Source organism: Mesorhizobium sp. M2E.F.Ca.ET.209.01.1.1, assembly GCF_004010375.2.
GTDB lineage: Bacteria > Pseudomonadota > Alphaproteobacteria > Rhizobiales > Rhizobiaceae > Mesorhizobium.
In genome coordinates this window covers 108,193-162,310 of record NZ_SADP02000015.1, presented here as the reverse complement: position 1 = coordinate 162,310, position 54,118 = coordinate 108,193, and the positions used below count along the sequence as shown (strand labels likewise).

The following is a 54,118-nucleotide window of genomic DNA, read 5'->3' as shown; positions in this document are numbered from 1 at the left end:
ACATGCACATGGACGAGGCGACCATCGCTGTCGCGCTGCTGCACGACACGATCGAGGACACGACCGCGACCAGGGCCGAGATCGACGAATTGTTCGGCCCCGAAATGGGCAAGCTGGTCGAAGGGCTCACCAAGCTGAAGAAGCTCGACCTCGTTTCCAAGAAGGCCGAGCAGGCGGAGAATCTGCGCAAGCTTCTGCTCGCGATCTCCGAGGATATCCGCGTTCTCCTCGTCAAGCTCGCCGACCGCCTGCACAACATGCGCACGCTCGACCATATGCCCGAGTCCAAGCGCCTGCGCATCGCCGAGGAGACGATGGACATCTATGCGCCGCTCGCCGGCCGCATGGGCATGCAAGGCATGCGCGAGGAACTGGAGGAAATCGCCTTCCGCTACATCAATCCGGAAGCCTATCGCGCCGTCACCGCGAGGCTTGCCGAGATTTTCGAGCGCAACAAGGGCGTCCTTCAGGAGATCGAGACGGCGCTGTCCGGCCTGTTCGAGAAACACGCCATCAAGGCGAGCGTGAAGAGCCGGCAGAAGAAACCGTGGTCGGTGTTCCGCAAGATGGAGGCCAAGGCGCTCTCCTTCGAACAGCTCTCCGACATTTTCGGCTTCCGTGTCGTCGTCGATTCGGTCGACGACTGCTACCGCGCGCTTGGCGCCATCCACACCACCTGGTCGATGGTGCCCGGCCGTTTCAAGGACTACATCTCGACGCCCAAGCAGAACGACTACCGCTCGATCCACACCACCATCGTCGGCCCGTCGCGCCAGCGCGTCGAATTGCAGATCCGCACCAAGGAGATGAACAAAATAGCCGAATACGGTGTCGCCGCGCATTCGATCTACAAGGATACCGGCGGCAAGATGAACGGCGCCGGCCATGCGATCTCCAAGGAGACCAACGCCTATGCCTGGCTCAGGCGCACCATCGAGCAACTGGCCGAAGGCGACAATCCGGAGGATTTCCTCGAGAACACCAAGCTGGAGCTGTTCCAGGACCAGGTCTTCTGCTTCACGCCCAAGGGCATGCTGATCGCGCTGCCGCGCGGCGCCACACCGATCGACTTCGCCTATGCCGTACACACCGATGTCGGCGACACCTGCGTCGGCGCAAAGGTCAATGGCCGCATCATGCCGCTGATGACCGAGTTGAAGAACGGCGACGAGGTCGAGATCATCCGCTCCAAGGCGCAGGTGCCGCCCGCCGCCTGGGAATCGGTCGTGGTCACCGGCAAAGCGCGCGCCGCCATCCGCCGCGCCACCAAGAACGCGATCCGCAAGCAATATTCCGGCCTCGGCGCCCGCATCCTGGAACGCGCCTTCGAGCGCGCCGGCAAGACCTTCACCAAGGAGAGCCTGAAGCCGGTGCTGCACCGCCTGGCGCGCAAGGATATCGAGGATGTGCTGGCTTCGGTTGGCCGCGGCGAGTTGAGCTCCACCGACGTCATGAAGGCGGTCTTTCCCGACTATAAGGACGAGCGCGTGACGGTCGCCGCGCCCAAGCAGCGCGAGGAGGGCTGGTCGAAGATCCGCAACGCCGCCGGCATGCTGTTCCAGATGCCCGGTACGCGCGCAGCGCGCAAGGACAAGGACCAGCCGCGCGACGGCGCGGTGCCGATCCGCGGCGTGCGTGGCGACCTGCCGGTGCGCTTCGCGCCGGAAGGTGCCGTGCCCGGAGACCGTATCGTCGGCATCATCCAGCCCGGAACCGGCATCACCATCTACCCGATCCAGTCGCCGGCGCTGCAGGCCTTCGACGATCAGCCCGAGCGCTGGATCGACGTGCGCTGGGACATCGACGAGCGCACCAAGGAACGTTTCCCGGCGCGCATCTCGGTCACCGCCATCAATGCGCCGGGATCCTTGGCCGATATCGCTCAGGTCGTCGCGTCCAACGACGCGAATATCCATACGCTGTCGATGATCCGCACGGCGCCCGATTTCACCGAGATGCTGATCGACCTCGAGGTCTGGGACCTGAAACATCTCAACAGGCTCTTGTCGCAGCTCAAGGACAATTCGAGCGTCAGCGATGCGCGGCGCGTGAATGGGTGAATAGTGAATAGTGATTAGTGAATAGTGAATAGTGAATAGTGAATAGTGAATAGTGAATAGTGAATAGTGAATAGTGAATAGTGAATAGTGAATAGTGAATAGTGAATAGTGAATAGAAGGTGCTCTCACTACCATTCACCATTCACCATTCACCACTCGCCAAAGGGGGAACAAATGAACACCGATGAAGTGCTGGGCATTTTCCGCGAGGCCGGCGCCGTTCTTGAAGGTCATTTCATCCTGACGTCCGGCCTGCGCAGCCCGGTGTTCCTGCAGAAGGCGCGTGTCTTCATGCATGCCGACAAGACCGAACGCCTGTGCAAGGCGCTGGCCGAGAAGATCCGGGAAAGCGTGCCGGGCAGGATCGACTATGTCGTCGGTCCGGCCATCGGCGGCCTGATCCCGGCCTATGAAACCTCGCGCCACCTCGGCGCGCCGGCGATCTGGGTCGAACGGGAAGGGGGCGAGTTCAGGCTGCGCCGCTTCGAGATCGCCAAAGGCTCGCGCGTCGTCATCGTCGAGGACATCGTTACCACCGGCCTGTCGATCCGGGAGACCATCGACTGCCTGCGCAAGCTCGGCGCCGAGGTCGTGGCGGCTGCGTGCATCATCGACCGCTCGGCCGGCAAGACCGATGTCGGCGTGCCGCTGATCGCGCTCGCCGAATATGAGGTGCCGGCCTATCCCGCCGACCGCCTGCCGCCGGAACTCGCCGCCATTCCGGCCGTCAAGCCGGGAAGCCGCAATATCTGAGGCCTCTGCAATGATCGCTGGCATCGACCATTTCGTGCTGACGGTTCGCTCGGTCGAAGCGACCTGCGACTTCTACCAGCGCGTCCTTGGCATGAAGCGGCTCGATGAGCCGAACCGGCCGACCGCCCTTGTGTTCGGCTCGCAGAAGATCAACCTGCATGAGGCCGGCCGTACTTTCGAGCCGAAGGCAAAGGCGCCGACGCCGGGTTCCGGCGATTTCTGCCTCGTCGCGGCGGTGCCGCTTGCCGAAGTCCAGGCCAGCCTCGTGGCCAATGGCGTGGCGATCGAAGTCGGCCCGGTCGAACGCACCGGCGCGCGCGGCGCGATGATGTCGGTCTATTTCCGCGATCCGGACGACAATCTGGTCGAGGTCAGCGAGTATCCACTCACCTGAGATCGAGCCGCATGGCGCAGCGCTGGTCGGAAGGCATGCCGTGCTCGGCCTCGTCGCCGAGCAGGCCGGTCAGCCGTCCGTCGATCTCTGCGCCTTCCAGGATGCGAAATCCGAACTTGCGATAGAAAGGGGCGTTCCAGGCGACGGCGCGAAACGTTGTCAGCGTCACCGCGACAAGGCCGCGCCGCCTGGCGTCCGCGACCGCCCGTTCGAGCAAAGCCCGGCCGATGCCCGAGCCCTGCCGGTCGAGGCGCACGTCCAACTCCGAGATATGGAGCGCATCGCCCTCGATCCCGGCGCTCAGGAAGCCTACCGGCCGGCCCTTCTCCTCGGCGGCAACCCAGCATGCGCCGCCGGCGATCAGCGCGCGGTGCCGCTCTGCGCTGATATTGTCGCCATCGGCGAGCCACGCCAATTCCGGGATGGTGCGGAACGCTTCTCCGGCCGACTGTTCGATTGAGGGCAAGGCCCCGGCATCCTCGGCCCGCGCCGGTCGAATGGTGATCATCGGCTGGGAATCCCTGTTGTTTTCCTCAGTTTCGCCAGAATGGGGGGCTTGTTACAGGCCTGCGGCAGACCATCGCGGCGGCGTTTCGTTGTTGTGCGGCCTTGCCGTCCCTATATCAAAGTTTGTTGCCTTTCTGCGCCATCGGAGCGCAAGATGTGTTGGCGCGACCCGGTGGGCAGGGGCAGCGCGTGTTGGACCGGGAACTGGAACAGAGTGCTTTTTCGACGCCGAGAGCCTGATGGCCTCCTGGAGCGGGTGCGTACTTATCTATGGCCGCGCCGCTCGTTCTCGCGTTCCGTGCAGTATTTCTCCAAGCGCATCCTGCGGCTGAAGGCGACGCCGCATTCGGTCGCCGCCGGTGTCGCTGCGGGTGTTTTTGCCTCCTTCTTCCCGCTTGGCGCCCATTTCGTGGTTGCCGCGGTGCTTTGCTGGGTGATCGCCGGCAATCTGGTCGCGGCGGCGCTCGGCGCCGTGTTTTTCGGCAATCCGCTGACCTCCCCGCTGCTGTGGGGCGCGTCCTGGGAAACCGGCAAGCTGCTCCTGCATGAGCGCCTGCCCAAGCACGGGCCGCCAGAGCATCTTGGCGAAATGCTGCACAAGCTCTCCTTCGCAAAGCTCTGGCATCCCGTCCTGGAGCCGATGCTGATCGGCGCGGTGCCGCTTGGCCTGGTCTTCGGGCTCGTGTTCTACGGCGTCACGCGCTGGGGCATGACCGTGTTCCGCGAGCAGCGCAAGAAGCGCATGGCCGAGCGTGCCGAGAAGAAAGCGCGCCAGGGCGGACGGGAAGTGCCGGCGGAATGATCATCGGCATCGGCAGCGACCTCATCGACATCAGACGCATCGAGAAATCGCTGGAACGGCACGGCCAGCGCTTCATCCAGCGCATCTACACCGAGGTCGAGCAGGCCAAGTCGGAGAAGCGGGCCGCCCGCGCGGCGTCCTACGCCAAGCGCTTCGCCGCCAAGGAGGCCTGCGCCAAGGCGCTGGGCACCGGCATGGCCGAGGGCGTGTTCTGGCGCGACATGGGCGTGATCAACCTGCCGAGCGGCGCGCCGACCATGGCGCTGGCCGGCGGCGCCGCCGCCAGGCTGGAGAAGATCCTGCCGAAGGGCCACCGCGCGGTGATCCATCTCACCATCACCGACGATTTCCCGCTTGCTCAAGCCTTTGTGATTATCGAGGCGGTGCCCGCCGAACAAGCGCCACATTGATTCCATCTGACCACGAGCGGCATGACGTTGCCCAGCGCGCGCCGAGACTCTATACCAACATCGCACAATCGAGGACGACATGAGCGTGGCTGAAAAATCGCAGAAGAAATCCGGCGGGCTTGGTGAGACCTTTTCCGTCATCATCCAGGCTCTGCTGCTCGCGCTCGTCATCCGCACGCTGCTCTTCCAGCCTTTCTCCATCCCGTCCGGCTCGATGCGGCCGACGCTGCTCGAAGGCGACTATCTCTTCGTCACCAAATGGGCCTACGGCTATTCGCGCTATTCGCTGCCGTTCGGTCCCGATATCTTTTCCGGCCGCATCTGGGGCTCGGAGCCCAAGCGCGGCGACGTGGTGGTGTTCAAGTTCCCACCGGATCCGTCGGTCGACTACATCAAGCGCGTCGTCGGCCTGCCCGGCGACAAGATCCAGATGAAGGACGGCCAGCTCTTCATCAACGACGTCGGCGTGCCGCGGGTGAAGACCGGCCAGATCGAAAATCCCGACATCACCGAAGTGCCGCAGCCCGTCGACGTCTACCGCGAGACGCTGCCGAACGGTGTCAGCTATGACACGCTCGACCTGACGCCGAATTCGATCGGCGACAACACCCGCGAATGGACCGTGCCGCCCGGCCACTACTTCATGATGGGCGACAACCGCGACAATTCCTCCGACAGCCGCTTCACCGTCGGCTTTGTTCCTGCCGAAAACCTGGTCGGCCGCGCCAACCTCATCTTCTTCTCGATCGCCGGCAAGGCGAGCCCGCTCGAGATCTGGAAGTGGCCGTCGCTGATGCGTGCCGATCGCCTGTTCCATTTCGTCCACTAGAGCGATGGCGGCCAGCAAGCGTTTGACCGCCGATGCGCTTGCCGAGGCGCTTGCCCCGCGCACCGGCCATGCCTTCGCCGATCGCCAGCGTCTGCAGCGCGCGTTGACTCATGCCAGCGCGCGTTCGACCCATGCCGGGGTCGATTACGAACGTTTCGAGTTCCTGGGCGACCGCGTTCTCGGTCTTGTCGTCGCCGACATGCTGCTCGCGACCTTTCCCGAGGCCGCCGAGGGCGAGCTTTCGCTGCGCCTCAACGCGCTGGTCAATGCCGAGGCGCTCTCCGACATCGCCGAGGAGATCGGCTTGCCCGAGCTGATCCGCGCCGGCTCCGATGTACGCAATCTCGAAGGGCGCAAACGCACCAATCTGCGCGCCGATGCGCTGGAGTCGCTGATTGCCGTGCTTTACCTGGATGGTGGTCTCGAGGCTGCCCGCGCATTCATCCATCGCTATTGGCAGCCGCGCTCGCAGGCGATCGGCGCTGCGCGCCGCGACGCCAAGACCGAATTGCAGGAATGGGCGCATCAGGCGGCCGCCGGCGCTGTGCCGGCCTACCGCATTGACGCCCGCGAGGGGCCAGACCACGACCCGCTGTTCACCGTCAGCGTCAAGGTCGGCTCCTTTGCACCGGCGACCGGCAGCGGCCGCTCCAAGCGCGAGGCCGAGCAGGCCGCGGCGGCTACTCTTTTGCTGCGCGAAGGCGTATGGAGCGCGGCATGACAGAAATCGAAACCCCTGAAGTCCCCGCGACGCGCTCCGGCTTCGTCGCGCTGATCGGCGCGCCCAATGCCGGCAAGTCGACGCTGGTCAACCAGCTGGTCGGCGCCAAGGTGTCGATAGTGACGCATAAGGTCCAGACCACCCGCGCCATCGTGCGCGGCATCGCCACGCATGACAACGCGCAGATCGTCTTCGTCGACACGCCCGGCATCTTCAAGCCGAAGCGGCGGCTGGACACCGCCATGGTGACCACCGCCTGGGGCGGCGCCAAGGATGCCGATGTCGTGGTGCTTTTGATCGACGCCGAGCGCGGCATCAAGGGCGACGCCGATGCCATCCTCGACCGGCTGAAGGACGTCCGCCAGCCGATGCTGCTCGTCCTGAACAAGGTCGACCGGGTCAAGCCCGAGACGCTTCTCGCGCTGGCCGCGACCGCGAACGAACGCGTGCCGTTCAAGCGCACCTTCATGGTCTCCGCGCTCACCGGCTCCGGCTGCAAGGACCTGCTCGACTATCTCGCCGAGACGCTTCCCTTGGGCCCCTGGTACTATCCGGAGGATCAGATCTCCGACCTGCCGATGCGCCAGCTCGCGGCCGAGATCACGCGTGAAAAGCTTTATCTGCGGCTGCATCAGGAGCTTCCCTATTCCTCGCATATCGAGACCGAGAAATGGGAAGAGAAGAAGGACGGCTCGGTGCGCATCGAGCAGGTCATCTATGTCGAGCGCGACAGCCAGAAGAAGATCGTGCTCGGCCACAAGGGCGAGACGATCCGCGCCATCGGGCAGGCCGCTCGAACCGAGATCGCCGAAATCCTCGAGCAGAAGGTGCACCTCTTCCTGTTCGTGAAGGTGCGCGAGAACTGGGGCGACGACCCCGAGCGCTACCGCGAGATGGGGCTGGAGTTTCCGGGGTAAGCCGGGCCGGCCACGCTCATCCACATTGTGACCAATTAAAACGACGCAACGGTGCGAGCCGAAAAGACCGCCTAGCGCTAGGAGCTAGCCGCCGAGGTGCCCGACGTCTTGATTGGGTCGACAACAGTCCGACAGCTTCGGTCTCCTAATCTTCAAGAGCAGACATCAGGAGGCATGGTCGTAACGTGACCATCCTCGGTTTGGGCGGCGACGAATCCGGTCGAGTGCGACAGGCTGGACTTGAGGTCGCTGTCATACGATCTATGGTGCGGGGTCACTTTCGACGCAACAGCTCGTGGCGGGGGACACAAATGTTCGATGCCATCGTTACCTTCGTCGCCACGTTGTTAGTCGCGGTATTCGCGATGATAATGCTGCTGGCCGGCGTCGAGACATGGAGCGGCGCGATGATCGAGCCGCTTCTCCTTCGCCGAACGCTCCTGCTCCTCATCCCGATAGCAGGGATTGGCCTGGCGTTTCTTCGAGCTCGCCGCAGCCTCCGTAAGGCTCGAGCGAAACGCGAGGCGGCGGATACCCGCGAGAATGCCCGCGCTGCCGGGCAGGCTCGGCCTGCCGCGGACCTCGCTCGCCGGCGAACCAAAGCTGCCGGCGGCGACGTCGCCGCAAAGATGGTGGCGGAGTCCCAGGCGCAGGCCAAACGCTCCGACGATGCCCACAGGGCGAAGATACGCGCGCATGTCGAGCGCAAGGCACCGCCCACCAGCGATGCCGACCATGCGGCGATCGCCCTCGCCTCGCGGGCCTGCCTTGCCATCCGCCACGTCTTCCCACCGCGCCACCCGCAGCGCTCGATGAGCTTTTTCGGCGGCGTGCCGCTGGCGCCCGACGATCTGGACTGGCCGATGATCCACAACCGCAAGGGGCTGCTCGAGCCGCTAACTTTCATGGGCCAAGTCGACCTCGCCGCGCTGCCCGACGGGCCGGCACGCTCGCTGCTCCCTACGAACGGCTATCTTTATTTCTTCGCGCCTATGTCGGGCAATTTCGACGGCGATGCGAGCCACTTCGTCGTCCGCTACGTCGAGGGCAAGGCCCGCAACGACTGGGGTCCTCAGCACAATCCCGGATTTCTGGAGCCGATCGACGGCGCCGAGAACGCCCGCTACCGATATCCCTGGCTGACCTGGCACGACAAGCCGGAGAAGGTCTATCCACGCTTCTATCCGCGCATCGAGATCGAGCTCGGCTGGTTGGAGGACGTCGCCGAGGTGGAGGAAGGCGATCCAGATGCCGGCGACGGCTTCCCATGGGAGGTCGCCAAGCAGCGCCGCCGCCAGCAGCTTGTCGCGTTTCACGGCGCGCCAGTCTCCTGGAATGACGCGCTCTCCGGGCACGACAAGCCCACGGACCGGCTCTGGATCCCGTTCGAGGGTTTTCCCACCAACCGCCGGACGGCGGAGGTTCTGCTGGGTTACCTGAAGTCATACATCAAGGAGGAGACCGCTGGGATCAGGGCTCGGCTCGACACACTGCCGGCGAGGTTGGAGGACCCGGAGGGGGCGCGGCTCTCCGCTCTGCTCGAACGCTACGCGCAATTCGAAAAGGACCGCTGGCGGATTTTTCAGCTGGCAACGACCGGAGAGGCCCAGCGTGGCAAGGCGCTCGACGAGAACCAGCGGACCGACCTCCTTGCGCTACTCGAGGAGTTGCGCGCCGGCGCGCTGCCGGAAGGTGTGCTCGAGCGCCACTATATACAAAAGCGTCTGCCTATGGTGCTGAACGACTGGATCGCGAGGGCGGCGGTCGAAGGCGCCGAAAGCGCGCTCGCTAATCCGGACGGGATCGCGCAGGTGCCCGATGCTGTCGTCGAGGCGCTCCGCTACCGGCACAGCGTGCTGCGCGATCCAGACTTCAGCAAGAACGGCTCATACGCGCAGCACCAGATGCTGGGCCGCGGCGTTGCCATCCAGGACGCGGCCGAGTTGATGGCGCCTGAGCACATCCTTCTGCTCCAGCTTCGCTGGGACAATGCGCTCGACTGGCACATGGGCGATGCCGGCGCAGCGCAATACTGGATCCGTCCGGCCGACCTCGCGGCGCGGCGCTTCGAGAACACCGTGCTCACCTTCGAGAGCCACTGAAGCGAGGATGTCTCCCTCGGGCGCGCTGGTCGGCCCGCTGGACAGCCGGCGATAACGGGTGGGGGTTAGATGGCATTCAGCGTCGAATGGCCAGCGAGGGCCCGCGCTTCCGTTTCGCCGGAAATATTCGCCGCCCGTATCGTTTCCGAGCTGAAGGCGATCCGCCGTAAGAAAGTTTTCGGTTCGGGCACTATTCTCTGTTGCGACTCTGGGAGTCCGCGACGGAGTGAACCGCCAGGGAAGAGCGGCTGTTTTCCGAACTCGATCGACTGACGCCTGAGGACGACGGGCGCGAACGGCAGGTGACGACTGTCGAGATTGCCCGTGTCCAGAAAAGCGTACACGGTTGTCCAAGGGTTTCGTTAAAGGTAATCTACGCCGGCATGGATGACTATATCAGCAAGATTGTCCAGCTTCGCCCGTTGATGGCGCGGGCTCGAGTTGACGAGATATTCCCCCGCGAGAAGTGGTCCGAACACAGCCGTGGCGGAAAGTTCGGGGTGGAATTCGGCTACGGACCGAGCGCGCAGAACGATCCCGATGGAATCGCCAACGACCACATCGTCGAGCGCATCGACTTCAAATCCCCCTTTCCGCCATCCATCGTTCTGTATGGGTTCGCGGTCGGCATGGCTCGATCGGACGCCGAAGGAGAGATCGCCAGGCTCGGACTCGCCACGATGGAGATCACTGGTCCTGACGTCAGGTATCTCATCGGCAAGACGGCGGATGGGTTTGAAATCATGCTGATGTTCAGGAAGGAGCGTCCGGAGCCCAGAAGGGAACTCCTGGAGCAATTGACCATCTTCCAGCCGGGCCATTCTAAGATCATGGACGCTCGACAGGTATTCTGGAAAGAGAGGGAGGAGAAGCAAAGACAGCGACGGGAACTCGCGAATGCCTGGAAGCAAATAACCGACGATGACGATGCGATGCTGCTGGCCTGGGCGAAACATTGTCAGCCATGGGACGACTACGCCCCTAGCGAATTCGTGCGTTATGCCGAATGGCTGCGGCGAGCGGATCCCGACCATCGTCATCTGGCAGCGTTGAGCTGGAACTGGGATTACGGCCTTGCACCGCTGCTCTGGATCATTCGGCGCGAAGACTGCGACATGGCGACTGCCTTGCACGTCTTCTTCGGCGCCGGCCCGGAATCCTATTTCCAGTTTGAAGGCGACCGGTCGGCTGCCGCGGAAAAGCGCTCCGATTTGATGACGTATGACATGATCATGGAGATCAAATGTCGGATTGAGCGCGGTTTCTATCAGCGCTCGGCGATCCAGTTCGACTTGTCACGGAACCTCGAGATCATCAGCCGGTACAAGCCAACACCTGGCCAGTTGGTCGCAGTCCTTCCGGCCAACCTTCCGACAAGCGGTGTCGGACGCCGCATCGCGCACGAAAACCGCTTCGGAGGCTTAGACATCCCAGCGTTCAGGATCAACTGATCAGCGTCGTCGCGTCTGCCGGCGCGACTCTCGGCCTTGGACGACCGATCGTAAGTGGGCGCCTAGTAGTTTGACTGAGCCCAAAGAGTTTTTCCGTTCGAGGCAGCGGGGGTCAATGCACTAGCTGCAACGCGAACGCCCGCCGGCAAACGGACCACTTACATGTCCGAACTGGCGCAACCGCGACCTCCAGCTTGGTCGCCAGACTATCTGCTTTCAGGCGGCTTCAGAACTTACCTTAACGGCCGACATCAGGCGCATCACCGCCAGTCGCGACGCAGCCAATGAAGATCTCCAACGAGCCAGAAAGCCGACGATTGGCTGGCGGGCCGCTCGTGTCCTTGATTTCGCCGCCCAACGGGTGAAAAGCTCAAGCCCATGGAATGGCGCGACGAGGGAATCGTTCTCGGCACTCGCAGGCATGGCGAAACCAGCGCCATCCTCGAGGTGATGACGCGCACCCATGGCCGCCATCTCGGTCTGGTGCGGGGAGGGCGCTCGCGCAAGCAGCAGCCGGTGCTGCAGCCCGGCAACCGCGTCGACCTTCTGTGGCGGGCGCGGCTCGACGAGCATCTCGGCGTCTTCCAGGCCGAGGCGATCGAGATGAACGCCGCGCGGCTCATGGACAGCGCGGTCGCCGTCTACGGCCTGCAGACCATGGCCGCGCATCTGAGGCTCCTGCCCGAGCGCGACGCCCATGGTGGTCTTTACGAGGCCCTTGCAGTGATGATTGCCCATCTCAGCGATGCCGATGCGGCGGGCGAGTTGGTGGCGCGCTTCGAGCTGCTCATCCTCGACGAATTGGGCTTCGGCCTCGACCTCAGCCAGTGCGCGGCGACCGGCTCCAGGCAGGATCTCGCCTATGTCTCGCCGAAATCCGGCCGCGCCGTGTCGCGCGCGGCGGGCGCTGCCTGGCACGACAAGATGCTGGCGCTGCCCGCCTTCCTGCAGCGCGGCTCCGGCCTGCGCGCCGACGCGGCGGCGCTCGAGGACGCCTTCCGGCTGAGCGGCTTCTTCTTCACCCGCCATGTTTACGAGCCGCGCGGGCTGGAGCCACCCGACGCTCGTGCCGGCTTCCTGGCCGCGCTGCGCCGGCATCATGCGACGACGAAGGCGATCGTGACTGGGGCAGGGTAGCAGTTTAATCCGCGCCGCGCCGCACCAGGAAATCGTCAAGCATGGCGCGCTGGCCTTTCAGGATCTTGAGCCCGGCTTCGGGCAGCGAAAACCAGCCGGCCCGATCCACTTCGGGGAACGCCTTCATCTTTCCCGATTTCGGAGGCCACTCCATGGTGAACATGTTGCTCTTGATGGCGTTTGTGTCGACATCGGCCTCGACGCTCCACGCCGCCACGATCTTGCCGCCCGGCTGCCTGTAGCTGCCGAGCGGCCGGAAGTCGCCGTCGATGGCGATGCCGAGCTCCTCCTCGGCTTCGCGCCTGGCGGCCTCGAGCTTATCTTCGTTGTCGTCGATGAGCCCTTTCGGGATCGACCACGCGCCTTCATCCTTGCGCGCCCAGAACGGGCCGCCTGGATGGACGAGCAGAAACTCGAAGACACCGGCTATGCGCCGGTAGATCAGCAGGCCCGCGCTTCGCTGCGGCATCGAGAGTCCTCCGTGAACGCTGCAGATTAACACCAGTATTATGCGGCGGCCGTCAGGCAATTCTCGCCGACAGGCTCGGTCGTCTGGCATGCAGGCTTGGGATAAGCCTGCCGGCTTGCTGGCCATCGGCTCTAAAACATGCTCGATCTTACCGGCCGGCAAGGCGCTGATTTGGGTAGCCGTCTCATTGCCGCATTTGTCGGCCACGACTGGTTCGGTTTTGAGGGGAAACCGCCATGTTTTTCAGCCTGATCGCCATTGCCGCCGTCATCGCTCTTTTCGTCATCGTTTCCCGCCAGCAGAACCGCATCGCGCTGGTCGAGCGCGAGCTCGGTATCCTGCGCGGCCTGCTGCAGACGGGAGCTTCGCTGCCCGCGCTGAAGGCGGACGCCGCGCAGGAAGGGCTTCCCGAGGAGGCCAAGGCAGCCGCGGCGCCTGTCGCGCCGCTGGCCGACGGCACGACAGTTGCCGAGGAGGTCGTCGCAAAGCCTGAGGCCGCTGAAGGCGAGGCCGTGGCCGGACCCTGGACGAAGGCCCAGTCGGCCGCGGCGCAATCCGCCGAGTCGATCGAACCGGCGCAACCCGTGGCCGAGACGCCCGCGCCCACCAAGGCGGCGCGCCAGACCGATGTCGAGACGGCGCTGGGCACGCGTTGGGCGGTCTGGGTCGGCGGTATCGCGCTGGCGTTGGGCGGCTTGTTCCTGATCCGCTACACGATCGAGGCAGGCATTTTCGGGCCTGGCGTGCGCCTGACGATGGCCGGCGTCCTCGGCCTGGCGCTGATTGCCGGCGCCGAATTCATCCGCCGCACCGGCTTCAGGGTGCCGGTGCAGAGCGCCGCCGGCGCCTATACCCCCTCGATCCTCACGGCTGCCGGCGCCTTCATCCTGTTCGGCACGGTCTATGCCGCGCATGGCATCTATGGCTTCATCGGGCCGGCGACCGCCTTCGCGCTGCTTGGTATCATCGGCGTCGCCACCATTAGCGCCTCGCTGGTGCATGGCCTGGCGCTGGCCGGCATCGGACTTGTCGGCGCCATGGTCACGCCGGCGCTGGTGGCATCGCAGGCGCCCAATCCCTGGGCGCTGTTCGTCTATCTCGCGATCGTGCTTGCGGCGAGCGCGGCAACCGCCCGCATCCGCGACTGGAAGGCGCTCATGGCCGCCGCTTTCGCCGGCACCGGCATCTGGACCATTCTCTATATGGTCGACGCGCCGGACGTGAACCTCGCCGCCGTCCTGTTCATCAGCCTCGCCACGCTGGCCGTGCTTGCATTGATCTGGCTCGCCCCGTTTTTGACCACTGGCCGCGACGCAGCGGCGCGAGGCTTCGACTGGCCATCGATCGTGCCCGGCTTCTTCATCGCCCTGAGCGCGCTGGGCCTGTCCGTCGATCCGGCCTTTGCCAGCGCCGGCGATGCCTTGCATGGCGCCGTCCTTTTGGCCGCGCTGGTCGCGGTGGCGCTCTACCGGCCGCGCGCGCTGCCGCTGATCTTCGCAGCAGGCATCGCCACCGTGCTGATCTATCTCGGCATCATCCCGCCCGCCACGATAGGCGCCGATGCGCTCGATGTCGGGCTGGACGCCCAGCCTTTGGGGTCGTCCGATGCGCTGACTTTCCGCATCGGCATCGCGCTCGGCCTGGTCTTCCTCGCCGCCGGCTTCTGGGCGGCGCGCCGCTTCGCCGCCACCGTTCCGACACACGCGGCTTGCTGGGCAGCCTGGGGCGTCATTGCCCCGCTGGTGGTGCTGACTGCGCTGTGGCTGACCTTCGGCGATATCGACCGCGACCTCGGCTACGCGCTGCCGGCGTTTCTGCTGACGCTCGTCTTTGCTGCCGGTGGCGAATGGATCGCGCGCGCCGAGGAGCCGCCGCTGACCGGCGGCCCGGCCGTGTCGTTCGCGCTCGGAGGCGCCGGCGTTGCCGGCCTGCTGATGCTGCACATGGCCCTCGGCTCGAGCTGGACGACCGTGCTGCTCGGCGCTGCCGCCATTCTGCCGGCGCTGGCCACGCGCTGGCGGTCTTACCCCGTGCTTGGCTGGATCGCGGTGGGCGCGGCGGTCGCGGTGCTCGGTCGCGTCGCCTTCGATCCGACCATCGTCGGCGCTGAATTCCTGTCCAGGACGCCGGTCTTCAACTGGCTGCTGCCGGGCTATGGCGTGCCGGCGCTCGCCTTCGGCTTCGCGGCCTGGCAGCTTGCCCGCACCACCAACGCCCGGCCGCGCCTTGCCATGGAGGCGGCCTCGGCGCTGTTCGCGCTGCTCACCATCGCCATGCTGGTGCGCCACGCCATGCATGGCGGCGTCATCGACACCGGCGCGGTGACTCTTGCCGAACAGGCGATCTACACGCTGATCGCGCTTGGCGCCGGCGCCATACTGGTCGCCATCGACATGCGCTCGCCGAGCTCGGTTTTGCGTTATGGTTCGATGGTTGCCGGCGTGATCTCGGCGGTCTTGATCGCGGTTCAGCATTTCGTGGTGCTGAACCCGCTGCTGACGGACGAGTCGACCGGCACGATCCCGGTCTTCAACCTTCTGTTCCTCGCCTATCTGCTGCCGGCGGTCGCCGCCGGCGCGCTGGCGCTCTATGTCCGCGACAAGCGCCCGCGATGGTATGCGGCGATGCTGGCGCTGATCGCCGCCCTGCTTGCCTTCGCCTATGCCACGCTTTCGGTGCGCCGCCTGTTCAAGGGCGAGTTCATCGCCTTGTGGAGCGGGCTCGGCCAGCTCGAGACCTACACCTATTCGGCGCTCTGGCTGGTCATCGGCGTGGCGCTGCTCACCGCTGGCGTCTGGCTGAAATCGCAGGTGCTGCGCATCGCCTCCGCGGTGCTGATCGCGGTCGCGGTGGTGAAGGTCTTCCTCTTCGACATGTCGGAGCTCGAAGGCGTGCTGCGCGCGCTGTCCTTCATCGGTCTCGGCGCCGTGCTGATCGGTATCGGGCTGTTCTACCAGCGGCTGCTGACGCGGGCCGCGCGGGAGGCCAAGGAGATTTCTTGAAAGAATATCCATTTTGGTATATCTCGAATATCCAAAAGGGATATTGGCATGCCTCTCTACATACGTGACGATGAAGTGGATGCGCTGGCCGCCAAGTTGCAGCGCGAAACAAACGCACCGAGCAAGACTGAGGCGGTGCGGACAGCCCTTATTCACGAACTGGAACGTAATCGTGCCAAGGTACCGCTGCGCGATCGGATTGTGCGGCTTCAAGCGGAGGCGAAGAAGATCGGTCTGCCCAATCCCGAGTTCGATATGAAGAAATTCACCGATGAGATGTGGGGAGACTGATGTTTGTCGACGCTTCGGTGATCGTCGCAATTCTCAACCAGGAACCGGGCTGGGAGGAATTATCCAAGCAACTCTCCCGGCCTGTCGACTTCTACGTCTCTGCCATGGTCCGTTTTGAAGCGACGCAGGCTCTGGCGCGAGCCGGCGCGGGTTCCCGCAAGCCGACGGCTGAAGCACTCCTCAAAGCTCGCGATCTGGTGGATCAACTTATTGTGGAAATTGGCGGGGAAAATGTCCCGATCGGCGACGAGATCGGCTCGCGTGCTATCGATGCCAGCGCTCACTATGGCAAGGCCGTTGGTCACCAAGCTGACCTGAACTTGGGTGACTGTTTTGCCTATGCCTGCGCGAAAGCTCTCGGCACTCCGCTGCTCTACAAAGGCAATGATTTCCTGCTCACGGATTTGAGATAGTTAGGCTTTCTCGCGGATAGCCGGGAATAAACCGGCTCGCACCATCGTTATTCGCGTGCTTGGGTAATCGCAGCGGTTCGGCCGCTTCGCGCTGACTGCTTGCACCGCGCCGGGAAGGCGCGTTCTATCGGGATGGAAAGCGACCACGAAACAAGCGGTCATGGACGACAAGAAGGCAGCGATCCTGAGCGAAATACCGCGGTTGCGGCGCTATGCGCGCTCGCTGCTGCGCGACCGCGATTCCGCCGACGACCTTGTCCAGGACTGCCTGGAGCGGGCGCTTGTGCGACTCGACAACTGGCAGACTGGAGAAAGCCCCCGGAGGTGGCTGTTTACGATCATGCATCACTTGTTCATCGACCAGATGCGCAAGGTCAACCGGCGCGGCGAGGCGGCGATGCTGCCTCTCGAAGCCGGTGAGGCCCAAGCCGCGCCCGCCGATCAGGTCGAGACCATCGCCTCGCGCGAGATCATGGATGCCCTGCAGGCGATCAGCCCCGATCGCCGCGCGGCGTTGGTGATGGTCGCCATCGAGGGCTTTTCCTATGCGGAGGCCGCCAACATCCTTGGCGTGCCGGCCGGCACGCTGATGTCGCGCATCGCGCGCGGCCGCGAGGAATTGCGAGGATTGCTCGACGACACATCGCGCCGACGCTCGATAAGGATCGTCGAGAAATGACCCGCCGTGATTTTTCCGAACGCGATATCCATATGGCCCTCGACGGCGAGCTGCCGGGCGAGGAGCGCATGGCTTACGACGCCTGGCTCGAGGCCAATCCCGAGATGAAGGCGAAGTCGGCGCGCTACGTCGCCGACCGGGCCGCCATGCGCGCCGCCTTCGCGGGCGTGATGGACGAGCCGGTGCCGGCGAGGCTGCGGCAGGTCGTGCTTGGCGAGGCGCCTGCAAAAGCATCGGCCTTGCGCTCGCGCTGGTGGCTGTCGGCTGCCGCGGCCGTGATGCTCGCGGTCGGCGGGCTCGGCGGCTATGTCGCCGGTGTCGACAGCATCGCCCGTGGCGGCGGCGACGACGACCAACTCGCCGAGCAGGCGATCGCCGCCCATGTCACCTACGCTGCCGAGAAGCGCCACGCCGTCGAAGTCCCGGCAAGCGACAAGGATCATCTCCAGACCTGGCTGTCGAATCGCGTCGGGCTGAAGCTTGTTGCCCCTGACCTTGCGGCCGAGGGCTTCCAACTGGTCGGCGGCCGGCTGCTGCCCGCCGGTGAGCAAGGCAAGGCGGCGATGCTGCTTTATGAGGACGCCAAGGGCGAGCGCATCTCGCTCTTCGTCACCGCCGATTCGTCAGCGACCTCCAAGGGCACCTATACGGCGGAAGGGGGCGGACCCGAGGCGGTCTATTGGCTCGACAAGGGCTATGCTTGCGCCGTCGTCGGATCGTTGCCGCCGGAGCGGCTGTCGGACGTCGCAAAGAGCGCCTATGGCCAGCTCGTGGCGGGCATATCGAGCTGAACCGGCTGCGTTTTTCGGCGGCCTGCAGTCGCTTGAACAGCAATTCTGTTCAAACGCTTGGCCCTTTGCTGCCGCGGCGGAAACTGTCACAATTCGGCCCTAATCAAGGAGCGATAGCGCTTGATGAATACTGGTGCTTCGGCCAGTATTCGCGACGCATCCACCGGGGCCGTTTCTTAAACCCAATCGAGGTTCTCCCAAGCCCGCATGCCTGCCGAAATCCGCAAGGCCCGCGCGTCAGACGTCGATGACCTCGCCGCCATCGAGAAGGCTGTTTTTCCCGGTGACCGGCTGTCCCGCCGCTCCTTCCGCCAGTTCATCGAACGCGAGACCGCCGAGATGCTGGTGGCCGAGAACGGGGCGCGCGTCGCCGGCTATGCGGTGGTGCTGTTTCGCAAGGGCAGCGGCGTGGCGCGGCTCTATTCCATCGCTGTCGGTCCCTTCTTCGGCCGCCTCGGCATCGGCCGGCTTCTTCTCGCGGCCGCCGAAGAGGCGGCCTTCGAGCACGATCGTCTGTTGCTGCGCCTCGAAGTGCGCGAGGACAATGATCGCGCCATCCGCATCTACGAGCAGGCCGGCTATCGGAAATTGGGCCGCGAGCCCGATTATTACGAGGATGGCGCGACCGCGCTGCGCTACGAAAAGACGCTGCGCGGCGACACGCCCACGGCGACCAAGGTGCCGTTCTACCAGCAGACCTGCGAGTTCACCTGCGGCCCGTGCTGCCTGATGATGGCGATGGCGAATTTCGACCCTTGCTTCGTGCCCGACCCGGTCATGGAAATCCGCCTGTGGCGCGAGGCGACCACGGTCTTCATGATGTCGGGACCGGGGGGCTGCGAGCCTTTCGGCCTGGCGGTCGCCGGCTATGAGAGCGGTCTCGCCGCCGAGATATTCGTCTCCTTCTACGGCGCGCTGTTCCTGCAGTCGGTGAGGAGCGAGGACAAGCGCCGGGTGATGGAGCTCGCCCAGGTCGATTTCCGCCGCCGCGCCGAACTCTATGGCATCCCGGTCAACTACCGTCCGTTCGGCATCGGCGACATCCGCCAGGCGCTCGCCGAGGGCAAGCTGGTGCTGGTGCTGATCAGCGGCTTCCTTATGTTCGGCAAGAAGGTGCCGCATTGGGTGCTGGCCATCGGTGACGATGGCGACCACATCCTGATCCATGACCCCTGGGTCGAGGATGAAAGGCAGGAAACGATCCTCGACGCCGCGAACATTCCGGTGCCCTACGACATTTTCATGAACATGGCGCAATTCGGCCGCGACGGTCTGCGCGCCGCCATCACTCTGGGAAAACGCTGAGACAATGACCTGGGTTATCCTGACAGGCAGGCAGAACGATCTCGACCAGGTGGCCACGCCCCACAAGATCATCACCAACCGCGACTATCTCGCGCATCCGGCGCTGTTCCGCGGCCAGCGGCCGAAGGTGATCAACCTGTCGAACAATTACGGCTATCAGAGCCGCGGCTACTATGCCTCGCTGCTGGCCGGTTCGCGCGGCCACCGGGTGATCCCGACCGTCGAGACCATGATCGACCTCTCGGAACGCAAGCTCTACGAGCACGCCCTGCCGGAACTCGAGCTGGCCTTGAACAAATGCCGCAAGGACCTCGGCGGGACTTTTCCGGCCAAGGTCGCGATCTTCTTCGGCATCGGCCCATCCAAGGTCTGGGACCGCTTCACCAGGCTTCTGTTCGACTGGTTCCGCGCGCCGGCGCTGGAGGTCCACATCAAGGACAGCGCCGAGTGGGCCTCGATCCGCAAGATCGGCTTCCTGCCTTTAGCCCGCATGACGGAGAGCGAGGAAGAGTTCTTCCTGCAATGCCTGGAGACCTACACCAGCCGCGAATGGCGCGACACCAAGGGCCGCACGCCGGCGCGCTATACGTTCGCGACGCTGGTCGACCCGCATGAGGAATTGCCGCCGTCGGAAATCTCTTCGCTGCGCTATTGGGCGAGGATCGCCGAGAAGATGGGCGTCGAGGTCGAGCCGATCACCAGGAAGGACCTAGCCAAGCTCGCGAACTACGACGCGCTGTTCATCCGCGAGACCACGTCGATCTCCAACCACACCTACCGCTTCGCGCGCCGCGCCCAGCAGGAAGGCATGCCGGTGATCGACGATCCGCTGTCGATGATCCGCTGCACCAACAAGGTCTATCTCAACGAGCTGATGACCTACAACAAGGTGCCTGTGCCGCCGACGGTGATGATCGCCGGCACCTCCGACTTCGAGGTGGCGGCGCAGACGCTTGGCTTTCCGCTGGTGCTGAAGATCCCGGATTCGTCTTTCTCGCGTGGCGTCAAGAAATGCGAGAACATGGCGGAGCTGACCAAGCTCGCGACCGAATGGCTGGAAGATTCCGATCTCCTGATCGCGCAGAAATTCATCCCGACCGAATATGACTGGCGCGTCGGCGTGCTCGGCGGCCAACCGCTGTTTGCCGTGCATTATCTGATGGCGAAGAAACACTGGCAGATCGTCAACCACAAGGCCAGCGGCAAGCCCGACCAGGGCGGCATCAAGACGTTCACGCTGAAGCAGACGCCGCCGCATGTCGTCGAGACGGCGGTCAAGGCGGCCAAGTGCATCGGCGACGGCCTCTACGGCGTCGACCTCAAGGAGACCAAGGACGGGGTCTTCGTCATAGAGGTCAACGACAATCCCAATCTCGATCATGGCTGGGAGGATTCCGGCGAGAAGGACGAGCTCTGGGTCCGGCTGACGCAGTGGTTCCTGGAACGCCTGGAGCGGCCGGAGAAGTAGGGGCGGGGGAAGGGAAACTGGGGAATTGAAGAACTGAAGAACTGAAGAATGGAGTGTCTCGCGGACCATCCGTCTTGCATTATCAGCTCCTCGTTTTCTATCCTCTCAGTTCCTCAGTTCCTCAGTTCCTCAGTTCCTCAGTTCCTCAGTTCCTCAACTCTTCAATTCCAAATCCATTCAAACCGAGGAAAAAGAATGCTGTTCTTCGTGATCGAGGATTTTCACGGCTCGGACCGCAAGGAAATCTACCGCCGTTTCCGCGACAAGGGCCGGCTGAAGCCGGATGAACTCGTGGTGCATCACAGCTGGATCGCGGGTGACATGAGCCGCTGCTTCATGCTGGTCGAAGCCGATGACGCGACGGTGCTGCAGCGCTGGGTCATAGAATGGGCGGATCTGGTCGAGTTCGAGATCGTCCCCGTGGCCAGCAGCAAGGATATGGTGGTCGCGCTGGCCGGGCATCTCTGAGCCATTCGATGGTGGCCGGCTAGCTCTTAAGGCCTCCCTCAAACGACCGCTATCGCGTCGACCTCAATGAGGTAGCCTGGTGACATGATCGCCACGCCGACGATCACATTCGCCGGCTTGTGATCTCCAAACAGCGAAACCTGCGCGGCCTCGATGATCGGAACATGTTCGTCGCGGTTGTAGTCGACGACGTAGATCGTGATCTTGCAGACCTGGTCGGGCCGGGCGCCCGCCGCGCTCAGCGCTCGGCCGAGATTGGCGAATGACAGGCGCGCTTGCGCCGCAAAATCATCGCGCCCGACGAGCTTGCCGTTTATGTCTTCAGGCTGCTGACCCGAGATGAACACCAGCTTGGATCCCGTCGCGACGACGATCTGGGTGTACATCTCCGGAACCGGCAGATCAGCCGGATTGATGAGTTCGAGCGACATCAAAGATCTCCTGCTGCTTCGTTTGACTGAAAAGCGGGGCGGGCGCGAAGGATTGGTGCTCCGTTGCCCGAATTCCCTACGTCTCGGAGGACTGGGCGCCGAGGGCTGGTGAGTTGACCGCGCGCATGCATTCCTCGACCAGCCATTCCCGGAACGCGCCCACGATATCGCGTCTTGCGCTGCGTTCGGGGATCGTCAGGCAATAGGGCTGGCGCAGTTCCAGGGATTGCGCGGCCGCCCGCACCAGCTTGCCATCCTCCAGCGCCTGGGCGCAATAGATGCCTTGCGCCAGCGCCACGCCCAGCCCTGAAATGGCGAGATCGAGCGCTGCCCGCGACGAGTTCGCGGAGAGACCGCGCTGCGCCGCGCGCCCCGGCTCGCTTCCCGCCGCCTCGAACCAGTTGCGCCAGGATGGAAAGGACGCTCCGGTCGGTCCCCAGTCGGTGTGGATCAGCGGCAGGGCGGCAAGACCGTCAGATACGGTCGCTTGGGCCAGCGTCGGCGCGCAGACCGGATAGACGGCGTCCCTGACGATCTCCTCGGTCGGATGCTCCCGGTAATGAGGACCGTAGGAGAGGCGGATGTCGATCAATTCATGATCGAAGGGCACCGGATCGTCGTCGCCTTTGAGCGATATATCGGCGGCGCCATGGGATGCGACGAAGCCGGCGAGCCGCTCGGAAAGCCAGCCCATCGCCATGGAAGGCGGCACCGAGATCACGAGCCTCGGCCGGAACGCATCGCCGCCGACATCGCGCGCAACGCTGCCGATTTCCCGGAAGGCCATGGTAAGCCTCGGCAGCATCTCCACCCCGGCCTCGGTCAGCACGGCCCGCCGGTTGATCCGGTGGAACAGTTTTCGCCCCATCTGCTCCTCGACGGTGCGGATAAGCTGACTGACGGCCGCGGCCGAGACCGACAGTTCCTCCGCCGCGGCGGCAAAGCTGCCCGTCCGCGCCGCCGCTTCGAAGGCCTGAAGTCCGCGCAGGGAGGGAAGGGCGGCCATGGCAATCCAAAAGATAAGTTCACCTTATCTATTTCGCAGAAATCCTCGTTTTTCGAAAGGTTTCTTTCTGAGTACCATGGCCGCATGAACGCAATCGACCATCACGAAACCGTGGACCATCGCCAGGTGATAGCCTCGCTGACCAATGAGGAGCGCGGCCGGCTGACCGGCAAGTCGAATGGGCCGGGCCTTGTCCAGCTTGCGCTCCATCTCGGCGCGATCATCGTCCTTGGCGCGCTGATTGCGGCCAAGGTGCCGTTCTGGCCGGCCCTGATGCTGCCGCAGGGCATCCTGATCGTCTTCCTGTTCACCCTGCTGCATGAAACCGTGCACCGGACGGCGTTCGAAACACAGTGGTTGAACGATGCGATCGCGCGCTTCTGCAGCCTGGCGATCGCGCTGCCCGCCGACTGGTTCCGCTATTTCCACTTCGCCCATCACCGCTTCACCCAGGACCCCGAGAACGATCCGGAACTCGCCTTCCCGAAGCCCGAAACGATGCGGCAATACATCGTCCATGTCTCCGGCCTGCCGGTGTGGCGGGGGCATCTTCAGACGCTCTACAACAATGCGATGGGGCGCTGCCGAGACAGCTATGTGCCGCCAAAGGGTCTGCCGAAAGTGAAGGCCGAGGCGCGGGCGATGATCGCCTTCTATGTCGTCCTGTTGGCGCTCGCGGTCTGGTTAAACGCGTCGGTGCTGCTCACTGTCTGGATCGTGCCGGCGCTGCTCGGCCAGCCGTTCCTCAGGCTCTATCTGCTGGCCGAGCACGGCCGCTGTCCCTTCGTCGCCAACATGCTGGAAAATACCCGCACGACGCTGACCAACTGGTTCGTGCGCAAGCTCGCCTGGAACATGCCTTACCATGCCGAGCATCACGCCTATCCGGGCGTGCCGTTCCACCAACTGCCGGAATTCCACCGGCTGATCGAGCGGCACCTCAAGGTGGTCGAGCCCGGCTATGTGAGCTTCCACGAGAAGTACATCGAGACGCTGCGCTGACGGGCGACGGCACATCAGCCTGACTGGCGCAGCAGCGCCTGCGAACGCAGCAGCCGGCCGATATCGGACGCCTTGCTCGGCACGCCGATCAGATAGCCTTGCGCCTCGCGGCAGCCGGCTTTGCGCAGCATGGCGAGCTGCGCCTCGGTCTCCACGCCCTCTGCCGTCACGGTGATGCCGAGCTCGGCGCCAAGCCCGATCACCGTACGCACGATCGCCGCCGTGTCGCGTCTGTCGAGGTCGTGGATGAAGGAGCGGTCGATCTTGATCTTGTCGACGGGGAAGCGGCGCAGATAGCCGAGCGAGGAATAGCCGGTGCCGAAATCGTCGAGCGCGATGCGCACGCCGAGACCGCGCAATTGGCTGAGCGTCTTCAGCACCGCGTCGCTTTCGTCCATCATCACCGTTTCGGTGATTTCGAGCTCCAGGCGGTCGGCCGCCAGGCCAGAAAAGGCGAGCGCCGAGATCACGCTGCGGGCGAAGCCGCCGCTCTTGATCTGCGCGGCCGAGACGTTGACGGCCATGCGCATCTCCGGCGGCCAATGAGCAGCCACGCTGCAAGCTCGGCGAAGCGCCCAGTCGCCGAGCTGCACGATCAGTCCGGTCTCCTCGGCGGCGGGAATGAAGTTTTCCGGCGACACCAGGCCGCGCGATGGCGAGCGCCAGCGCATCAGGGCTTCCGCGCCGACAATTTCGCCGGAGCCGATGTTGAGGATCGGCTGGAAATCGAGCTCGAACTCGCGCTTGGAAAGGGCTGCTTCGAGATCCGCTTCAAGCGCGCGTCGCTCCCGCATCAGGGCATCCATGCCTGGCTCGAAGAAGCGATAGACATTGCGTCCTTCGCTCTTGCCCCGGTAGAGCGCCATGTCGGCGTTGGTGAGCAGCGTGTCGGCATCGTGTCCGTCGCCGGGATAGAGCGCGATGCCCAGGCTCACGCCCACATGCATTTCTCGTCCCTTGTCGCGATAGGGTTTGCCGACGATCTCGACGATGCGCTTGGCGAGCTTTTCGGCGTCGGCGGCGCTCTTGATGCCGAACTGAATGATGGCGAACTCGTCGCCGCCGAAGCGGGCCACCACGTCCTTGCTGCTGCGCACGGCGTGCAGCAGTCGCTTGGCCACGCATTTCAGCAGCCAGTCTCCGGCCGGATGGCCGAATGTGTCGTTGACGGCCTTGAAGCGGTCGAGGTCGAGCGAGAGGATCGCCAGCGGCTTGGTCTTGGCCTCGCCAAGCGCCTGGTCCAGCTTTTCGCGAAACATCGAGCGGTTGGGCAGGTTGGTCAGCGTGTCGTGATGCGCAAGATGCGTCATACGCTCCTCGGCGCGCCGCTGCTCGGTGACATCATCGAAAGTCACCACCCAGCCGCCGCCCATCGGCTGGCGTACGATGAGGAACGTCCTGCCGTCGGATAGATAGCGGTAGGTCGAGTGCATCTTCCCCGCCTGCAGGCTGGCTTGGGTCTTGGCGACTTCGCTGTCGACGTCGAGCTTGGTGTAGATGCCGAGCTCCAACAGCCGTTCGAGCGCGTCGCGATGCGTCGTTCCATAAGGGAAATCCGCCGCGGTGACCTTGTAGAGTTCCAGAAAACGCTGATTGCGCACGATCATCTTGCCGTCGGCGTCATACATCAGCAGGCCTTGCGACATGTTGGCCAAAGCGGCGTCGAAGCGGCGGTGCTGCTCCTTCAACTCCTCTTCGGCGCGCCGCTGCACGGTCACGTCCTCATAGATCGACACCCAGCCGCCGGAAGCCAGCGGGCGATGCGAGATGACGATGATGCGTCCGTCCGCCAGCGTCTCCTCATAGGTCGAAGGCCCGGCGCCGTCGATGTAAGGCTTGCGAACGGCATAGAGTTCTTCGGCGCTTTGCGAGGCGACGCCGACATCGACACTGTGCTGCAGAATGTCGAAGAAGCGGATGCCAGGCTTCACCACCTTGGCGTCGAGGCGGAAGAGGTCGAGGTAGTTTCGGTTGCAGATGATCATCCGCTCATCGGCGTCGAACATGCATAGCCCATGCGACATGTTTTCGACGGCCGCAAAAAAGCGCTCGTTTTGCGCGCGAAGTTCTTCGGCTATTCGTCGGGCCGGGCCAATACCGGTCGTCCTTCGCCTGCCGGCGACCGAACCAGTCTTGACGTGTGCACCAGGCATGAGGACGCCTTCGGGCCGTGACCGAACACAATACTGTCCTGCTCGCCGGTTAATTTAGCGTTCTTTTATGGGGTTGAATTCACAACAGGAAAGCTTGCCTTTGGCCGAGCGTCATCAGGCGCTCGTCCAGGATGGTTCTCCCGCACCGCTGAAAACCGAGGCCTTCATCTTGCCGCTTTGGCGCCTGGAGATCCTGTAGACGGAGGCAGGCGGAACGTTCAACATCGTACGTGTCAGTGAGGCCGAGGCACACGCCGGTGCCGGCCGAGCATTAATGCAGGAAGCCGCCCGATCCAGACTGTCTGGAGTCGTCGAAATTGAGTTCCCGCCAGCGGTTGGGGGTCGTGCCCTCCCATTCGCGGAAGGCGCGGTAGAAGGAACTCGTGTCCTGGTAGCCCAGCAGGTAGGCGATCTCGTCGATGTCGGCTGTCGGATCCGACAGCAGCTGCCGGCCGAGTTCCTGTCGTGCGTTGATGAGAAGCTCGCGGAAGCTGGTTCCTTCCTCGGTGATGCGCCGCTGCAGCGTGCGTTCGCTCATCCCAAGCTCGCGCGCGATGTCGGAGAGCTCCGGCCTTCCGCTCGCCAGGCTTCGCTTCAACACGACCTTCACCTGCTCAGCAATCGAGCTTTGCGCGCTAAGCTCACCCAGTGCTCCGGCCAGCGCGGGCGTGAGGATCTCGAGAAGCTCTGGATTGTGGCCCGGAAAGGGACGGTCGAGATCGGCGGAACGCAGGACCAGCAAGTCGCGCGCCGCGCCGTAGCGGACCGGACATCCGAAATAGGCCCGATGCGCGCCGCTCTTGTCGTCGGGGCGCGTGAACTCGACACGAAGGGGGACAAGATGCTGCCCCGTTCCCCGCCGGCCGAGCTCGACAAGAAAGGCAAAGGCGACGTCGGTTGCGACCGCAGGCGTCGGCTCGTTGGCGTAAAGCCACTCGGAACTTATCGTGCATTCGCCGTTCTCGTCGGCGATGTGCAACTGTTCGGGCGAGCAAAGCCGCTTGAAGCGAGCAGTCCGGGCGATGCCGTCGCGATAGTTCCGCGCGTGGAAAGCGGCGAGCGTGGAAGGCGGGTGGATAGCGGTGTCGGCGACCTCGACCAGCCGGAGGCCCAGAGCCGGTTTCGCGTAGAGTTCCTCGAGAGCCCTCCACAGCGCGAAATACTGAGCGGTCGTGACGAAGGCATGCTCGTTGAGGTGGAGGGTGGCGGGAAGCCGGGCCTGGCGCAACACGGCCGACGCGGGCAGGCCCAGACGCTCCACGGCACGCCAGAACGCCCGAGGCACCTTGCATTTGTCGCCCGGAACTCCGCTCATGCTCTTTGTTCCGCCTTGCTGCCGCCCTGCGCTATTCATCTCATCTGGCTGAGGATGAGACGATCGAACATGCGGTCACCGAACCACTTTCTCACACCGATCATCATCTTCGCATATTTGCCGGCGGCGTAGCGCGTTCGTGGCCTGGCCGAGCTTATGGCGGCCGAGACGACTTCGGCAATCACGCTCGGATCGCTGCCGCGGCCATGGCCATAGCTTGCTCGGGTCGTCTTCGCCACGGCCTGCGTCACCTTCGCATAGGCGCCGCTTCCGGATCGCTTCAGAAGCCCATCCGCGACCACATCGCCGAATCCAGTCTCGATCAAACCTGGCTCGACGACCACGACCTTGATGCCGAAGGGAGCGAGTTCGAGCCGGAGGCTGTCCGACCAGCCTTCCAGCGCATGCTTGGTGGCGTGATACCAGGCGCCGAGCAAGGTGTAGATCTTGCCGCCCATCGAGGTGATGTTGACGATAGTGCCCGCCTTCCTTCTGCGCATCGATGGCAGCAGAAGCTGCGTCAGGCGTGCGGGGCCAAACACGTTCACCTCGAACTGATAGCGCGCTTCGTCGATGCCGATTTCCTCGACCGGCCCGTAAAGCCCGAAACCGGCATTGTTGACCAGGACATCGACGCCGTCGACTTCGGCGAGGATGCTGGCAACAGCCGCTTCGATATCGGCGTCCTTCGAAATGTCCATGCGCAATGCGCGCGCGCCCAATGCAGCGAGGTCTTCCATCTTCTCGATCTGGCGCGCGGCGATATAGACCTGATATCCGTCCCGGATCAGGCGCTTGGCGATTTCCTTGCCCATGCCGGACGACGCGCCGGTCACAAGGGCTGTCTTTCTCTTCCTGTCAAACATGATTGCCTCTTGATCTTGCTTGACCCGGATTTAGTGCCGGACATTTACCCGTTCACTGACAAAGCACGCCATGCCGGTGGCAGATTACGCCAATCCGGCGCTTCTGACGAAACTCGGGAGCAGGGGCGATGGCTATGTCCGGCGGCGGCCGCCGGTCGGCCTTCTTTAGCTTGCTGAACTGGCGGCAAGCGAGGACTGGCGCCTGGCTTCCAGCGTCTTGAAACGCTTGAGGAAAGCCGTTTGCGCCCAGGTCACGGATTTGGGCGCGAAGTCGAAGCGGTCGGCGGAGAAGCCGCGCGGCCGGCCGAAATACTCGGTCGCCTCCGCCGTCGAGAAGCCGGCCAACAGCGTCGCCTCGAAATAGGCGGCGATCTGGTCGGCGCGCTTGATGTCCTTGCGCAAGGCTGCGCTGAGCTCCGCCGGCAGCGAGAAACGCAGATGGATGGCGTGCTGCAGGCGTAGCTCGCAATCCTTGTAGGAGCCGCCCATCACCGATTTGAACGGCGAGATCATGTCGCCGATGACATATTCCGGCGCGTCGTGCAGCAGCGCGGCAAGCCGCGCCTCGGCCGTGGCCTGCGGTGCCAGCTCGCCATAGAGCGCCTCGACCTGCAGCGAATGCTGCGCGACCGAGAAGGCGTGCTCGCCGCTGGTCTGGCCGTTCCAGCGGGCGACACGGGCCAGACCGTGCGCAATGTCGGCAATCTCGATGTCGAGCGGTGAGGGGTCGAGCAGGTCGAGCCGCCGCCCCGAAAGCATGCGTTGCCAAGCGCGCGGCGGCGCGCCGGCCCGGTCGGCGGCCATCAGGCCTCCTCCGCAGAGGCCGCGTCCTGCGGGTAGGAAAACTTCGCCCATGCGGGAATGGCGAGCATCACCGGGATGGCGCCGGCCATGATGGCCTCGCCGGCATCAAGCGCCGCCTTGACGCGATCGATACGGGCGATGGCAAGGCCGATCTTGCCGTCGACTGAGCCGAGCGCGCCTAATGGCCGGCCGGCGACGGTGAGCTCGGTTCCCGAAGCGGGCAGGGAGCCGTCAGCCGATGCGATCAGAACCCGGCGCCGCGCGGTGCCGCGATGCTGCATGCGCGAAACCACTTCCTGGCCGATATAGCAGCCCTTCTTGAAGCCGACGCCGCCGGTTTCGTCGAGCAGCACGTCATGCGGGAAGGCGTCGCCAAGCTGGTAGTCGGAGCCGCTTTCGGCGACGCCGTTGGCGATGCGAACGGCTTTCCAGCCATCAGGATCGCTACCGTCCTTTGCCCCGCCGCCATAGCCACGCCTCACCGCCACATCGCGAAAACGCGTGTCGGCAAGCGCCGTTGAATCGGAAGATGAGGTGGTTGATTCATCGCCCCACGCGACCGTGACAACCACCTGATCCTGCTTGGCAATCTCGGCCTTTGCCCTTAGCCGGTAAAGCATGAGCCGGCGCACGAAGTCGTCGGCGATGTCGGCCCGGCAGTCGAGCCGAAAACCGTTGTCGGCGGCGCGCGAGATCAGGAAATCGAACAGGATCTTGCCCTGCGGCGCCAGCAGCGCGCCGGGTCTGGCCTCGCCGGGCTTCAGCGTATCGAGATCGGTGGTGAGGATGTTCTGCAGGAAATGCTCGGCATCGGGGCCTGACACGGTAATGAGCGCGCGGTCTTTCAACTGAGCAAAGGGCATGAGCGTAAAATCGGCCTGATCTTGCAAAACGTTCGGCCATTACGTAAGCCGGCCACACTCCCCCCGCAAGAGATTGGACCTGCCCATGGCAACCACCTTCGACCTCATCCTGACAGGCGGCACCGTGGTCAACCATGACGGGGAGGGTCGTCGCGACATCGGCGTGAAGGCCGGACGCATTGTGCGGATCGGCGATCTCGGCCAGGCCTCGGCCGGCGAAACCATCGACTGCACCGGCCTGCACATCCTGCCAGGCGTCGTCGACAGCCAGGTGCATTTCCGCGAGCCGGGGCTGGAGCACAAGGAGGACCTGGAGACGGGCTCCCGTGCGGCGGTGCTGGGCGGCGTCACCGCCGTCTTCGAGATGCCCAACACCAATCCGTTGACCACCAGCGAGGCGGCTCTCGCCGACAAGGTGCGCCGCGCCACCGGCCGCATGAATTGCGATTTCGCCTTCTGGGTCGGCGGCACGCGCGACAATGCTCGCGATGTCGGCGAACTGGAACGGCTGCCGGGAGCGGCCGGCATAAAGGTGTTCATGGGTTCGTCCACGGGCGACCTTCTGGTCGAGGACGACGAGGGCGTCGCCTCGATCCTGCGCAACACCCGCCGCCGCTCCGCCTTCCATTCGGAAGACGAATTCCGTCTGCGCGAGCGGCTCGGCGAGCGCATCGAGGGCGATCCGTCGTCGCATCCCGTCTGGCGCGACGAGATCGCGGCACTGCGCTGCACCGAGCGCCTGGTGCGCATCGCCAGGCAAACGCGCGCGCGCATCCATGTGCTGCACATCTCGACGGCCGAGGAGATCGTCTTCCTCGAACAGCACAAGGATGTCGCGACCTGTGAGGCGACGCCGCATCATCTGACGCTGACGGCGGACGACTATGCCAGGCTTGGCACGCTGCTCCAGATGAACCCGCCGGTCCGAGCCGCCCGCCATCGCGACGGCGTCTGGCATGGCATTGCGCAAGGAATCGTCGACGTGCTGGGGTCCGACCACGCGCCGCACACGCTGGCCGAGAAGGCGAAGCCCTATCCGGCCTCGCCGTCGGGCATGACCGGCGTGCAGACGCTGGTGCCGATCATGCTCGACCACGTCAATGCGGGCCGGCTCACCTTGCAGCGCTTCGTCGATCTTTCCAGCCACGGCCCGCAGCGCATTTTCGGCATGGCCAGGAAGGGCCGCATCGCCGCCGGCTACGATGCCGATTTCACGGTCGTCGATATGAAGCGGCGCGAGACCATCACCAACGCCCAGGCCGGCTCCAAGGCCGGCTGGACGCCGTATGACGGCAAGGAGGTCACCGGCTGGCCGGTCGGCACCATCCTGCGCGGCACGCGCGTGATGTGGGAGGGCGAGATCGTGACACCCGGCCAGGGCAGGGCGGTGGAGTTCTCCGAGGCGCTGGCCGTTTAGCCTGCCAACGTTGGATTTATTAAGCGCTCTGCATTATCTTGGATGCGCTATGACCGCGAATATTGCGCCGATCATTCCTGCGGAATTTCCTGAGCTCCAGGCGCTCGCCTGGAACCGCGATGTCGCGCGCCCTATTCCCGCCAAAGAAGCCTTCGCGCTTTACGAGCGCAACTGGCGCTTTGTCGATCAAAAGCGCCTTACGGCGCGTGAGAAGCTGCTGATCATGAAGTTGGCTGACGAATTCGGCCACGGTATCCTTCTGACCACTGCCTAAGCCGTCACGACAGTCCTACCAATAGGCTTGACGGAGGTCGTTTCGTTGCCCCGCCACATTGCCATACCTGGTCTGCTTAGTCCCCAGCGACAAAGAACAGCCACTGTCCGGTCGGCGTGATGCCGACGCGGTAGAAGATGTAAGCGCCGAACTGCTTCATATCGTCATAGTCGCTGGCCGTGACCAGCTTGAACAATTCGACGCGTTGCCTGGCATCGAGCTTGTCGAGCGGCAGCGCGAAGAAATACGGCCAGACATAGAGTTCCTGCGGCGTGCCCGTGTCGACATGGACATAGCCGGCCGAAAGCACCTCTTCCAGGATGGCGAGGATTTCCTGGCCGTCACTGTCGCCCGAAAGGCCCTTGAGGAAGGTGATCGGGTCGCCGTCGATGTCGCCCAGCGACAATTGCGTCATGGAATCGCCCTTGCCGATCAGCGGCCGCAGCTTCTCGATGTCGCCGGTCCGGCAGGCCTCGATGATCAGCCCATGCATGCGCTTGACGGGTTCGGGGAGCGTGTCGAGGTCGTAGACGACCGCCGGCGGAGGTTGATCAGGATCGGCGCGCGGGCTCGTGATGCCGCCATTGGCGGGCGGCGTTTCCGGCTCCGACTTGTCGGTGTCGTCGGCCGGCTGGCCGCTGCCCGTGGGTTTGCTGCCAGGGGCCTCCGGTATTGGCACGGTGCTGCCGGGCGCGGTGCTGTCGCTGTTGCCGGGCGGGGTCACCGGGGAAGGCAGGTCCTCGCGCTGGATCTCGCTCAGGGCGTAGGAAGCCGTGCTGGCGAGGCATAAAGGCAGCGCAAGGCAGGAAGCGGTGATCAGGATGTTGAGGGTCAGCCCGCGTGGCCGGCCTGACATCGAAAATCTCACCGCTTGCCTCTCCATTGTTGCCCGGCCTTGTCCGGGCGGCGCCTTGAATGGTCAAGCGCATGGGCATGATGCCCAAACGGCGTGCCCTCGTCAAAAGTCACCGTCGAAAAGTCGCTGTCAAAACAGATGACTAGTGCTTCAGCCGTTCCGGCTCGAAGGCGCCGGCTATCACCTTTTCCCGCATGCGGTCGAGCAGCGCCAGCGCCGAGGTCTCGCCATTGGCGCGCAACATCTCGCCGAAAGCCGTCTCCAGCGCCGCCTCGGCGATGATCTCCGGCTCGATGCCGGCCGACAGGCCTTCCGCCCACGCCTCGCTGTGGCTCTCAACGGCGGTCAGGCGCTTTTCCTCCCTGACCAATGCGTCGATGTCGCTGACACCATGTTCCATTGCGATGTCCACCTTACTGCAAGCGGCGATCCAATAGTGGACCTAGCTTGGGCTGTCAGTTCGTCCGCGGTCTCAATTAAGTCCTTGTAAATACGACATTTTTAGGGTCGAAATTCACATCGTCGGCGAGACTGCGCTCAATCGATGCCGAGCTTAGCCGATTAGGCCGGCTTGCGGCATCAAAACCTTCAGTTTGAGTTAATTCCGCAATCGCGCGCTAACGTTTCATTAACACTGTTGCGAAACCGCAACAGATGATTGCACCAGAGCGGGACAGGAGACAATAAGGCAGGTCACATTGGCGCCGATTGTCGCAAGAAATCTGGGCAAAACGCGCTGGCGGCCCGAGCCGCCTCAGTTGCCGTAGCGCGAAGCAATGTCGCGCGACAGCGTCTCGCCTTCCTTCATGTAGCGGGCAATGGCCGCGGTCGCCGAAGGCGTGCATTGTGTGTAGGTGCCGCTGAAGGAGCGATAGCCGCGGTTGAAGGAGGCGATGAAGCGGGCGCGCCGGTCGGGGTCCGGATTTTCCGACTCGAGCAGCTTTTCCATTTCGACCCGCCACTGGTCGCCCTTTTCGCCGCACAGGTTGCGCAGGAAATGCAGAGATCCCAGCACTTCCGCCAGCCGCATCAGGCCCGGCTCGAACGGCGCCTCGGTGGCGCGCGCCGGGGCCGGCGAGGCGGCGATGCCGACGGCGAGGCACGCGGCAAGAAGAGGGGAAGCGCGGGTCATCGGGGCCTTGCGAAGAAAGGGCAAGGCTTTGTGGCGAAACATTTTGTCGCCTGCAAGGCCATTCTGGATGCTCACGGCGTTGCTAGTTGCGCGGGGCCGAGCAATTCCTCGGCGACCGAAAACACGTCGCCGGCAAGCGGCATCCCTGCCATTTCCGCCAGCGTGTAGAATGCCGCGGTCTCGGCATCGTCGTTTGCCACGGGCTCGCCGCCGGCATAGGCGGCGCCGAACACCGTCAGCAGATAGTCGACCGCGTGATTCTCGCCGCTGCCATCGATATGGATATCGCGCAGCGGGCGATAGTCGATGGCTTCCAGTCCGGTCTCTTCACGCAACTCCCGCGCGGCGGCCTCCGCCAGCGTTTCGCCCGGCTCGACCTTGCCGCCGGGATAGGCATAGAGCCCCTTTGATGGCGCCCGCGCACGCTTGACCAGAAGCACGGTGCCGCCGCGCACGACAGCGACGGAAACGGCAGGTATGATCTTGCGCTCTTCCATGCGTTCCGATCCTTCTGCAGGCTTTTGTGGACCGATTGGGCGAATCCAGCTTTAGCCGTTGCGGCATGGCGGTTCCATCGCCACTTTGATGGCACGTCAATCGAAGAGCCCAGATCCATGTGCGGACGCTTTGCCCTGACCGCCACGCCGGAACAGACCGCGGCCTTCCTGGGCCTTGCGGAACTGGAGGAATTTCCGCCACGCTACAACATCGCGCCGACTCAGCCGGTGCTCATGGTGCTTGCCGGCCCGCAGCGCGAGCCGGGCTCAAACATGCCGGACCGCCAGGCGATGCTGGTGCGCTGGGGGCTGATCCCGGCCTGGGTCGAGGACACCAGGGAATTCCCGCTGCTGTTCAACGCCCGCTCCGAGGGCGTTCTGCAAAAGGCCTCGTTCAAGACCGCCATGCGCCACCGCCGCGCTCTTGTGCCGGCATCGGGCTTCTACGAGTGGCAGCAATCGGGTTCGGCCAAGGGGCAGCCCTACTGGATTCGCCCGCGACGCGGCGGCGTGGTCGCCTTCGCCGGCCTGATCGAGACCTACTCCGAGCCTGGCGGTTCCGAGATGGACACCGGCGCGATCATCACGACTGAGGCCAATGCCGGCATTGCCCATATCCACGATCGCATGCCGGTGGCCATCGAGGAGCGCGACTTCGCCCGCTGGCTCGATTGCCGCACGCAGGAGCCGCGCCACGTGCTCGATCTGCTGAAGCCCGCCGAGCCGGATTTCTTCGAGGCGATACCGGTTTCCGACCTTGTCAACAAGGTCGCCAACACCGGGCCGGAGATCCAGGAGCGCGGCATCGTTTCGCCGCAAGCCGAAAAGCCCAGGCGCCAGAAGCCTGGCGCGGACGAAAACCAGATGAGCTTGTTCTAGCGAAGGCTGCTTGCCCGAAAGGCTGCTTTGGGGCCTTCATCTCCAGGGCGCTCTTTTGGCGCCCTCGTCGCCGGCGTCCCCGTCGTCGGGGACCATGCCGGTCGTGCCTTTTCAGGCAGCGCGCGGCGAAACGATCTTCTGCGTCGGCTTCTTCTTCTTCGCGGTGTGGAGAAGGGCGGCGACGATGGCCGCCGGGCCGATCGCGCGGTAGTGGCTGGCCAGTGCGGGCTGCGTTTGTCGGTTCTGTTCCTGCTTGTTGCGAGCCATGTTTCTCTTCCCTGGTAACGGTTTCGTGTTCAGCGTTTGGCGGCCGATTCCGTCCAAATCGTGACATCTGGCGGTCTAGCCAGCGAATGTTTCATCACTGTGCCGACATGTTTAATGAAATGTTTCGCCGCGTCTTTACCGGTGATCCAACGACATCTTTCCTAAGCCGAGCGACTTGACGGCAACACCCGCCGGCGCGATAAAGCCGCGCATGAAAACGTCTTTCGCCATTTGTGGCATTTGCATTATTGGCTAGCCTCGCGCTGGTCCGGACGTTTTCGCCTCATCTTTCCCCAGATCGGAAAAAACGCCCCGGCCAGCAGGCTGGAGCCTGATTTGCGCCTTCGGCGCGGACCCGGTTCCAGTGAACCCAAACCAAGGACCGGGACCGCATGTCTGACGCATCGAAGGGCCTCAGCCTCTACAACACGCTGACGCGGACGAAGGAACCTTTCGTTCCGATCGACCCGCAAAATGTGCGCATGTATGTCTGCGGCCCGACCGTTTACGACTTTGCCCATATCGGCAATGCCAGGCCGGCGATCGTCTTCGACGTGCTTTTCCGCCTGTTGCGCCAACTCTACGGCGAGAAGCACGTCACGTATGTGCGCAACATCACGGATGTCGACGACAAGATAAATGCCAGGGCGCTGCGAGACTTCGGCGGCGAGATCGCGGCCGGAAAGCTGTCGCTCAACGACGCGATCCGCAAGGTCACCGAAAAGACGGCAGACCAGTACCACAAGGATGTCGCCGCGCTCGGCTGCCTTGAGCCGACGTACGAGCCGAGGGCCACCGAGTTCGTCGCGCCCCGCGCCGACGGCAAGGCCGACATGCTGTCGCTGATCCGCCAGCTGATCGAGCGCGGCCACGCCTATGTCGCCGGCGGCGAGGTGCTGTTCGACACCGCATCGATGCCGGACTATGGCGAATTGTCCAAGCGCAATCTCGACGAGCAGCAGGCGGGTGCACGCATCGCCGTCGACGCGCACAAGAAGAACCCAGGCGATTTCGTGCTGTGGAAATTGTCTTCGCCCGAAGAGCCCGGCTGGGAAAGCCCGTGGGGCAGGGGCCGGCCCGGCTGGCACATCGAATGCTCGGCCATGTCGGCCGCCTATCTCGGCGAGGTCTTCGATATCCATGGCGGCGGGCTGGACCTGATCTTCCCGCACCACGAGAACGAGATCGCCCAGTCCCGCTGCGCCCACGGCACCAAGGTCATGGCCAATGTCTGGATGCATAACGGCTTCCTGCAGGTCGAGGGCCAGAAGATGTCCAAGAGCCTCGGCAATTTCTATTCGATCCATGAATTGCTGGAGACCGAGACTTTTGGTGGCCGCACCTGGCCCGGCGAGGTGCTCAGGCTGGCGATGCTGATGACGCATTACCGCGAGCCGATCGACTTCTCCGTGCGCAAGCTGGAGGAGGCGGAAAACACGCTGCGCAAATGGAAGCGCGCCGCCGACCACGCGCCCGCGGCCGCGAACGACCTTCCGGCCGAAGTTGTGGAAGCGCTGTCCGACGACCTCGCCACCTACGCCGCCTTCCAGCGGCTGACGCAGCTTGCCGGCGAGGCGAGCGAGGTTGGCGGCGATGGTGGCAATGCCGCCGCTTCGTTGAAAGCGGCGCTTGCCTTCCTCGGCTTCGATGTCGGCGCGGCCAAGGTCGACGAGGCCGCGGTCGGCAGGGCGATCGCCAAACGCTTGGAATTCATCGCCGCCAAGAACTGGTCCGAAGGCGACCGCATCCGCGACGAACTGCTGGCGCAGGGCGTGCAGCTCAAGGACGGCAAGGACCCTGTCACCGGCGCGCGCGTGACCACGTGGGAGGTGAAGCGGTGATGGCACTCTGGGGATTGGCGAAGGGCGTCGTGACGGCCAATCTCCCCCCTTGCGGGGGAGATGTCCGGCAGGACAGAGGGGGGTGTGAAGGAACGCCAGCCTCTCCGCTTGCCCGCTTTGGCGATAGCTATTTCCTGAGAGTGCAGCACTCCCTAAGAGCTGTTACGCTGGCGGGACAGCACCCCCCTCTGTCCTGCCGGACATCTCCCCCGCAAGGGAGGAGATCAACTGTCGCGCCCCCTTTCGCCAATCTCCAGCGTAGGGCTGCATAGCCATGGGACACGACCTCGTTCCGTCCCGTCAGCGCAAGAACGCCAAATCGATGCGGCGCGCGATGACCGATGCCGAGCTGAAGCTCTGGAATGAGTTGCGCGCCCACCGCCTGATGGGCATGAGTTTTAGGCGACAGGTGCCGATAGGACCTTACATTGTCGACTTCGCTTGTTCTGCTCACCGACTGATAGTCGAGGTCGATGGCAGTCAGCATGCCGATGCCGAACACTCACGATATGACGATGCAAGAAGCGCTTACCTAAGTGCCGGCGGCTGGACCATCCTGCGCTTCTGGAACGACGACGTGATCCGCGATATCGACAATGTCTGCCAGCACATCGTCATTGTGGCCGGCCTGGCCGATGCGCCTGCGCCACCAAGGGAGGAGCTCGTCATATGATCGATCATCTCGGCATCACCGTTTCCGATTTCGACGCGTCGAAATCCTTCTACGACAAGGCGATGGCGCCGTTGGGGGCTTCGCTGCTCTATATGGTGCCGGAGGAATATACCGGCGGCGCCAAGGTCGGCGGCTATGGCCGCGATCGGCCGGTGTTCTGGATGAGCGCGGGCAAGGAGAAGCCGAAGGACCATCAGCACATCGCCTTCACCGCGCGCAGCCGCGCCGAGGTCGACGCCTTCCATGCGGCAGCGCTTGCCGCCGGCGGCAAGGACAATGGCGGGCCGGGCCTGCGTCCGCACTATCATCCCAATTATTACGGCGCCTTCGTATCCGATCCCGACGGCAACAATGTCGAGGCGGTCTGCCATGATCCGGAGTGAGCCCCTAAAGCAGCCCATGAAACGGAGTGAGCGATGAGCCTCGACAACAGGCCGGTCTACACCGGCGGCTGCCAATGCGGCGCGGTACGCTTCCGCGTCGAAGGGGCGCTGGGCGACGCGTCGATCTGCCATTGCCGCATGTGCCAGAAGGCGAGCGGCAATTTCTATCTGCCGCTGGTCTCGGTGCGCGGCGCCACGCTCGACTGGACGCGCGGCGAGCCGAAACGCTTCCGCTCTTCCAGCGCCGCCTGGCGCGGCTTCTGCGCCGAATGCGGCACGCCTCTGACCTTCGAGGCGCCCGACGGTATCGCGCTGGCGATCGCCGCCTTCGACGACCCGACGGGCATCGCGCCGACTGTGCAGTGGGGCGTCGAGGCAAAACTTCCCTATGTCGACAGCATACCGAAGCTGCCGTCGGAGGACACGATGGCCGATATCGGCTCTGCGCCCTACCTCGCCGAGCTCGTCTCCTATCAGCATCCCGATCACGACACCGACCAATGGCCGCCGGAGGAAAGACCATGACCGATCAAGTTCGAACCGGGGGCTGCCAGTGCGGCGCCGTGCGTTTCCGCGTGCACGGCAAGCTCGGGCGCCCGTCCATCTGCCACTGCCGCATGTGCCAAAAGCAGTTCGGCAATTTCTTCGGCGCTCTCGTGACGGTGCCGAAGGACGGCGTCGAATGGACCCATGAAGAGCCGAGCTATTTCCAGTCCTCGGTCAACATCGACCGTGGCTTCTGCGCCCGCTGCGGCACGCCGCTGATCTATCGCCAGCCCGGCGCGTTGGAGATTGCCATCGGCGCCTTCGACGACCGCTCCGACCTCGCGCCGCAGATCCAGGTGAACTACGCGGTGCGGCTGCCCTGGGTGGAGAAGATCTTCGAGGCGCCGACCCTCGACGATCCCGATTTCTATCGGCGGCAGGAGCAGATCATCTCCTTCCAGCACCCCGACCACGAGACGGCCAACTGGCCGGAGCAGGGCTTGAAACTATGACAATCCATGGCAGTTCGTTGCGTACGCTCTATCCCGAGATCGAGCCGTTCGAGTCCGGCATGCTCGATGTCGGCGACGGCCACACCATCTATTGGGAGCGCTGCGGCACCAGGGGCGCCAAGCCTGCCGTGTTCCTGCATGGCGGCCCGGGCGGCACCATCTCGCCAAAGCACCGGCGCCTGTTCGATCCGAAGCTCTACGACGTCATCCTGTTCGACCAGCGTGGCTGCGGCAAGTCGACGCCCAACGCCTCGCTCGAGGCCAACACCACCTGGCACCTCGTCGCCGACATCGAGCGGCTGCGCGAGATGGCCGGCTTCGACAAATGGCTGGTCTTCGGCGGCTCGTGGGGCTCGACGCTGGCGCTCGCCTATGCCGAGACGCATACCGAACGCGTCAGCGAGCTCATCGTGCGCGGCATCTATATGCTCACCCGCGCCGAGCTCGAATGGTATTACCAGTTTGGCGTCTCGGAGATGTTTCCCGACAAATGGGAGCGGTTCCTGGCGCCGATCCCCGCGGCCGAGCGCGGCGACATGATGGCCGCCTACCGCAAGCGGCTGGTCGGCTCCGACCGCGCGCGCCAAGTCGAGGCCGCGCGCGCGTGGAGCATTTGGGAGGGCGAGACGATCACGCTGCTTCCCGAACCCGAGACCAGCGACCCGTTCGGCCAGGATGATTACGCCGTCGCCTTCGCCCGCATCGAGAACCATTACTTCGTCCATGCCGGCTGGCTGGAAGAAGGGCAGCTTCTGCGCGACGCCTGGAAGCTAAAGGACGTTCCCGGCACCATCGTCCACGGCCGCTACGACATGCCATGCCCGGCGAAATATGCCTGGGCATTGCACAAGGCCTGGCCGAAAGCGGATTTCCACCTGATCGAAGGCGCCGGCCACGCCTATTCCGAGCCGGGGATTCTGGACCGGCTGATCCGGGCGACGGATCGGTTTGCGGGCAAATAACCATGCAGCTTCGTGCTCTGCGGTGAAGGATCGCGGCTTTTCGAGCTACTGCCATGAAAAAACAAAGACTGTTCCTCTTCGACACCACGCTGCGCGACGGCCAGCAGACGCCGGGCATCGATTTTTCCGTCGAGGACAAGATTGCTATCGCAAAACTGCTCGACGCGTTCGGGATCGACTATGTCGAGGGCGGCTATCCGGGCGCGAACCCGACCGACACCGCCTTCTTCCAGAAGAAGCGGACGGAAAGCGCGAAATTCGTCGCCTTCGGCATGACCAAACGGGCAGGGGTCTCGGCTTCCAACGATCCGGGGCTGGCGGCGCTGGTGCAGTCGAAGTCGGACGCCATCTGCTTTGTCGCCAAGAGTTGGGACTATCATGTCCGCGTCGCGCTCGGCTGCACCAACGAGGAGAATCTCGAATCGATCAAGACCTCGGTCGAGACGGCGGTCGCCGCCGGCAAGGAAGCGATGGTCGACTGCGAGCATTTCTTCGATGGCTTCAAGGCCAATCCCGATTACGCGCTGGCCTGCGCCAAGACGGCTCACGATGCCGGTGCGCGCTGGGTGGTGCTGTGCGACACCAATGGCGGCACGCAGCCTTCCGAAGTGCGCGCGATCGTCGAGAAGGTGATCGCCGGCGGCATCCCGGGCGACCGTCTCGGCATCCACGCCCATGACGACACTGGACAGGCGGTGGCGAACTCGCTCGCCGCCGTGGAGGCCGGCGTTCGCCAGATCCAGGGCACGCTGAACGGCATCGGCGAGCGCTGCGGCAACGCCAATCTGATCACCATCATCCCGACGCTTTCGCTGAAGCCGGCCTTCGCCGATCGCTTCGAAACCGGCATTTCGGCGGAGGATCTGACCGGAATATCCAGGCTCTCCCGCGCCTTCGACGAATTGCTCAACCGCGCGCCGGAAGCCCAAGCACCCTATGTCGGCTCCTCGGCCTTCGCCACCAAGGCAGGCATCCACGCCTCAGCTCTGGCCAAGGAGCCGGCGACCTATGAGCACGTGCCGCCGGAAGCCGTCGGCAACCGCCGCCGCGTCATGGTCTCCGACCAGGGCGGCAAGGCCAATTTCCTTGCCGAGCTGAAGCGGCGCGGCATCGAGGTGCCGAAGGACGATCATCGGCTCGACGCGCTGATCGCCGTCGTCAAGGAGCGCGAGGCCGAGGGCTATGCCTATGAAGGCGCCGACGCTTCGTTCGAGCTGCTTGCGCGAAAAATGCTGCATGGGCTGCCGGAGTTCTTCAACGTCACCTCCTTCCGCTGCATGGTCGAGCGCCGCTTCGACGCGAACGGCAATCTGAAGACCGTCTCCGAGGCGATCGTGAAGGTCGAGGTCGATGGCGAGGAGAAGATGTCGGTGGCCGAGGGCCATGGCCCGGTCAATGCGCTCGACATCGCGCTGCGCAAGGACCTCGGCAAATACCAGAGCGAGATCGTCGACCTCGAGCTCGCCGACTTCAAGGTGCGTATCCTCAACGGCGGCACCGAGGCGATCACCCGCGTTCTGGTCGAATCGCATGATTCCACCGGCGCCCGCTGGTGGACGGTCGGCGTGTCGGAAAACATCATCGACGCCTCCTTCCAGGCGCTGATGGATTCGATCATCTACAAGCTGATGAAGAACCGCGAGATGGCGGGACTGGTGGCGGCGGAGTAGCAAGCATGGGTTTTTCGACAAGCTGGTTTGGCTTCCGGGGCTGCGGGATCAAGGAAGTCGCGGCCCTGGTTGGCAGGGAGGTCGGCGGCTCATCGGAAGACTTCGATGCGCCGATAAATGCCTTTTACAGCGATAAAAACTGGGGGTTCATCATCCTTGATTGCTGCACCTTTCCCAATCCTCCCGATAGCCACCTGTCCGTGTTTTCGCAGGGCAAGGAAATGGTTGTCGTGCATATCGAAGAACTTACGATGTTCGCGCGGGCAGAACTCTGGAACGATGGAAGCAATATCTGGAGAATTTGGCACAGCGGTGACGAGAACGTCATGGACTTGCACACAACGGGCGATCTTCCGGCCTCTTTTGAAGCCAAGAGGCAGCAGGCGTTTTCAAAGCAGGACAAGGAAGATGACGTCGATTACATCTTCGACATTCCTCTCGATCTGGCGGCGGAGTTGACTGGCTTCAGGCATGATGGAGGAGCACCCGACAGGGTCTTCTTCGAGCTTGTCGAAAAACCCGCCCAGCAATGAGCAGCCTTCGCTGTTGAAGCGCCTTGGAGCGTAGTCAACCGTTTGAACCATCACGAAAAGTCCGTTGATCCATCATAATTTTGTGATGGTCTTGGGCGGTCGGCTGGGCCATAGCGTCGGGCCATGGTCACCGCTACAGCCGATCTCGATCAAGACGCCAAGGGCCGCCGCGGCTTCCTTCTGGCGCTTGGCGCTTATTTCCTTTGGGGACTGCTGCCTTTCTACATGAAGGCAGTGGCGCATCTGCCGCTTGCCGAGGTGATCGCCAACCGCGTCGTCTGGTCGGTGCCGATCGCCGCGGCGGTGCTGATCTGGGCCGGCCGCACCGCCGACTTCAAGGCGGCGATCCGCTCGCCCAAAAGCCTTGCCATGGCGGCGCTGACGGCGGTGCTGATCTCGGTCAACTGGGGCATCTATGTCTGGGCGATCGCGGTCGACCGCACCGTCGAGACCGCGCTGGGCTATTACATCAACCCGCTGGTCAACGTCGTCGTCGGCGCGGTGCTGCTCGGCGAGCGGCTCGACCGGCTACAGATCGCGGCGGTTGCGCTGGCCGCGATCGCGGTGACGGTGCTGACCGTCGAGGCCGGCAAGCTGCCCTGGGTGTCGCTGGCGCTCGCCTTCTCCTTCGCCGCCTACGGCTTCTTCCGCAAGACCCTGCCGATCGGCCCGAGCCAGGGGTTCCTGCTCGAGGTGCTTTTGCTGTCGGTGCCGGCGCTCTGCTATATCGCCTACCTGGTTGCCACCGGCCAGGATCATCTCATCTCCAGCACCGGTTCCGACACGGCCTTGCTGATCGGCTGCGGCCCAATCACCGCCGTGCCGCTGCTGCTCTTCGCCTTCGGCGCCCGGCTGCTGCGGCTCTCCACCATCGGCATCATGCAATATATCGCGCCGACCATGGTGTTCCTGATCGCCGTGCTGATCTTCGACGAGCCGTTCGGCACCACGCAGGCGATCGCCTTCGCGATCATCTGGACGGCGCTGGCGATGTATTCATGGTCGATGTTCCGAGGCCGCGAGGCTCGCCCGGCGGCGCCGGCGACGAGATAAGGATCGGCGCGCTACACCCGCCCCAGCCGTCGCACGATCTTGTAAACGATGCCGGCGATGACGACCGAGATCGCGGTCACCACCCAAAAGCCGTGCGGCGTGTCGACCAGCGGCAGCCCGCCGACATTCATGCCGAACAGGCCGGAGATGATGGTCATCGGCAACAGCACCGCCGTCATGACCGACAGGATGTAGAGCAGCTGGTTCGACTGCTCGGTGAGCTTGGCCATCAGCTCGTCCTGCAAAAGGCGGGTGCGCGCCTGCAACTGCTCGCCGTCGTGATGCAGCGTGTGCGCCCGGTGCGAGAGCCTCGTTGCCATGTCATTGATCGGATCGGGCAGGTCGTTGCGATGCGAATGGTCGAGGTGGCGGAAAAGGCTGGTGAGCGTCGCCATCTGCCGGTGGATCAGCACCAGCTGCCGGCGCGCGTCGACCAGCGCCTGGCGCTCATTGTGCCATGCATCGCACACGATGCGGTCCTCGATGCCGTCGAGCGTGTCGCCCATCCTGTCGAGCTCGGCCGCCATGCCGTCGAGCGACTGGCCCATCACCGCCTCGATCAGCTCGGCCGGCGTGCGGAATTTCCGCGCGCCGCTCTCCACCAGCTTGCGGATCCTGTCGACCGATTCCAGCGGCTGCTTGCGGGCGCCGACCAGCATCCTGTCGTTGAAGGCGAAGCGGAAATGCGTGAGCCCGCGCGCCTCCGCGAAATCGTGCCTGAGGTCGGGCAGGTCGCCATAGAGGAAGTCGTCCTCGAAATCGATCTGGCAGCCATGGCTGGGCGACAGGAAGGCCTCGCGTACCGGCGCCGGCAGGGCCTGCTCGGCGCCGATCTCCTTGCGGGCGCGCATGTCGGTGATCTGGTAGCTGCGCCAGCTCCAATGCGCCTCGGCGGGATCCTTGGTGCGGGAACCGTCGGTCTTGAAATGGTAGATGAAGAACAGCCCGTGCTCGTCCGGCAAGTAGGGCGAGAGATCAGTGCCTTCGGCGGGGAGGGCGATGTTCATGGCGGCTTCGCCGGCTCTTGATACGGTCGGGGTCGCGGGGGCGGCCAGGCAGCGTTTCTAGCATGCGCCACCCGTTTGGGTGTGACAGTTCGATGACGGCTGGCGACCGGCGGCCTCGATCCTGACTTCGCGTGTCCCAAAAAATCTTCCGCGCCCCGGGAATAAAGCCCCGGCCTTCCGGGTCTTGGCTGTAGCGAGGCGAACCTTCCCGGGCCTCGCGCCGCCAGCCCGCGGGAAATGCCCTTTCCAGGGAACCACCGCTACACGCAGCCACTAGAGGAGATTTCTGATGTTCAACATGACACGCCGCATGGTGCTCGGATCAGCCGCCGCCGCTGCCGCCTTCGGCATTGCCGGCAAGCTGGAATTCGTGCCCGCGGCTCACGCCGAAACCCCGGTCGAGCCGCTGGTCGGCTTCTACAAATACAAGGTCGGCTCGCTCGAGGTCACCGCCGTCTATGACGGTATCTGGCGCAAGCCCCATGACCCGGCCTTCATCAAGGGCGTGTCGGTCGACGACACCAAGGCGGCGCTCGCCAAGGCGGGGCTGACCACCGAGTTCATGCCGATCCCGCTCACCGTCGTCGTGCTCAAGATGAACGGCCGCACCATCATGATGGACGCGGGCTCTGGCGTCGGCCAGTGGCAGGCCAACGCTACACATCTGCCGGCCAACATGAAGGCCGCCGGCATCGACTACAAGGCGATCGACACCATTCTGATCTCACATTTCCATCCGGACCATGTCTGGGGCCTGATGGAGAAGGGCACCAACGATCCGGTGTTTCCGAATGCCGAGCTGATCGTCAACGCCACCGAGTACAATTGGTGGACGGATCCGAGCCGCCTCGCCAAGCTGCCCGAGGGCCGCAAGCCGGCGGGCAAGCGCATCGCCGAGAATTTTCCGAAATGGAAGAACTGGAAGCTGGTCGACGACGGCGCGGAAGTGGTGCCCGGCATCCGCCTCATGGCGGCACCCGGCCACACGCCCGGACATTCCGTCTACCATGTCGATGCCGGCGCCGAGCAGTTCCTCGTCTCCGCCGACACCATGTATGTGCCCGCGCTGCTTGCCCCGCATCCCGAATGGCAGGGCGCCTACGACCAGGACGGGCCGATGGCGATCGCCACGCGCCACAAGATCATCGACCAGGTGATCGCCGACAATGTCCGCATCTGCGGCTCGCACTTCCCGTTCCCCGGCACTGGCAGCTTCGTCAAGGACGGCAATGCCTACGCCTTCACCCCAACCCAGATCTGATTTTGAATCGGATCCTGAACAGAAAGCGACAACTCCCATGAAACACTTAACTTTCGCGGTGCTCGGCGCCATTGCGGTCTTGACCGCGGCCCCCGTCGTCATCGCCGCTCCGGCCTATGCCGTGGACGACATCGAAGGCGCCGATGCGCCCGACCTGACGGCCGTGAAGGCCAAGATCGACGCCAAGGACTATCAAAGCGCGCTGGCCGACCTGCGCGACCTCGCGCAGGACACCCAGCAGGCCGATGTCTACAATCTGCTCGGCTTCACGCTGCGCAAGACCGGCGACTACCAGACCTCGCTCACCTACTACACCAAGGCGCTGGAGCTTAAGCCCGACCACAAGGCCGCGCATGAATATCTGGGCGAGCTCTATGTCGAGACCGGCGACATGGCCAAGGCCAACGAGCAGCTCGCCTCGCTGCAAAAACTTTGCCCGTCAGGCTGCGAGGAGCTTTCCGACCTCAAGCAGGCCATCGACACCAAGGTGACGAAGTAACGCTGCTCCTCGCCCCGCGAAGTGGGCTATGCTATGCGCACATCTTCTGTGACTGGCGTGACTGATCAGGCCGAGGCTTGATTGCCAGGTGGTCCCCCCAATCCGTCGCTGCTTCGCAGCGCCACCTTTCCCCCCTCTGGAGGGAAAGGAAGGGAGCGTTGCCGGACGAACGTTGATGGCAAGAAGCTTGGCGCCTTTCCTCTACCCCGTCGATCGGGGGAGAGGTGGCTCGGCGAAGCCGAGACGGAGTGGGGGTCGACCAGCGCTGCATTGGACAACGCATGCGCCAAGCTGCCATGCACGCCATCACCAAAGATCAGCCGCTTGGAAATGTGCGCATGCCCTAGACAAAGTGGGGGAGACGTGGCCGCGAAGCGGCTGGAGGAGGGGGCCTGGCGCTGACCTCTCCCGCCAATCCCAACATTTTGGGCGCCACGGCGGTAGCGCCCGAAAACCGGAGCCGGCGTTCCTCTCCCTCGCGCCGGCTCCGACCTTTCAACCTCGAGCGCGCAGACGCGCGTCCACGTGGACGCGTGAGGGCACCTGTTTCCAAGGATTGGAGCCGACGATGACACCGACCGAACTTGCCGAAAAGCTTCACGTCAGGGACGTGGTCCTGCTTGCCGGCCGTCTGCTCCTGTCCCTGGTCTTCGTGCATGAGGGACTGCAACTGGCGACGCATTTCGAGGGCGCTCAGAAGGCCATGGCCGCGCTCGGCGTCGGCACGCCGCTGCTCATCGCCACCATCGCGCTGCAACTCGGTGCCGGCCTGTCGGTGGCGCTCGGCATCCTGGCGCGGCTGGGGGCGATCGGGCTCGGCCTGTTCTGCCTGATGACGGCCAGCCTCTTCCACACCAATTTCGCCAGCCAGAACGAGCTGCTGCATTTCGAGAAGGACCTCGCCATCGCTGGCGGCATGTTCATCCTGGCGCTCAGCGGGGCGGGCAGGCTGTCGGTGGACAAGGTGCTGGTCGAGATGATGAAGGGCAAGGCGGGCGCAAGCGCCAAGGTTGACACAGCACCCGCGCCGAGCGAGCCGCATCTATCGACGGGTGTGACAAGCCTGCCGCTGTAACGCCGGTCGCGTCACAGCACGCTCGTAATCCCCCCATCCACTAGCAGCGTCTGCCCCGTCACGAAACTCGCGGCATCCGACGCCAGGAACACCGCCGCACCCGCCAGTTCCTCGACATCGCCCCAGCGCCGCATCGGCGTGCGGCCGGTGAGCCATGTCGAGAATGTCTCGTCGGCGACGAGGGCGGCGTTGAGCTCGGTCTTGAAATAGCCGGGGGCAATGGCGTTGACGCGCACGCCGTGCTGGCCCCATTCGCCGGCCATTGACTTGGTCAGCATGGTGATCGCTCCCTTGCTCGCCGCGTAGGGCGCGATGGAGGGGCGGGCGAGCGCACTCTGTACCGAGGAGACGTTGATGATGACGCCCTTGCGGCGTTGGATCATGCCATTGACCGCGGCGCGGCTCACCTTGAACACGCCGTCGAGATTGGTCGCCATCAGCGCGTCCCAGTCGGCGTCGGAAAAAGTTTCGAGCGGAGCGCGGCGCTGGATGCCGGCATTGTTGATGAGGATGTCGATCGGCCCGGTGTCGGCTTCCGAAGCCGCGATTGCCGCATCGACCGATTGGGTGTCGGTGACGTCGATCACGGCTTCCGCGACCGTGTGGCCTTCGGCACGCAGCCTGTCGCCGGCAGCCTTCAGCTCCTCCATCTTGCGGCCGCCGAGCGTGACGCGCGCGCCGGCGCCGGCGAGCGCCTCCGCGAAGGCGAGGCCCAGGCCGCGGCTGGCGCCGGTGACGAAGGCATGCCTGCCTTCGAGGCCGAAGAGACGGCCGAGATAATCAGTCGAACGCAATTTGCACCTTCATCGATTGCGATTTGTCGCTGGCGAGCTCAAAGGCTTTTCGCGCCTTGGCGAGCGGCAGCGTGTTGCTGAGCAGCGGCGCGACGTCGATGCGGCCGGAGCCGATCAGGTCGACCGCAAGCGCGAATTCCGTGTCGAAGCGGAAGCTGCCTTTCAACTGGATTTCCTTGGTGACGATGATCGAGATCGAAAGCTCCGCCGTCGCGCCTTGGCCGACGGTCACCAGCGTGCCGCGCGGCTTGATGATAGGCAAGGCGCTGGCCACCGTGGCGCCCTGGCCGGCGGCCTCGAAGACGACGTCGAAATGCCCCTTGTTGGCGGCATAGGCATCCATCGCGTCCGCATGGGTGGCGACATTGATGGTGCGGTCGGCGCCGGCCTTGGCCGCATATTCCAGCGGCTTGTCCTGCACGTCGGTGACGACCACCTCGCGCGCGCCGGCAAAGCGCGCGGCGAGCACCAGCAGTGTCCCGATCGGTCCGGCGCCCATGATCAGCACGCGGCTGCCATAGACCGGAGCCTGGGCGACGGCATGCAACGTCACGGCGAGAGGCTCGGCGAAGGCGCCGGCCGTGGGGTCGGAGCCCTTCGCCAGCGGCACGGCGTTTTCAGCGCGGCAGACGACATGCTCGGCAAAGCCGCCCTGCACATGCGGCGTGCGCATCGCAGACCCCAGGAAACGCATGTCGAGACAATGGATCGGCTGCCCGGCCCGGCAGAAGGCGCAGGTACCGCAAGGATTGGCCGGATTGACAGCGACCGCCGTGCCCACAGCCGGCCCGGAGACGCCGGCGCCCAGCGCCTCGACGCGGCCGGCGATCTCATGGCCGAGGATCATCGGCTCCTTCATGCGCACGGTGCCGAAGCCGCCATGGCGGAAATAATGCAGGTCGGAGCCGCAGATGCCGCCGCGCGCGATGCGCACCAGCACCTCGCCGGGGCCGGGCGTTGGCGTCGCGCGCTCCTCGACGTCGAGGTCGAGCGGCCGGCGCAGCACAACCGCGCGCATGGAGGATGTTGGCGACAAACCGGCTCTCCGCTGCTTCGCTCGAATTTTCTCTTCTCGCAGCTAACAGGAAAGCCGCGGCGGCTTCAACTGCATTTATCTGACAAATCAGATGATATGGACAGACCCGGCTTGGTGAGGTAACACCGACGGTTGTGGCAGACTAAATGAGCCGGGAGAAATGGCAGGCAACCAGACCTCGTCGGTGACGGACGAGATAGCCAACATCCTCGGCCGCGAGATTCTCGGCGGGCTGTTTCCACCCGGCGCGACGCTGCTCGGCGAGGAGGAGATCTGCGCCCGCTTCGGCGCCAGCCGCAGCGCCGCCCGCGAGGCGGTGAAGATCCTGTGGGCCAAGGGCCTGCTGGTCACCCGACCGCGGCGCGGCTCGCGCATCCGCCCGCTGAAGGACTGGAATTTTTTGGACCCTTCCGTGCTGGGCTGGCTGCGCGCCAGCGCGACACCGCGCCGCTTCATCATCGAACTCCTGGAGGTGCGCCTGGGCTTCGAATGCGAGGCCGCGGCCCTTGCCGCGAGCCGCAACAACCCGGACGAGATCGCCGCCATCCGCGAGGCCTTCGAAGCGATGCGCGCCGCGTCCTGCGGCCAGGGCGATCCGGTCCTGTCGGACGCCGCTTTCCATGAAGCGGTGCTAGCCGCCACCGGCAACCGCTTCTTCCTGCCGCTCTCGGCGCTGATCCACACGGCGCTGCAATATAGCGTGCCGACCACCAACGCGCTGTTCGGTCACCCGGTCGGCGATCTCGACGCGCATGGCAAGGTGCTGAGGGCGATCGAGGCCGGCGATGCCGCGAGGGCGCGCAAGGCCATGCACGACATGCTGTGCGAGGTGCTCGCCCGTGTGCGCACGGCCGTTGAGCTTACGGGCGCAGCCTGAGCCGCGACAGGCCGGACCTTCGTGTTGTTCCGGCCTGCGTTTCTGACGGCTAATGCAGATAACCGAGCAGCCAAAGAATAAGGATGATGGGCAAAGGAATCCCGATAAGCCAAAGCAATCCGCCTCGCAGCATGACGATCTCCAAAATTTTGTTGTGTGAGCCAACGCTAATGCGCGGGCTTTGTTCCGGCGCGAGAATCTGTTGATCTATCCGAGCGGACGGAGGGGCCAATGGTTAAATGGGGTGCCATCCTGGGTGCGATCGGCTTTCTCGGCGGTTTCGTCGGTCCGGTCATCTTCACGCCGGAAGCAAATCAGGGTCCGCTGCTTGGCATCTTCATCACAGGCCCGCTCGGCTTCATTCTCGGGCTGATGGTCGGCTTTGTTCTGCGGATGCTGCCGGAGCGGCGCTAGACTGGCGGATAGTCACGCTTTCGCGAGAATCTCTCCGGCAATCCCCAGGCGAATTGCGGGCCATGGTCCGCGTAGGAGCACGCCGCTTTCGCCGTAACGGTGCGCTGCGGCTTGCTCCGGCGGAGCGACGACTACTTCCCCACAATACGCTGATGAACGCTGCCGAGGCTCCCGGCGAAGGCCTCGAAGGTTCCGCGCTCAGTCAGCTCGCGCAGCACCTGCTCGTTGATCCCCCCGCGCGTCGCATAGTCCTGCGCAAGATGCATGAAATCTTCGTCCGGCGCGGTGTCCGGCGCGTTGGCCAGCGCCTTGTAGATGCTGGTGATGTAGTCGCGAGCCTTGTCGCCCGGCACACCCTGGCCGCGCACCCAGGCATGGATCGTGTCGAGATATTTGAAATAGCTGGCATAGGTCGCGGTGATGACGCTGAGCGCGTCGAACTCGGCCTGGTTCTCGACCTCGATCACTCCGCCCAGCCTTCCGAAGAACCCCGCCACGATCGGGTCCGGCGGGCAGACAAGCGTCGCGCCCTGCAGCCGTGCGATCATCGGCATCGGCAGCGCCTTGCTCACATGCGCCGCCGGCGCCACGAGACCGGCGATCTCCTCGCGCGATATCGTCGCGATCAGGCTGACGACGTGGTGGTCCGGCCGGAACCGCAATTCCTTCAGCACCTCGCGCGCGATCTGCGGCCGTACCGCCAGCATGACCGTGTCGCACTGGTCGAGCACGGTCTGGTTGTCGGCGGCGATGCGCACATCCGGGTAGCGAGCGGCAAGCTCGGCAGCGATCGCCTCGTTGCGCGGCGAGACCACCACCGGCGTCGTCTCGCCGGGCAGCGACTTCAGCCCGGTGACGATGGCCGAGCTCAGCGCGCCCGTGCCCACAAAACCAAGTTTCATTGAGTTCCCACCCGCGTCTGTCCTCAATCGCCGCCGACAATAGCGACGGTTCCGTTGCCGGCAAGGGGGAGGTCTCGGCCATGCTGCACCCGGCCTGTGATTCGAAGACCGGTCACGCCGTTACGCGGAGTTAAGGCCAGACTGGTAGATTCTTCCGCGTCCGATTGGGGAATGTGGCCATGAGCCAGCGCGCGTTCATCACCCTGCTCATCCTGCTGGGGCTGCTCGTGGCGCTGTCGGCGACGTCCTTTCCAGGCGCGATGATCGGCTTCCTGTTCGGCATCGCCATCGCCTTCTTCGTCGCCGGGCCGGCCATGCTGATCGGCAAGGTGCTCGAGAACAACGGCATCGCGATATCCGGCCAGACGGCGCTGTGGTTGCTGGCCGGCTTCTACGCGCTGCTCATCTTGGCCGCTGCATTTCAGATCTGGCGCCGGCTTCAGCGTCAGGAACCCGACCAGGCGCGCTCGGCGGGGCTGGGGCTGGCTCTCCTGGTCGCGTTGCCGATGATGGCATGGCTGTCCGTGAACGCGATGCAGGATGCCTGGCCCTGAGGCTGCCGCGCTCGCTGCAGCAGCCTTACCGACGGGCCTTCTTCACCGCTTCGGTCCAAAACCCGGATAGGGGTTGAGCGGCACGATCGCCGTGATGGCCATCATGCCGGCTTCGATCAGTGGCAGCGTGGCGAGATGGCCGCGCACTTCCTTCTCGTCGGCCGCCTCGAACATGATGCCCGTGCCTGGAACGTCGCCGCGGTTCCAGATCTGGCGTACGGCGCCTTGCACGTAGAGCGTCTTGCGCTGTTCGGATTCCGGCGGGAGCAACGGCGCGAAATCGGCATCGCTGAATTTCTGTGTGTTGCGGGTGAGCAGGGCAAAGAACTGCATGGCGGTCTCCTTCGTGGCTGGTCGATGCCGGAGATATCGCGCTGACTAGCCAGACTGTCCAAGACTGATTAGGCTATAATTGAGACCCATGAGGTCTTGATCTGTTGGAGCGAAAAAATGCTCGACCTGCGCCAGATAAGATATTTCGTCGCCGTCGCCGAGGCCGGCAATGTCGGCCGTGCCGCCGAGCAGTTGCACATCTCGCAGTCGCCCTTGAGCCGGCAGATCATCCAGCTCGAGGAGCAGCTCGGCGTCACCTTGTTCGAGCGGGCGAAGCAGCGCGTTCACCTCAATGCCGAGGGCAGGGCCTTCCTCGCCGAGGCGCGCGCCTTGCTTGCCAACGCGGCGCGGCTGGAAGAAATCGGCCGCAACCTCGCCAGCGGTGCCGCGGGCAGCCTTGCCATCGGCTATGTCGAAGGCGCGGTGCATGCCGGGCTGGTTGCCGCGATGCTGAAGGATTTTCGCCGCGAGCGCCCGCATTTCCACCTTCAGCTGCGCAGCCGGCGAACGGCGCAGCAGTTCGAGGATCTGAGGCAGCGCGTGCTCGACCTCGGTTTCGTCTATTCGCCCGCGCCTGAGGGCGATCGCGACCTTGAAAGCTTGGTGGCGCGGCGCGAGCCGCTGGTGCTCGCTATGCCCGAAAGCGATCCGCTGGCCGGTGCCGCCGACGTCCAACCCGCCCATCTCGACGGCCGCGTCTGGATCACCGTCGTGCGCCAGCCCGGCGGCACCAACCGGGCGCAGTTCCTGGCGGCCTGCGCCGAATCCGGCTTCGTGCCCGATATCGCCTATGAGACGGCCGATCCGTTGACCTCGCTCGGCCTGGTCAGCGCCGGCCTCGGCCTCGCCACGGTCCAGGCAAGCCTGCGAAGCGCAGCCCCTCCCGGCGTGGTCTTCCGCGACCTGCCCTGGTTCAAGCGCAGCGTGTCGATCCATCTGGCCTGGCGGCGGAATGACCGCAGGGCGGTGATTGGGGATTTGAGGAGGGCGGTGAGTGGTGAATGATGAATGGTCAGTAGTCAGTAGTCAGTAGTGAATAGTTAGCAGTCGACAGACTTCGATCTGCGATGTACCCATTTCGCTATTCGCTATTCGCTATTCACATCTTGTCGATCACCGACTGCACGCCTTCCGTCGGCGCGTCGACGGACGAGCCTGCCACCATGATGGCGGCGACGATCGCTTCCGGGTCGTTGACCACCAGCGGCTTCACGCGATGCGCGGTGTGGATGAAGCCTTCCTCCGACATGTGCTCGATCAGCGCCAGCATCGGGTCCCAGAACCCCTTGACGTTGGCGAAGACGATCGGCTTGCGGTGATGGCCGAGCTGCGCCCAGGTCATGATCTCGACGATCTCCTCCACCGTGCCGATGCCGCCGGGCAGCGCCACAAAGGCGTCGGATTTTTCGAACATGCTGTGCTTGCGCTCGTGCATGTTGTCGGTGATCAGCAATTCGTCGAGTTTGTCGAGCGCGGTTTCGGTCGCTTCCCTGTTGATCAGGAAGCGCGGGATGATGCCGGTGACCTTGCCGCCAGCCTTGAGCGCGCCATCGGCGACGGCGCCCATGATGCCCTTGGTGCCGCCGCCATAGACGAGGCGCAACCCGGATTTGGCAAGCGAGCGGCCAAGCGTGTGGCCGGCCTTGATATAGGCCTCGTCGCGGCCCGGAGACGAGCCGCAATAGACGCAGACGGATCGAATCGTGTTCATGGCGATGATTGGTGATGGGGACGGTTGGCGCGGTCAAGCCCGCGGACGGGCTTTTTCTTGTGAGCGTGGAGAAAACACGCTAGACCGGGCGTTAGGTGGCTAAGGGGGCAATATAAAGTTATGGCTATCAATCCTTCTAAGGCGTTCTTGTTCGCGGCGGGCGGCGTGGCCGTCGTCGCGGCGGTCGCCTACGGGTCGGGTGCGCTCGATCCCTACATCAACAACCAGAAACCGGCGCAGGTCGCGGCGCTTCCGCAGACCGATGCGAAACCGGCTGAATCCTCGAGCACGGCCACCGAGTCGCGCGTGCCGCAATCTCCAGCAAACACGATGGCCCCGGCCAACACAATGGCGCCCGCCAATACCATGGCGCCGGCGAACAATGCCATGGCGCCGGCCAACACGATGGCATCGGCCAACAGCGCGACCGCTCCAGCCGCCCAGGCGCCTGCCGCCGCGGGGGGCCCGACATTGCCGACCTTCGATGTCGTGCGCGTCGAAAGCAACGGCTCGATCGTCGTCGCCGGCAGCGCCGCGCCCAACGCCAAGGTCGAGATCCTGAGTGGCGGCACGGTGCTCGGCTCGACCGATTCCGGCCCCGACGGCGCCTTCGCCATCGTGCTCGACGATCCGCTGAAGCCCGGCGACTATACGATCACGCTGCGCCAGACGGTTGGCGGCACGGCCATCGCCTCGGCCCAGACCGCTGTCGTCTCGGTGCCGCAAAGCCCGACCGGCCAGGTTCTGGCGATGGTCGAGGAACCGGGCAAGGCCTCGCAACTGATCACGATGCCGCAGGCCGAGACCAAGC

At 64.2% G+C, this 54,118-nt stretch carries 61 protein-coding genes (2 of these 61 running past the window's edge); 40 read left to right on the top strand and 21 right to left on the bottom strand.

What is annotated here, in order from left to right; translation table 11 throughout:
• The 3 genes from EN852_RS25395 to EN852_RS25385 all read left to right on the top strand — a co-directional run.
• A protein-coding gene (locus EN852_RS25395) for a bifunctional (p)ppGpp synthetase/guanosine-3',5'-bis(diphosphate) 3'-pyrophosphohydrolase (protein ID WP_127228528.1) crosses the window boundary here: on the top strand, window positions 1–2,060 show its 3' portion. It extends 172 nt beyond the left edge of the window; only the last 2,060 of its 2,232 coding nucleotides appear in the window; its start codon lies beyond the left edge, outside the window; its stop codon occupies window positions 2,058–2,060.
• Window positions 2,061–2,234: 174 nt separating this feature from the next.
• A complete protein-coding gene (pyrE, locus tag EN852_RS25390; RefSeq protein WP_127877704.1) occupies window positions 2,235–2,813 on the top strand; it encodes an orotate phosphoribosyltransferase in 579 nt (192 codons plus the stop codon).
• A gap of 10 nt (window positions 2,814–2,823) precedes the next feature.
• Window positions 2,824–3,207 carry a VOC family protein gene (locus tag EN852_RS25385; RefSeq protein ID WP_127867231.1) on the top strand — a complete coding sequence of 128 codons (384 nt, stop codon included), beginning with the start codon at window positions 2,824–2,826 and terminating at the stop codon, window positions 3,205–3,207.
• On the opposite strand, the gene EN852_RS25380 is transcribed toward EN852_RS25385, so the two are convergent.
• The gene (locus tag EN852_RS25380) at window positions 3,200–3,715 is read right to left on the bottom strand and encodes a GNAT family N-acetyltransferase (RefSeq protein WP_127877706.1); all 516 of its coding nucleotides are present in this window, start codon (window positions 3,713–3,715) and stop codon (window positions 3,200–3,202) included. The genes EN852_RS25385 and EN852_RS25380 overlap by 8 nt on opposite strands.
• A 213-nt stretch (window positions 3,716–3,928) precedes the next feature.
• Here EN852_RS25380 and EN852_RS25375 point away from each other — a divergent pair, with 213 nt between their 5' ends.
• The 5 genes from EN852_RS25375 (at window position 3,929) to era (ending at window position 7,393) form a co-directional block, all read left to right on the top strand.
• Window positions 3,929–4,516, top strand: coding sequence for a DUF2062 domain-containing protein (locus tag EN852_RS25375; RefSeq protein ID WP_127877708.1), 588 nt, complete (start codon window positions 3,929–3,931; stop codon window positions 4,514–4,516).
• Complete coding sequence (acpS, locus tag EN852_RS25370; protein WP_127877710.1) at window positions 4,513–4,926, top strand: holo-ACP synthase; 414 nt, start codon at window positions 4,513–4,515, stop codon at window positions 4,924–4,926. The genes EN852_RS25375 and acpS overlap by 4 nt, the downstream gene beginning before the upstream one ends.
• Before the next feature lie 79 nt (window positions 4,927–5,005).
• A complete protein-coding gene (gene lepB, locus EN852_RS25365) occupies window positions 5,006–5,755 on the top strand; it encodes a signal peptidase I (RefSeq protein WP_042637851.1) in 750 nt (249 codons plus the stop codon).
• 4 nt (window positions 5,756–5,759) lie between these two features.
• Window positions 5,760–6,476 (top strand): ribonuclease III, encoded by a 717-nt coding sequence (rnc, locus tag EN852_RS25360; RefSeq protein ID WP_127867235.1) that lies wholly within the window; start codon window positions 5,760–5,762, stop codon window positions 6,474–6,476.
• The gene (era, locus tag EN852_RS25355; RefSeq protein WP_127877712.1) at window positions 6,461–7,393 is read left to right on the top strand and encodes a GTPase Era; all 933 of its coding nucleotides are present in this window, start codon (window positions 6,461–6,463) and stop codon (window positions 7,391–7,393) included. The genes rnc and era overlap by 16 nt, the downstream gene beginning before the upstream one ends.
• Before the next feature lie 347 nt (window positions 7,394–7,740).
• Here the strand turns inward: era and EN852_RS40960 are convergent, their stop codons facing one another.
• Complete coding sequence (locus tag EN852_RS40960) at window positions 7,741–8,130, bottom strand: hypothetical protein (protein WP_189546165.1); 390 nt, start codon at window positions 8,128–8,130, stop codon at window positions 7,741–7,743.
• A 75-nt stretch (window positions 8,131–8,205) separates the two neighbouring features.
• Between EN852_RS40960 and EN852_RS25350 the strand changes: the two genes are divergently transcribed.
• The 3 genes from EN852_RS25350 (at window position 8,206) to recO (ending at window position 12,083) form a co-directional block, all read left to right on the top strand.
• Entirely contained in the window at window positions 8,206–9,495 is a 1,290-nt protein-coding gene (locus EN852_RS25350) for a DUF1963 domain-containing protein (protein WP_189546163.1), read from the top strand.
• A gap of 383 nt (window positions 9,496–9,878) precedes the next feature.
• The gene (locus EN852_RS25345; protein WP_127877716.1) at window positions 9,879–10,946 is read left to right on the top strand and encodes a DUF4274 domain-containing protein; all 1,068 of its coding nucleotides are present in this window, start codon (window positions 9,879–9,881) and stop codon (window positions 10,944–10,946) included.
• Window positions 10,947–11,324: 378 nt separating this feature from the next.
• The gene (recO, locus tag EN852_RS25340) at window positions 11,325–12,083 is read left to right on the top strand and encodes a DNA repair protein RecO (protein ID WP_127867238.1); all 759 of its coding nucleotides are present in this window, start codon (window positions 11,325–11,327) and stop codon (window positions 12,081–12,083) included.
• A 4-nt stretch (window positions 12,084–12,087) separates the two neighbouring features.
• On the opposite strand, the gene EN852_RS25335 is transcribed toward recO, so the two are convergent.
• A complete protein-coding gene (locus tag EN852_RS25335; RefSeq protein ID WP_127877718.1) occupies window positions 12,088–12,552 on the bottom strand; it encodes an NUDIX domain-containing protein in 465 nt (154 codons plus the stop codon).
• 236 nt (window positions 12,553–12,788) lie between these two features.
• Between EN852_RS25335 and EN852_RS25330 the strand changes: the two genes are divergently transcribed.
• The 8 genes from EN852_RS25330 to EN852_RS25295 all read left to right on the top strand — a co-directional run bounded on the left by EN852_RS25330 (window position 12,789) and on the right by EN852_RS25295 (window position 20,969).
• Window positions 12,789–15,554, top strand: coding sequence for a DUF2339 domain-containing protein (locus tag EN852_RS25330; protein ID WP_127877720.1), 2,766 nt, complete (start codon window positions 12,789–12,791; stop codon window positions 15,552–15,554).
• A 48-nt stretch (window positions 15,555–15,602) separates the two neighbouring features.
• The gene (locus tag EN852_RS25325; RefSeq protein WP_127877722.1) at window positions 15,603–15,845 is read left to right on the top strand and encodes a type II toxin-antitoxin system VapB family antitoxin; all 243 of its coding nucleotides are present in this window, start codon (window positions 15,603–15,605) and stop codon (window positions 15,843–15,845) included.
• A complete protein-coding gene (locus EN852_RS25320; protein WP_042637860.1) occupies window positions 15,845–16,258 on the top strand; it encodes a type II toxin-antitoxin system VapC family toxin in 414 nt (137 codons plus the stop codon). The genes EN852_RS25325 and EN852_RS25320 overlap by 1 nt, the downstream gene beginning before the upstream one ends.
• 160 nt (window positions 16,259–16,418) lie before the next feature.
• Window positions 16,419–16,937: an RNA polymerase sigma factor gene (locus EN852_RS25315; RefSeq protein WP_042637861.1), complete on the top strand. Its 519-nt coding sequence runs from the start codon at window positions 16,419–16,421 to the stop codon at window positions 16,935–16,937.
• The gene (locus EN852_RS25310) at window positions 16,934–17,728 is read left to right on the top strand and encodes an anti-sigma factor (RefSeq protein ID WP_127877724.1); all 795 of its coding nucleotides are present in this window, start codon (window positions 16,934–16,936) and stop codon (window positions 17,726–17,728) included. The genes EN852_RS25315 and EN852_RS25310 overlap by 4 nt, the downstream gene beginning before the upstream one ends.
• Window positions 17,729–17,935: 207 nt before the next feature.
• On the top strand, window positions 17,936–19,033 hold the full coding sequence (locus EN852_RS25305) for a peptidase C39 family protein (RefSeq protein ID WP_127877726.1): 1,098 nt from the start codon (window positions 17,936–17,938) through the stop codon (window positions 19,031–19,033).
• A 4-nt stretch (window positions 19,034–19,037) separates the two neighbouring features.
• The gene (locus EN852_RS25300; RefSeq protein ID WP_127867243.1) at window positions 19,038–20,501 is read left to right on the top strand and encodes a RimK family protein; all 1,464 of its coding nucleotides are present in this window, start codon (window positions 19,038–19,040) and stop codon (window positions 20,499–20,501) included.
• Between the two features lie 195 nt (window positions 20,502–20,696).
• Window positions 20,697–20,969 (top strand): DUF3303 family protein, encoded by a 273-nt coding sequence (locus EN852_RS25295; protein WP_127867244.1) that lies wholly within the window; start codon window positions 20,697–20,699, stop codon window positions 20,967–20,969.
• Between the two features lie 38 nt (window positions 20,970–21,007).
• On the opposite strand, the gene EN852_RS25290 is transcribed toward EN852_RS25295, so the two are convergent.
• Together EN852_RS25290 and EN852_RS25285 are read right to left on the bottom strand one after the other, a co-directional pair.
• Window positions 21,008–21,400 carry a RidA family protein gene (locus EN852_RS25290; RefSeq protein ID WP_127877728.1) on the bottom strand — a complete coding sequence of 131 codons (393 nt, stop codon included), beginning with the start codon at window positions 21,398–21,400 and terminating at the stop codon, window positions 21,008–21,010.
• A 76-nt stretch (window positions 21,401–21,476) separates the two neighbouring features.
• A complete protein-coding gene (locus tag EN852_RS25285; protein ID WP_127877730.1) occupies window positions 21,477–22,406 on the bottom strand; it encodes a LysR substrate-binding domain-containing protein in 930 nt (309 codons plus the stop codon).
• Between the two features lie 111 nt (window positions 22,407–22,517).
• On the opposite strand from EN852_RS25285, the gene EN852_RS25280 reads away from it, so the two are divergent.
• Window positions 22,518–23,408, top strand: a complete 891-nt coding sequence (locus EN852_RS25280; protein WP_127877961.1) for a fatty acid desaturase family protein — start codon at window positions 22,518–22,520, stop codon at window positions 23,406–23,408.
• Between the two features lie 14 nt (window positions 23,409–23,422).
• Here EN852_RS25280 and EN852_RS25275 read toward each other — a convergent pair whose 3' ends face one another.
• The 5 genes from EN852_RS25275 to EN852_RS25255 all read right to left on the bottom strand — a co-directional run bounded on the left by EN852_RS25275 (window position 23,423) and on the right by EN852_RS25255 (window position 29,409).
• Window positions 23,423–25,414: an EAL domain-containing protein gene (locus EN852_RS25275; protein ID WP_246694385.1), complete on the bottom strand. Its 1,992-nt coding sequence runs from the start codon at window positions 25,412–25,414 to the stop codon at window positions 23,423–23,425.
• A gap of 418 nt (window positions 25,415–25,832) precedes the next feature.
• Entirely contained in the window at window positions 25,833–26,876 is a 1,044-nt protein-coding gene (locus EN852_RS25270) for an AraC family transcriptional regulator (protein WP_127877734.1), read from the bottom strand.
• A 35-nt stretch (window positions 26,877–26,911) separates the two neighbouring features.
• Window positions 26,912–27,742 carry an oxidoreductase gene (locus tag EN852_RS25265; protein ID WP_127877736.1) on the bottom strand — a complete coding sequence of 277 codons (831 nt, stop codon included), beginning with the start codon at window positions 27,740–27,742 and terminating at the stop codon, window positions 26,912–26,914.
• Between the two features lie 165 nt (window positions 27,743–27,907).
• A complete protein-coding gene (locus EN852_RS25260; RefSeq protein WP_127877738.1) occupies window positions 27,908–28,546 on the bottom strand; it encodes an HD family hydrolase in 639 nt (212 codons plus the stop codon).
• Window positions 28,546–29,409: a folate-binding protein YgfZ gene (locus EN852_RS25255; RefSeq protein WP_127877740.1), complete on the bottom strand. Its 864-nt coding sequence runs from the start codon at window positions 29,407–29,409 to the stop codon at window positions 28,546–28,548. Before EN852_RS25255 ends, EN852_RS25260 begins: the two co-directional genes overlap by 1 nt.
• A gap of 85 nt (window positions 29,410–29,494) precedes the next feature.
• Between EN852_RS25255 and EN852_RS25250 the strand changes: the two genes are divergently transcribed.
• Entirely contained in the window at window positions 29,495–30,826 is a 1,332-nt protein-coding gene (locus EN852_RS25250) for a dihydroorotase (protein ID WP_127877742.1), read from the top strand.
• A gap of 49 nt (window positions 30,827–30,875) precedes the next feature.
• Window positions 30,876–31,100, top strand: a complete 225-nt coding sequence (locus EN852_RS25245) for a hypothetical protein (protein WP_095766953.1) — start codon at window positions 30,876–30,878, stop codon at window positions 31,098–31,100.
• Between the two features lie 76 nt (window positions 31,101–31,176).
• On the opposite strand, the gene EN852_RS25240 is transcribed toward EN852_RS25245, so the two are convergent.
• From EN852_RS25240 to EN852_RS25225, 4 genes are all read right to left on the bottom strand, one after another.
• The gene (locus EN852_RS25240; protein ID WP_189546160.1) at window positions 31,177–31,968 is read right to left on the bottom strand and encodes a hypothetical protein; all 792 of its coding nucleotides are present in this window, start codon (window positions 31,966–31,968) and stop codon (window positions 31,177–31,179) included.
• Window positions 31,969–32,098: 130 nt separating this feature from the next.
• A complete protein-coding gene (locus EN852_RS25235; RefSeq protein WP_040984202.1) occupies window positions 32,099–32,356 on the bottom strand; it encodes a hypothetical protein in 258 nt (85 codons plus the stop codon).
• Between the two features lie 354 nt (window positions 32,357–32,710).
• Window positions 32,711–33,088 (bottom strand): TIGR02301 family protein, encoded by a 378-nt coding sequence (locus tag EN852_RS25230; protein WP_095816436.1) that lies wholly within the window; start codon window positions 33,086–33,088, stop codon window positions 32,711–32,713.
• A gap of 71 nt (window positions 33,089–33,159) precedes the next feature.
• Window positions 33,160–33,585, bottom strand: coding sequence for an NUDIX hydrolase (locus EN852_RS25225; RefSeq protein ID WP_127877746.1), 426 nt, complete (start codon window positions 33,583–33,585; stop codon window positions 33,160–33,162).
• A gap of 117 nt (window positions 33,586–33,702) precedes the next feature.
• Between EN852_RS25225 and EN852_RS25220 the strand changes: the two genes are divergently transcribed.
• Window positions 33,703–34,464 (top strand): SOS response-associated peptidase, encoded by a 762-nt coding sequence (locus EN852_RS25220; protein ID WP_127877748.1) that lies wholly within the window; start codon window positions 33,703–33,705, stop codon window positions 34,462–34,464.
• Between the two features lie 111 nt (window positions 34,465–34,575).
• Here the strand turns inward: EN852_RS25220 and EN852_RS25215 are convergent, their stop codons facing one another.
• A complete protein-coding gene (locus EN852_RS25215; protein WP_127877750.1) occupies window positions 34,576–34,731 on the bottom strand; it encodes a hypothetical protein in 156 nt (51 codons plus the stop codon).
• Between the two features lie 392 nt (window positions 34,732–35,123).
• On the opposite strand from EN852_RS25215, the gene cysS reads away from it, so the two are divergent.
• The 9 genes from cysS to rarD all read left to right on the top strand — a co-directional run bounded on the left by cysS (window position 35,124) and on the right by rarD (window position 42,844).
• A complete protein-coding gene (gene cysS / locus EN852_RS25210; protein WP_127877752.1) occupies window positions 35,124–36,572 on the top strand; it encodes a cysteine--tRNA ligase in 1,449 nt (482 codons plus the stop codon).
• A gap of 274 nt (window positions 36,573–36,846) precedes the next feature.
• The gene (locus EN852_RS25205; protein ID WP_127877754.1) at window positions 36,847–37,245 is read left to right on the top strand and encodes an endonuclease domain-containing protein; all 399 of its coding nucleotides are present in this window, start codon (window positions 36,847–36,849) and stop codon (window positions 37,243–37,245) included.
• Complete coding sequence (locus EN852_RS25200) at window positions 37,242–37,628, top strand: VOC family protein (RefSeq protein WP_127877756.1); 387 nt, start codon at window positions 37,242–37,244, stop codon at window positions 37,626–37,628. Before EN852_RS25205 ends, EN852_RS25200 begins: the two co-directional genes overlap by 4 nt.
• A gap of 33 nt (window positions 37,629–37,661) precedes the next feature.
• Window positions 37,662–38,153, top strand: coding sequence for a GFA family protein (locus EN852_RS25195; RefSeq protein WP_127867260.1), 492 nt, complete (start codon window positions 37,662–37,664; stop codon window positions 38,151–38,153).
• Window positions 38,150–38,626, top strand: coding sequence for a GFA family protein (locus EN852_RS25190; RefSeq protein WP_127877758.1), 477 nt, complete (start codon window positions 38,150–38,152; stop codon window positions 38,624–38,626). Before EN852_RS25195 ends, EN852_RS25190 begins: the two co-directional genes overlap by 4 nt.
• Window positions 38,623–39,588 carry a prolyl aminopeptidase gene (pip, locus tag EN852_RS25185; protein ID WP_127877760.1) on the top strand — a complete coding sequence of 322 codons (966 nt, stop codon included), beginning with the start codon at window positions 38,623–38,625 and terminating at the stop codon, window positions 39,586–39,588. The genes EN852_RS25190 and pip overlap by 4 nt, the downstream gene beginning before the upstream one ends.
• 53 nt (window positions 39,589–39,641) lie before the next feature.
• On the top strand, window positions 39,642–41,258 hold the full coding sequence (cimA, locus tag EN852_RS25180) for a citramalate synthase (protein ID WP_127877762.1): 1,617 nt from the start codon (window positions 39,642–39,644) through the stop codon (window positions 41,256–41,258).
• Between the two features lie 5 nt (window positions 41,259–41,263).
• Window positions 41,264–41,791 carry a hypothetical protein gene (locus tag EN852_RS25175; protein WP_127877764.1) on the top strand — a complete coding sequence of 176 codons (528 nt, stop codon included), beginning with the start codon at window positions 41,264–41,266 and terminating at the stop codon, window positions 41,789–41,791.
• 123 nt (window positions 41,792–41,914) lie between these two features.
• Entirely contained in the window at window positions 41,915–42,844 is a 930-nt protein-coding gene (rarD, locus tag EN852_RS25170; RefSeq protein WP_127877765.1) for an EamA family transporter RarD, read from the top strand.
• 11 nt (window positions 42,845–42,855) lie between these two features.
• Here the strand turns inward: rarD and EN852_RS25165 are convergent, their stop codons facing one another.
• A complete protein-coding gene (locus EN852_RS25165) occupies window positions 42,856–43,851 on the bottom strand; it encodes a transporter (RefSeq protein WP_127877766.1) in 996 nt (331 codons plus the stop codon).
• Between the two features lie 289 nt (window positions 43,852–44,140).
• Here EN852_RS25165 and EN852_RS25160 point away from each other — a divergent pair, with 289 nt between their 5' ends.
• The 3 genes from EN852_RS25160 (at window position 44,141) to EN852_RS25150 (ending at window position 46,686) form a co-directional block, all read left to right on the top strand.
• Window positions 44,141–45,112, top strand: a complete 972-nt coding sequence (locus EN852_RS25160) for an MBL fold metallo-hydrolase (protein ID WP_127877767.1) — start codon at window positions 44,141–44,143, stop codon at window positions 45,110–45,112.
• 37 nt (window positions 45,113–45,149) lie between these two features.
• Complete coding sequence (locus tag EN852_RS25155) at window positions 45,150–45,611, top strand: tetratricopeptide repeat protein (RefSeq protein ID WP_127877768.1); 462 nt, start codon at window positions 45,150–45,152, stop codon at window positions 45,609–45,611.
• Between the two features lie 568 nt (window positions 45,612–46,179).
• Complete coding sequence (locus EN852_RS25150) at window positions 46,180–46,686, top strand: DoxX family protein (RefSeq protein WP_127877769.1); 507 nt, start codon at window positions 46,180–46,182, stop codon at window positions 46,684–46,686.
• An 11-nt stretch (window positions 46,687–46,697) separates the two neighbouring features.
• On the opposite strand, the gene EN852_RS25145 is transcribed toward EN852_RS25150, so the two are convergent.
• Complete coding sequence (locus EN852_RS25145) at window positions 46,698–47,480, bottom strand: glucose 1-dehydrogenase (protein ID WP_127877770.1); 783 nt, start codon at window positions 47,478–47,480, stop codon at window positions 46,698–46,700.
• Window positions 47,467–48,498 (bottom strand): L-idonate 5-dehydrogenase, encoded by a 1,032-nt coding sequence (locus EN852_RS25140; RefSeq protein WP_127877963.1) that lies wholly within the window; start codon window positions 48,496–48,498, stop codon window positions 47,467–47,469. The genes EN852_RS25145 and EN852_RS25140 overlap by 14 nt, the downstream gene beginning before the upstream one ends.
• Window positions 48,499–48,676: 178 nt before the next feature.
• Here EN852_RS25140 and EN852_RS25135 point away from each other — a divergent pair, with 178 nt between their 5' ends.
• Together EN852_RS25135 and EN852_RS25130 are read left to right on the top strand one after the other, a co-directional pair.
• On the top strand, window positions 48,677–49,393 hold the full coding sequence (locus tag EN852_RS25135) for a FadR/GntR family transcriptional regulator (RefSeq protein ID WP_127877771.1): 717 nt from the start codon (window positions 48,677–48,679) through the stop codon (window positions 49,391–49,393).
• Between the two features lie 231 nt (window positions 49,394–49,624).
• Complete coding sequence (locus EN852_RS25130) at window positions 49,625–49,807, top strand: hypothetical protein (protein ID WP_127877772.1); 183 nt, start codon at window positions 49,625–49,627, stop codon at window positions 49,805–49,807.
• 131 nt (window positions 49,808–49,938) lie between these two features.
• On the opposite strand, the gene EN852_RS25125 is transcribed toward EN852_RS25130, so the two are convergent.
• Window positions 49,939–50,709, bottom strand: coding sequence for a pyrroline-5-carboxylate reductase (locus EN852_RS25125; RefSeq protein ID WP_127877773.1), 771 nt, complete (start codon window positions 50,707–50,709; stop codon window positions 49,939–49,941).
• A 179-nt stretch (window positions 50,710–50,888) separates the two neighbouring features.
• Here EN852_RS25125 and EN852_RS25120 point away from each other — a divergent pair, with 179 nt between their 5' ends.
• Complete coding sequence (locus EN852_RS25120; RefSeq protein ID WP_127877775.1) at window positions 50,889–51,263, top strand: hypothetical protein; 375 nt, start codon at window positions 50,889–50,891, stop codon at window positions 51,261–51,263.
• Window positions 51,264–51,305: 42 nt separating this feature from the next.
• On the opposite strand, the gene EN852_RS25115 is transcribed toward EN852_RS25120, so the two are convergent.
• Complete coding sequence (locus tag EN852_RS25115; RefSeq protein ID WP_127877777.1) at window positions 51,306–51,596, bottom strand: muconolactone Delta-isomerase family protein; 291 nt, start codon at window positions 51,594–51,596, stop codon at window positions 51,306–51,308.
• Window positions 51,597–51,713: 117 nt separating this feature from the next.
• Here EN852_RS25115 and EN852_RS25110 point away from each other — a divergent pair, with 117 nt between their 5' ends.
• Window positions 51,714–52,601, top strand: a complete 888-nt coding sequence (locus tag EN852_RS25110) for a LysR family transcriptional regulator (RefSeq protein ID WP_127877779.1) — start codon at window positions 51,714–51,716, stop codon at window positions 52,599–52,601.
• Window positions 52,602–52,695: 94 nt separating this feature from the next.
• On the opposite strand, the gene EN852_RS25105 is transcribed toward EN852_RS25110, so the two are convergent.
• The gene (locus EN852_RS25105; RefSeq protein WP_127864877.1) at window positions 52,696–53,307 is read right to left on the bottom strand and encodes a TIGR00730 family Rossman fold protein; all 612 of its coding nucleotides are present in this window, start codon (window positions 53,305–53,307) and stop codon (window positions 52,696–52,698) included.
• Window positions 53,308–53,427: 120 nt separating this feature from the next.
• Between EN852_RS25105 and EN852_RS25100 the strand changes: the two genes are divergently transcribed.
• On the top strand, window positions 53,428–54,118 hold the beginning of the coding sequence (locus EN852_RS25100; RefSeq protein WP_127877781.1) for a LysM peptidoglycan-binding domain-containing protein. 854 nt of this gene lie beyond the right edge of the window; 691 of the gene's 1,545 nt are visible here — the first part of the coding sequence; it begins with the start codon at window positions 53,428–53,430; its stop codon lies beyond the right edge, outside the window.

Coding starts and splice junctions, on each gene's coding strand:
- EN852_RS25350 (WP_189546163.1), top strand. CDS start 8,206: ATGAGCTTTTTCGGCGGCGTGCCGCTGGCGCCCGACGATCTGGACTGG.
- EN852_RS25385 (WP_127867231.1), top strand. CDS start 2,824: ATGATCGCTGGCATCGACCATTTCGTGCTGACGGTTCGCTCGGTCGAA.
- EN852_RS25275 (WP_246694385.1), bottom strand. CDS start 25,414: ATGTTCGACGCCGATGAGCGGATGATCATCTGCAACCGAAACTACCTC.
- EN852_RS25290 (WP_127877728.1), bottom strand. CDS start 21,400: ATGTCGCTCGAACTCATCAATCCGGCTGATCTGCCGGTTCCGGAGATG.
- EN852_RS25195 (WP_127867260.1), top strand. CDS start 37,662: ATGAGCCTCGACAACAGGCCGGTCTACACCGGCGGCTGCCAATGCGGC.
- EN852_RS25250 (WP_127877742.1), top strand. CDS start 29,495: ATGGCAACCACCTTCGACCTCATCCTGACAGGCGGCACCGTGGTCAAC.
- recO (WP_127867238.1), top strand. CDS start 11,325: ATGGAATGGCGCGACGAGGGAATCGTTCTCGGCACTCGCAGGCATGGC.
- EN852_RS25190 (WP_127877758.1), top strand. CDS start 38,150: ATGACCGATCAAGTTCGAACCGGGGGCTGCCAGTGCGGCGCCGTGCGT.
- acpS (WP_127877710.1), top strand. CDS start 4,513: ATGATCATCGGCATCGGCAGCGACCTCATCGACATCAGACGCATCGAG.
- EN852_RS25150 (WP_127877769.1), top strand. CDS start 46,180: ATGACACCGACCGAACTTGCCGAAAAGCTTCACGTCAGGGACGTGGTC.
- EN852_RS25380 (WP_127877706.1), bottom strand. CDS start 3,715: ATGATCACCATTCGACCGGCGCGGGCCGAGGATGCCGGGGCCTTGCCC.
- EN852_RS25315 (WP_042637861.1), top strand. CDS start 16,419: ATGGACGACAAGAAGGCAGCGATCCTGAGCGAAATACCGCGGTTGCGG.
- EN852_RS25255 (WP_127877740.1), bottom strand. CDS start 29,409: ATGCCCTTTGCTCAGTTGAAAGACCGCGCGCTCATTACCGTGTCAGGC.
- EN852_RS25310 (WP_127877724.1), top strand. CDS start 16,934: ATGACCCGCCGTGATTTTTCCGAACGCGATATCCATATGGCCCTCGAC.
- EN852_RS25220 (WP_127877748.1), top strand. CDS start 33,703: ATGTGCGGACGCTTTGCCCTGACCGCCACGCCGGAACAGACCGCGGCC.
- EN852_RS25345 (WP_127877716.1), top strand. CDS start 9,879: ATGGATGACTATATCAGCAAGATTGTCCAGCTTCGCCCGTTGATGGCG.
- pip (WP_127877760.1), top strand. CDS start 38,623: ATGACAATCCATGGCAGTTCGTTGCGTACGCTCTATCCCGAGATCGAG.
- EN852_RS25215 (WP_127877750.1), bottom strand. CDS start 34,731: ATGGCTCGCAACAAGCAGGAACAGAACCGACAAACGCAGCCCGCACTG.
- EN852_RS25265 (WP_127877736.1), bottom strand. CDS start 27,742: ATGTTTGACAGGAAGAGAAAGACAGCCCTTGTGACCGGCGCGTCGTCC.
- EN852_RS25120 (WP_127877775.1), top strand. CDS start 50,889: ATGAGCCAGCGCGCGTTCATCACCCTGCTCATCCTGCTGGGGCTGCTC.
- EN852_RS25230 (WP_095816436.1), bottom strand. CDS start 33,088: ATGACCCGCGCTTCCCCTCTTCTTGCCGCGTGCCTCGCCGTCGGCATC.
- EN852_RS25125 (WP_127877773.1), bottom strand. CDS start 50,709: ATGAAACTTGGTTTTGTGGGCACGGGCGCGCTGAGCTCGGCCATCGTC.
- EN852_RS25305 (WP_127877726.1), top strand. CDS start 17,936: ATGCCTGCCGAAATCCGCAAGGCCCGCGCGTCAGACGTCGATGACCTC.
- cysS (WP_127877752.1), top strand. CDS start 35,124: ATGTCTGACGCATCGAAGGGCCTCAGCCTCTACAACACGCTGACGCGG.
- EN852_RS25325 (WP_127877722.1), top strand. CDS start 15,603: ATGCCTCTCTACATACGTGACGATGAAGTGGATGCGCTGGCCGCCAAG.
- EN852_RS25115 (WP_127877777.1), bottom strand. CDS start 51,596: ATGCAGTTCTTTGCCCTGCTCACCCGCAACACACAGAAATTCAGCGAT.
- rarD (WP_127877765.1), top strand. CDS start 41,915: ATGGTCACCGCTACAGCCGATCTCGATCAAGACGCCAAGGGCCGCCGC.
- lepB (WP_042637851.1), top strand. CDS start 5,006: ATGAGCGTGGCTGAAAAATCGCAGAAGAAATCCGGCGGGCTTGGTGAG.
- EN852_RS25205 (WP_127877754.1), top strand. CDS start 36,847: ATGGGACACGACCTCGTTCCGTCCCGTCAGCGCAAGAACGCCAAATCG.
- EN852_RS25160 (WP_127877767.1), top strand. CDS start 44,141: ATGTTCAACATGACACGCCGCATGGTGCTCGGATCAGCCGCCGCCGCT.
- EN852_RS25155 (WP_127877768.1), top strand. CDS start 45,150: ATGAAACACTTAACTTTCGCGGTGCTCGGCGCCATTGCGGTCTTGACC.
- pyrE (WP_127877704.1), top strand. CDS start 2,235: ATGAACACCGATGAAGTGCTGGGCATTTTCCGCGAGGCCGGCGCCGTT.
- EN852_RS25235 (WP_040984202.1), bottom strand. CDS start 32,356: ATGGAACATGGTGTCAGCGACATCGACGCATTGGTCAGGGAGGAAAAG.
- EN852_RS25135 (WP_127877771.1), top strand. CDS start 48,677: ATGGCAGGCAACCAGACCTCGTCGGTGACGGACGAGATAGCCAACATC.
- EN852_RS25300 (WP_127867243.1), top strand. CDS start 19,038: ATGACCTGGGTTATCCTGACAGGCAGGCAGAACGATCTCGACCAGGTG.
- EN852_RS25320 (WP_042637860.1), top strand. CDS start 15,845: ATGTTTGTCGACGCTTCGGTGATCGTCGCAATTCTCAACCAGGAACCG.
- EN852_RS25295 (WP_127867244.1), top strand. CDS start 20,697: ATGCTGTTCTTCGTGATCGAGGATTTTCACGGCTCGGACCGCAAGGAA.
- EN852_RS25130 (WP_127877772.1), top strand. CDS start 49,625: ATGGTTAAATGGGGTGCCATCCTGGGTGCGATCGGCTTTCTCGGCGGT.
- EN852_RS25175 (WP_127877764.1), top strand. CDS start 41,264: ATGGGTTTTTCGACAAGCTGGTTTGGCTTCCGGGGCTGCGGGATCAAG.
- EN852_RS25330 (WP_127877720.1), top strand. CDS start 12,789: ATGTTTTTCAGCCTGATCGCCATTGCCGCCGTCATCGCTCTTTTCGTC.
- EN852_RS25260 (WP_127877738.1), bottom strand. CDS start 28,546: ATGGCCGCCGACCGGGCCGGCGCGCCGCCGCGCGCTTGGCAACGCATG.
- EN852_RS25140 (WP_127877963.1), bottom strand. CDS start 48,498: ATGCGCGCGGTTGTGCTGCGCCGGCCGCTCGACCTCGACGTCGAGGAG.
- EN852_RS40960 (WP_189546165.1), bottom strand. CDS start 8,130: ATGGTCGGCATCGCTGGTGGGCGGTGCCTTGCGCTCGACATGCGCGCG.
- rnc (WP_127867235.1), top strand. CDS start 5,760: ATGGCGGCCAGCAAGCGTTTGACCGCCGATGCGCTTGCCGAGGCGCTT.
- EN852_RS25165 (WP_127877766.1), bottom strand. CDS start 43,851: ATGAACATCGCCCTCCCCGCCGAAGGCACTGATCTCTCGCCCTACTTG.
- EN852_RS25285 (WP_127877730.1), bottom strand. CDS start 22,406: ATGGCCGCCCTTCCCTCCCTGCGCGGACTTCAGGCCTTCGAAGCGGCG.
- EN852_RS25200 (WP_127877756.1), top strand. CDS start 37,242: ATGATCGATCATCTCGGCATCACCGTTTCCGATTTCGACGCGTCGAAA.
- era (WP_127877712.1), top strand. CDS start 6,461: ATGGAGCGCGGCATGACAGAAATCGAAACCCCTGAAGTCCCCGCGACG.
- EN852_RS25270 (WP_127877734.1), bottom strand. CDS start 26,876: ATGAGCGGAGTTCCGGGCGACAAATGCAAGGTGCCTCGGGCGTTCTGG.
- cimA (WP_127877762.1), top strand. CDS start 39,642: ATGAAAAAACAAAGACTGTTCCTCTTCGACACCACGCTGCGCGACGGC.
- EN852_RS25110 (WP_127877779.1), top strand. CDS start 51,714: ATGCTCGACCTGCGCCAGATAAGATATTTCGTCGCCGTCGCCGAGGCC.
- EN852_RS25225 (WP_127877746.1), bottom strand. CDS start 33,585: ATGGAAGAGCGCAAGATCATACCTGCCGTTTCCGTCGCTGTCGTGCGC.
- EN852_RS25105 (WP_127864877.1), bottom strand. CDS start 53,307: ATGAACACGATTCGATCCGTCTGCGTCTATTGCGGCTCGTCTCCGGGC.
- EN852_RS25245 (WP_095766953.1), top strand. CDS start 30,876: ATGACCGCGAATATTGCGCCGATCATTCCTGCGGAATTTCCTGAGCTC.
- EN852_RS25335 (WP_127877718.1), bottom strand. CDS start 12,552: ATGCCGCAGCGAAGCGCGGGCCTGCTGATCTACCGGCGCATAGCCGGT.